Annotated in this window: 51 protein-coding genes, 5 tRNA genes and 1 pseudogene (1 of these 57 running past the window's edge); 29 read left to right on the top strand and 28 right to left on the bottom strand. The window is 59.9% G+C overall.

Annotation, left to right across the window (positions count from 1 at the left end):
• On the bottom strand, positions 1-1,372 hold the 5' portion of the coding sequence (locus LNV09_RS15050) for a leucyl aminopeptidase (RefSeq protein ID WP_263557892.1). It extends 98 nt beyond the left edge of the window; the window shows 1,372 of its 1,470 coding nt (coding positions 1-1,372); it begins with the start codon at positions 1,370-1,372; its stop codon lies beyond the left edge, outside the window.
• Between the two features lie 28 nt (positions 1,373-1,400).
• On the opposite strand from LNV09_RS15050, the gene lptF reads away from it, so the two are divergent.
• The 5 genes from lptF to LNV09_RS15025 are packed head-to-tail and all read left to right on the top strand — an operon-like array spanning position 1,401 to position 6,183.
• Positions 1,401-2,501, top strand: coding sequence for an LPS export ABC transporter permease LptF (gene lptF, locus LNV09_RS15045; RefSeq protein ID WP_263557891.1), 1,101 nt, complete (start codon positions 1,401-1,403; stop codon positions 2,499-2,501).
• Complete coding sequence (lptG, locus tag LNV09_RS15040; protein ID WP_263557890.1) at positions 2,498-3,643, top strand: LPS export ABC transporter permease LptG; 1,146 nt, start codon at positions 2,498-2,500, stop codon at positions 3,641-3,643. Before lptF ends, lptG begins: the two co-directional genes overlap by 4 nt.
• 13 nt (positions 3,644-3,656) lie before the next feature.
• A complete protein-coding gene (locus LNV09_RS15035; protein ID WP_263557889.1) occupies positions 3,657-4,046 on the top strand; it encodes a sirohydrochlorin chelatase in 390 nt (129 codons plus the stop codon).
• The gene (locus LNV09_RS15030; RefSeq protein WP_263557888.1) at positions 4,043-4,987 is read left to right on the top strand and encodes a CysB family HTH-type transcriptional regulator; all 945 of its coding nucleotides are present in this window, start codon (positions 4,043-4,045) and stop codon (positions 4,985-4,987) included. Before LNV09_RS15035 ends, LNV09_RS15030 begins: the two co-directional genes overlap by 4 nt.
• Positions 4,988-5,007: 20 nt before the next feature.
• Positions 5,008-6,183, top strand: coding sequence for a pyridoxal phosphate-dependent aminotransferase (locus tag LNV09_RS15025; protein ID WP_263557887.1), 1,176 nt, complete (start codon positions 5,008-5,010; stop codon positions 6,181-6,183).
• On the opposite strand, the gene LNV09_RS15020 is transcribed toward LNV09_RS15025, so the two are convergent.
• Positions 6,184-8,394 carry a type IV pilus assembly protein FimV gene (locus LNV09_RS15020; RefSeq protein WP_263557886.1) on the bottom strand — a complete coding sequence of 737 codons (2,211 nt, stop codon included), beginning with the start codon at positions 8,392-8,394 and terminating at the stop codon, positions 6,184-6,186.
• A gap of 193 nt (positions 8,395-8,587) precedes the next feature.
• On the opposite strand from LNV09_RS15020, the gene LNV09_RS15015 reads away from it, so the two are divergent.
• A complete protein-coding gene (locus tag LNV09_RS15015) occupies positions 8,588-9,292 on the top strand; it encodes a Crp/Fnr family transcriptional regulator (RefSeq protein ID WP_263557885.1) in 705 nt (234 codons plus the stop codon).
• A gap of 81 nt (positions 9,293-9,373) precedes the next feature.
• Positions 9,374-10,459: a phosphotransferase family protein gene (locus LNV09_RS15010; RefSeq protein ID WP_263557884.1), complete on the top strand. Its 1,086-nt coding sequence runs from the start codon at positions 9,374-9,376 to the stop codon at positions 10,457-10,459.
• On the opposite strand, the gene LNV09_RS15005 is transcribed toward LNV09_RS15010, so the two are convergent.
• Positions 10,450-11,067 carry a hypothetical protein gene (locus LNV09_RS15005; RefSeq protein ID WP_263557883.1) on the bottom strand — a complete coding sequence of 206 codons (618 nt, stop codon included), beginning with the start codon at positions 11,065-11,067 and terminating at the stop codon, positions 10,450-10,452. The genes LNV09_RS15010 and LNV09_RS15005 overlap by 10 nt on opposite strands.
• A gap of 192 nt (positions 11,068-11,259) precedes the next feature.
• Here LNV09_RS15005 and LNV09_RS15000 point away from each other — a divergent pair, with 192 nt between their 5' ends.
• Entirely contained in the window at positions 11,260-11,952 is a 693-nt protein-coding gene (locus tag LNV09_RS15000; protein ID WP_263558126.1) for a glutathione binding-like protein, read from the top strand.
• A gap of 27 nt (positions 11,953-11,979) precedes the next feature.
• On the opposite strand, the gene LNV09_RS14995 is transcribed toward LNV09_RS15000, so the two are convergent.
• The 6 genes from LNV09_RS14995 to LNV09_RS14970 form a co-directional block, all read right to left on the bottom strand.
• Positions 11,980-12,504, bottom strand: a complete 525-nt coding sequence (locus LNV09_RS14995) for a hypothetical protein (protein ID WP_263557882.1) — start codon at positions 12,502-12,504, stop codon at positions 11,980-11,982.
• Between the two features lie 89 nt (positions 12,505-12,593).
• Positions 12,594-12,670, bottom strand: a tRNA-Arg gene (locus LNV09_RS14990).
• 93 nt (positions 12,671-12,763) lie between these two features.
• Positions 12,764-14,749 (bottom strand): OPT family oligopeptide transporter, encoded by a 1,986-nt coding sequence (locus tag LNV09_RS14985; RefSeq protein WP_263557881.1) that lies wholly within the window; start codon positions 14,747-14,749, stop codon positions 12,764-12,766.
• A gap of 184 nt (positions 14,750-14,933) precedes the next feature.
• Positions 14,934-15,010, bottom strand: a tRNA-Pro gene (locus LNV09_RS14980).
• 81 nt (positions 15,011-15,091) lie between these two features.
• Positions 15,092-15,168 (bottom strand) — tRNA-Pro (locus LNV09_RS14975).
• Between the two features lie 81 nt (positions 15,169-15,249).
• A tRNA-Pro gene (locus LNV09_RS14970) sits at positions 15,250-15,326 on the bottom strand.
• Positions 15,327-15,572: 246 nt separating this feature from the next.
• Here LNV09_RS14970 and trxA point away from each other — a divergent pair.
• The 4 genes from trxA to LNV09_RS14950 all read left to right on the top strand — a co-directional run bounded on the left by trxA (position 15,573) and on the right by LNV09_RS14950 (position 19,669).
• Positions 15,573-15,902, top strand: a complete 330-nt coding sequence (gene trxA / locus LNV09_RS14965; RefSeq protein WP_263557880.1) for a thioredoxin TrxA — start codon at positions 15,573-15,575, stop codon at positions 15,900-15,902.
• Positions 15,903-16,177: 275 nt separating this feature from the next.
• Positions 16,178-17,443, top strand: a complete 1,266-nt coding sequence (gene rho / locus LNV09_RS14960) for a transcription termination factor Rho (RefSeq protein WP_263535371.1) — start codon at positions 16,178-16,180, stop codon at positions 17,441-17,443.
• A 183-nt stretch (positions 17,444-17,626) separates the two neighbouring features.
• Complete coding sequence (locus LNV09_RS14955) at positions 17,627-17,884, top strand: type B 50S ribosomal protein L31 (RefSeq protein ID WP_263557879.1); 258 nt, start codon at positions 17,627-17,629, stop codon at positions 17,882-17,884.
• A 141-nt stretch (positions 17,885-18,025) separates the two neighbouring features.
• The gene (locus tag LNV09_RS14950) at positions 18,026-19,669 is read left to right on the top strand and encodes a hypothetical protein (RefSeq protein ID WP_263557878.1); all 1,644 of its coding nucleotides are present in this window, start codon (positions 18,026-18,028) and stop codon (positions 19,667-19,669) included.
• A gap of 17 nt (positions 19,670-19,686) precedes the next feature.
• Here LNV09_RS14950 and phoR read toward each other — a convergent pair whose 3' ends face one another.
• The 7 genes from phoR to pstS all read right to left on the bottom strand — a co-directional run bounded on the left by phoR (position 19,687) and on the right by pstS (position 26,472).
• Complete coding sequence (gene phoR, locus LNV09_RS14945; protein WP_263557877.1) at positions 19,687-21,042, bottom strand: phosphate regulon sensor histidine kinase PhoR; 1,356 nt, start codon at positions 21,040-21,042, stop codon at positions 19,687-19,689.
• Positions 21,043-21,091: 49 nt separating this feature from the next.
• A complete protein-coding gene (gene phoB, locus LNV09_RS14940) occupies positions 21,092-21,793 on the bottom strand; it encodes a phosphate regulon transcriptional regulator PhoB (protein ID WP_263557876.1) in 702 nt (233 codons plus the stop codon).
• Between the two features lie 18 nt (positions 21,794-21,811).
• Positions 21,812-22,519, bottom strand: a complete 708-nt coding sequence (phoU, locus tag LNV09_RS14935; protein WP_263557875.1) for a phosphate signaling complex protein PhoU — start codon at positions 22,517-22,519, stop codon at positions 21,812-21,814.
• 89 nt (positions 22,520-22,608) lie between these two features.
• The gene (pstB, locus tag LNV09_RS14930; RefSeq protein ID WP_263557874.1) at positions 22,609-23,394 is read right to left on the bottom strand and encodes a phosphate ABC transporter ATP-binding protein PstB; all 786 of its coding nucleotides are present in this window, start codon (positions 23,392-23,394) and stop codon (positions 22,609-22,611) included.
• Between the two features lie 20 nt (positions 23,395-23,414).
• Entirely contained in the window at positions 23,415-24,308 is an 894-nt protein-coding gene (gene pstA, locus LNV09_RS14925; protein ID WP_263557873.1) for a phosphate ABC transporter permease PstA, read from the bottom strand.
• Entirely contained in the window at positions 24,305-25,276 is a 972-nt protein-coding gene (pstC, locus tag LNV09_RS14920; RefSeq protein ID WP_263558125.1) for a phosphate ABC transporter permease PstC, read from the bottom strand. The genes pstA and pstC overlap by 4 nt, the downstream gene beginning before the upstream one ends.
• A 155-nt stretch (positions 25,277-25,431) precedes the next feature.
• Entirely contained in the window at positions 25,432-26,472 is a 1,041-nt protein-coding gene (gene pstS / locus LNV09_RS14915; RefSeq protein ID WP_263557872.1) for a phosphate ABC transporter substrate-binding protein PstS, read from the bottom strand.
• A 201-nt stretch (positions 26,473-26,673) separates the two neighbouring features.
• On the opposite strand from pstS, the gene LNV09_RS14910 reads away from it, so the two are divergent.
• Positions 26,674-27,171, top strand: a complete 498-nt coding sequence (locus LNV09_RS14910) for a fasciclin domain-containing protein (RefSeq protein WP_263557871.1) — start codon at positions 26,674-26,676, stop codon at positions 27,169-27,171.
• Positions 27,172-27,272: 101 nt separating this feature from the next.
• Here the strand turns inward: LNV09_RS14910 and LNV09_RS14905 are convergent, their stop codons facing one another.
• The 4 genes from LNV09_RS14905 to LNV09_RS14890 form a co-directional block, all read right to left on the bottom strand.
• Positions 27,273-27,641, bottom strand: a complete 369-nt coding sequence (locus LNV09_RS14905; RefSeq protein WP_263557870.1) for a hypothetical protein — start codon at positions 27,639-27,641, stop codon at positions 27,273-27,275.
• Positions 27,642-27,818: 177 nt separating this feature from the next.
• Positions 27,819-28,505: a PEP-CTERM sorting domain-containing protein gene (locus tag LNV09_RS14900; RefSeq protein WP_263557869.1), complete on the bottom strand. Its 687-nt coding sequence runs from the start codon at positions 28,503-28,505 to the stop codon at positions 27,819-27,821.
• Between the two features lie 48 nt (positions 28,506-28,553).
• Positions 28,554-30,761, bottom strand: a complete 2,208-nt coding sequence (locus LNV09_RS14895) for a phosphocholine-specific phospholipase C (protein ID WP_263557868.1) — start codon at positions 30,759-30,761, stop codon at positions 28,554-28,556.
• 31 nt (positions 30,762-30,792) lie between these two features.
• On the bottom strand, positions 30,793-31,368 hold the full coding sequence (locus LNV09_RS14890) for a PEP-CTERM sorting domain-containing protein (protein WP_263557867.1): 576 nt from the start codon (positions 31,366-31,368) through the stop codon (positions 30,793-30,795).
• Positions 31,369-31,854: 486 nt separating this feature from the next.
• On the opposite strand from LNV09_RS14890, the gene kynB reads away from it, so the two are divergent.
• The 6 genes from kynB to LNV09_RS14860 all read left to right on the top strand — a co-directional run bounded on the left by kynB (position 31,855) and on the right by LNV09_RS14860 (position 39,749).
• On the top strand, positions 31,855-32,478 hold the full coding sequence (gene kynB / locus LNV09_RS14885) for an arylformamidase (protein WP_263557866.1): 624 nt from the start codon (positions 31,855-31,857) through the stop codon (positions 32,476-32,478).
• 18 nt (positions 32,479-32,496) lie between these two features.
• Positions 32,497-33,795 carry a kynureninase gene (gene kynU / locus LNV09_RS14880; protein WP_263557865.1) on the top strand — a complete coding sequence of 433 codons (1,299 nt, stop codon included), beginning with the start codon at positions 32,497-32,499 and terminating at the stop codon, positions 33,793-33,795.
• Complete coding sequence (gene kynA / locus LNV09_RS14875) at positions 33,792-34,640, top strand: tryptophan 2,3-dioxygenase (protein WP_263557864.1); 849 nt, start codon at positions 33,792-33,794, stop codon at positions 34,638-34,640. Before kynU ends, kynA begins: the two co-directional genes overlap by 4 nt.
• A gap of 365 nt (positions 34,641-35,005) precedes the next feature.
• Positions 35,006-37,519: a cache domain-containing sensor histidine kinase gene (locus LNV09_RS14870; protein ID WP_263557863.1), complete on the top strand. Its 2,514-nt coding sequence runs from the start codon at positions 35,006-35,008 to the stop codon at positions 37,517-37,519.
• A gap of 106 nt (positions 37,520-37,625) precedes the next feature.
• A complete protein-coding gene (locus LNV09_RS14865; protein WP_263557862.1) occupies positions 37,626-39,434 on the top strand; it encodes an aminopeptidase P family protein in 1,809 nt (602 codons plus the stop codon).
• 129 nt (positions 39,435-39,563) lie between these two features.
• On the top strand, positions 39,564-39,749 hold the full coding sequence (locus LNV09_RS14860) for a hypothetical protein (protein WP_263557861.1): 186 nt from the start codon (positions 39,564-39,566) through the stop codon (positions 39,747-39,749).
• A gap of 15 nt (positions 39,750-39,764) precedes the next feature.
• Here the strand turns inward: LNV09_RS14860 and LNV09_RS14855 are convergent, their stop codons facing one another.
• From LNV09_RS14855 to LNV09_RS14845, 3 genes are all read right to left on the bottom strand, one after another.
• On the bottom strand, positions 39,765-40,604 hold the full coding sequence (locus tag LNV09_RS14855) for a LytR/AlgR family response regulator transcription factor (protein ID WP_263557860.1): 840 nt from the start codon (positions 40,602-40,604) through the stop codon (positions 39,765-39,767).
• Entirely contained in the window at positions 40,601-41,725 is a 1,125-nt protein-coding gene (locus LNV09_RS14850) for a sensor histidine kinase (protein WP_263557859.1), read from the bottom strand. The genes LNV09_RS14855 and LNV09_RS14850 overlap by 4 nt, the downstream gene beginning before the upstream one ends.
• Positions 41,726-41,868: 143 nt before the next feature.
• Positions 41,869-42,117, bottom strand: a complete 249-nt coding sequence (locus tag LNV09_RS14845; RefSeq protein ID WP_263557858.1) for a hypothetical protein — start codon at positions 42,115-42,117, stop codon at positions 41,869-41,871.
• A gap of 198 nt (positions 42,118-42,315) precedes the next feature.
• Between LNV09_RS14845 and LNV09_RS14840 the strand changes: the two genes are divergently transcribed.
• From LNV09_RS14840 to LNV09_RS14825, 4 genes are all read left to right on the top strand, one after another.
• Entirely contained in the window at positions 42,316-42,921 is a 606-nt protein-coding gene (locus LNV09_RS14840) for a TetR/AcrR family transcriptional regulator (RefSeq protein WP_263557857.1), read from the top strand.
• Between the two features lie 103 nt (positions 42,922-43,024).
• Positions 43,025-43,702 (top strand): type 1 glutamine amidotransferase domain-containing protein, encoded by a 678-nt coding sequence (locus tag LNV09_RS14835; protein ID WP_263557856.1) that lies wholly within the window; start codon positions 43,025-43,027, stop codon positions 43,700-43,702.
• Positions 43,703-43,892: 190 nt separating this feature from the next.
• The gene (locus LNV09_RS14830; protein ID WP_263557855.1) at positions 43,893-44,870 is read left to right on the top strand and encodes a GMP reductase; all 978 of its coding nucleotides are present in this window, start codon (positions 43,893-43,895) and stop codon (positions 44,868-44,870) included.
• Between the two features lie 196 nt (positions 44,871-45,066).
• The gene (locus LNV09_RS14825) at positions 45,067-47,931 is read left to right on the top strand and encodes a valine--tRNA ligase (protein WP_263557854.1); all 2,865 of its coding nucleotides are present in this window, start codon (positions 45,067-45,069) and stop codon (positions 47,929-47,931) included.
• On the opposite strand, the gene LNV09_RS14820 is transcribed toward LNV09_RS14825, so the two are convergent.
• Positions 47,879-48,856 (bottom strand): NAD(P)-dependent oxidoreductase, encoded by a 978-nt coding sequence (locus LNV09_RS14820; RefSeq protein ID WP_263557853.1) that lies wholly within the window; start codon positions 48,854-48,856, stop codon positions 47,879-47,881. The genes LNV09_RS14825 and LNV09_RS14820 overlap by 53 nt on opposite strands.
• A gap of 96 nt (positions 48,857-48,952) precedes the next feature.
• On the opposite strand from LNV09_RS14820, the gene galU reads away from it, so the two are divergent.
• Complete coding sequence (gene galU / locus LNV09_RS14815) at positions 48,953-49,828, top strand: UTP--glucose-1-phosphate uridylyltransferase GalU (RefSeq protein ID WP_263557852.1); 876 nt, start codon at positions 48,953-48,955, stop codon at positions 49,826-49,828.
• An 85-nt stretch (positions 49,829-49,913) separates the two neighbouring features.
• On the opposite strand, the gene LNV09_RS14810 is transcribed toward galU, so the two are convergent.
• Together LNV09_RS14810 and cysM are read right to left on the bottom strand one after the other, a co-directional pair.
• On the bottom strand, positions 49,914-50,141 hold the full coding sequence (locus tag LNV09_RS14810) for a sulfurtransferase TusA family protein (protein WP_263557851.1): 228 nt from the start codon (positions 50,139-50,141) through the stop codon (positions 49,914-49,916).
• A gap of 41 nt (positions 50,142-50,182) precedes the next feature.
• Complete coding sequence (gene cysM, locus LNV09_RS14805) at positions 50,183-51,085, bottom strand: cysteine synthase CysM (RefSeq protein ID WP_263558124.1); 903 nt, start codon at positions 51,083-51,085, stop codon at positions 50,183-50,185.
• Between the two features lie 119 nt (positions 51,086-51,204).
• Here cysM and LNV09_RS14800 point away from each other — a divergent pair.
• Positions 51,205-51,289, top strand: a tRNA-Leu gene (locus LNV09_RS14800).
• Between the two features lie 320 nt (positions 51,290-51,609).
• Positions 51,610-52,194, top strand: coding sequence for a rhomboid family intramembrane serine protease (locus tag LNV09_RS14795; RefSeq protein ID WP_263557850.1), 585 nt, complete (start codon positions 51,610-51,612; stop codon positions 52,192-52,194).
• Between the two features lie 4 nt (positions 52,195-52,198).
• Here LNV09_RS14795 and LNV09_RS14790 read toward each other — a convergent pair whose 3' ends face one another.
• Complete coding sequence (locus LNV09_RS14790) at positions 52,199-53,140, bottom strand: SDR family oxidoreductase (protein ID WP_263557849.1); 942 nt, start codon at positions 53,138-53,140, stop codon at positions 52,199-52,201.
• 79 nt (positions 53,141-53,219) lie between these two features.
• Between LNV09_RS14790 and LNV09_RS14785 the strand changes: the two genes are divergently transcribed.
• The 3 genes from LNV09_RS14785 (at position 53,220) to LNV09_RS14775 (ending at position 56,240) form a co-directional block, all read left to right on the top strand.
• Positions 53,220-54,260 (top strand): CDP-6-deoxy-delta-3,4-glucoseen reductase, encoded by a 1,041-nt coding sequence (locus tag LNV09_RS14785; RefSeq protein ID WP_263557848.1) that lies wholly within the window; start codon positions 53,220-53,222, stop codon positions 54,258-54,260.
• Between the two features lie 15 nt (positions 54,261-54,275).
• On the top strand, positions 54,276-55,004 hold the full coding sequence (locus LNV09_RS14780) for a 2OG-Fe dioxygenase family protein (protein ID WP_263557847.1): 729 nt from the start codon (positions 54,276-54,278) through the stop codon (positions 55,002-55,004).
• A 129-nt stretch (positions 55,005-55,133) separates the two neighbouring features.
• Positions 55,134-56,240, top strand: coding sequence for a Leu/Phe/Val dehydrogenase (locus LNV09_RS14775; protein ID WP_263557846.1), 1,107 nt, complete (start codon positions 55,134-55,136; stop codon positions 56,238-56,240).
• Positions 56,241-56,300: 60 nt separating this feature from the next.
• On the opposite strand, the pseudogene LNV09_RS14770 reads toward LNV09_RS14775, so the two are convergent.
• Positions 56,301-56,381: pseudogene (locus LNV09_RS14770) on the bottom strand (ABC transporter ATP-binding protein); the annotation flags it as partial.

The following is a 56,381-nucleotide window of genomic DNA, read 5'->3' as shown; positions in this document are numbered from 1 at the left end:
CCAAATGGCCCCAGCGGAACTTGCCTGCAAAACGCTGCAAGAACTTGGCCGCCGTGATGGAGCCACCTGCACGCGAGCCCACATTGGCCACATCGGCAAAATTGCTTTTTAGCCCCTCTTCGTACTCGTCATCCAAAGGCATACGCCAGCAAGGATCCAAGGCAGCCTCGCCGGCCGCCGACAGAGATGCCGCCAACTCATCATCGCTGGCATACATGCCGCTGCGCACGCCACCAAGAGCGATGACACAAGCACCGGTCAGGGTTGCCACATCCACCACCACCGCAGGCTTGAAGCGCTCCGCATAAGTCAGGGCATCACACAAGACCAAACGCCCTTCCGCATCGGTATTCAGGATCTCGATGGTCTGGCCCGACATTGACGTCACCACATCACCGGGCTTGAGCGCCCGGCCACTGGGCATGTTTTCACATGCAGCGATGATGGCAACCAAGTTCAGCTTAGGCTTGAGTTCGGCGACGGCACGCAGCGCGCCAATCACGCTGGCGGCGCCACCCATATCAAACTTCATCTCGTCCATTTCGGCGCCCGGCTTGAGGGAAATGCCGCCTGAATCAAAGGTAATGCCCTTGCCGACTAGCACCACCGGCGCCTGCGTCTTCGCAGCGCCGTCGTAACGCGCGACGATGAAACGCAGCGGCTCATCCGAGCCCTGCGCCACTGACAAAAAGGAGCCCATGCCGAGCTTCTCGACCGCCTTCTTGTCCAATACTTCAACCTTCAATCCATGGGTCCGGCCCAAGGCCTTGACCTGTTCACCGAGGAAAGTCGGCGTGGCGTAGTTGCCGGGGCGGTTGGCGCATTCACGCGCCAACTCAATGCCGGCGCCAATCGCCTGGCCACGGGCCAAGCCTACCTTGGCTGCCTTGCTTGCTGCCGTATCGCCCTTGTCAAGCAGCAAGGTCAATTTGGCCAACTTGCCCGCCTCAGGCGCGCTGGGCTTGGTGTGGCGATACGTATAGATCGAATCACTGGCGGCCAATACAAACTGCTCAGCCAGGCTCTCTGTCATGGCGTCGAAGCCGACAAATGCCACCGCAGCATGTACCGCGCCGCGGCCCTTCAACTGCGCCAAGCCCAATTGCAGCGCCGCCCGGGCGGCCTTCAGTGTGGGCTTGCCGGCAGCGGCCAGCACCAAACGAGGCGCCTTCACGCCGGTCGGGCGCTGCAAAGCAATCGCCTTGCCGGCTTTGAGCTCAAAGTCGCCAAGTTTCAAGGCGTCAGCGGCAAGCGAGGCCAGGCCAGCATCCAGGTCGGCGGGCAGCGCCTCGCCGGCTATCAGCACGATCAAGGCATCGGCGTTGATGCCGGCCAATGCGTCGAAGGACGCAGTCTGTGTACGAAAGTCCATAATGTCGCCGAATAGATAAAGTGCCCGGATGTTATTCGATTCCTCAGTACGCTCAGAACTCACCCGCAGCTTCGGTGTCACCTTTGTGGTCATCCTCACCATCGTGCTGACGATGATGTTGATTCGCACCCTCGGTCAAGCCGCTGGCGGCAATGTGGCCCCACAAGACGTGATGCTGTTGATGGCTTACGCATCGCTGGCCCACTTGCCCACCATGCTCACCTTAGCGCTCTTCATTGCGATCGTGGCATCCTTGGGGCGCATGTACCGTGAGTCGGAGATGACGATCTGGTTTGCTAGCGGGATCGGCCTGAGCCGCTTTGTCAAACCGGTACTGAGCATGAGTTTGCCGATCTTGTTGGTGGTGATCGTGCTGGAGCTGATCATCTGGCCCTGGGGCAACCAGAACAGTGCTCAATTGCGCGATCAGTACCAAAAACGCAGCGACCTCTCACGCGTGGCGCCAGGTCAGTTCCAGTCTTCGCGCGACGGGGCCAGCGTGTTTTTCATTGAACGCGATGCCGTGGATGAAAAGACCGGGCGCAATGTATTTATTTTGTCCAATAAAGAAAGAACCGAGTCCGTCACCACCGCAGCTCAAGGGCATATTGAGTTGACCGACACCGACCGCTTCTTGGTGCTCAACCACGGCCAGCGCAATGAAGCCAATGCCTTGACGGGTGAGCGAACGAGGGCCAAGTTTGAACAATACAAAATCTTGGCCGACAGCCAAGTCCTGCGCAGCGCCGACCAATTGAAGCCCAAGGCGACGCCCACCTTGGACTTGTTGCGCGCGCCCTCGCCGGCCAATGACGGCGAGTTGACCTGGCGCTTTGGCATGTGTTTGGCTTGTTTCAATATGGTGCTGCTGGGACTGGGCATGGCCGCAACCAACCCACGCCGGCCCAATAACTGGAACCTGCTGTTTGCACTGTTGAGCTTTGTCGTCTATTTCAACCTGATAGGTTTGAGCCAAGGCTGGGTCAACAACGGACGCAGCAGCATGAATACGGCGCTGATCTCGGTACACGGCGGCATATTTTTGCTGGCCTTGATGCTGTTGTGGCTGCGCGACCAAGGCAATCGTATCCACTTCACTTGGCGAAAACCGACCGGAGCCCGGGCATGAAGACGGTACGCCGCCTGCTCTACCGGGACATTGTGGGCTCGGTGTTTTTTGTTTCCCTGGCCTTCCTGTCCTTGTTCTTCTTCATCGACTTCATTGACGAACTCGACAATATGCGCCGCGTTGAAGCCGGTGCGTTCAAAGCGGCTTTGCTCGCCTTGATGGACATTCCAGGCCATTTCTACCAGCTGTTTCCAATCGCCGTGCTGATCGGCAGCATCTACTCGCTGGCCGGTCTGGCTCAGTCCAGCGAGTTCACCATTCTTCGCACCGGCGGCTTGGGGCCGGGCCGAGCACTCGGCTTGTTGGCCTATTTGGCGGCGGCCTTCGCTGCGCTGACCTTTGTGGTCGGCGACTTTGCCGTGCCCTACTTCGACCTGCAAGCCGACACCATGCGCGCACGATATGTCGGCACGGTCGAGCAAGGGCGGCGCGGCGCTTGGCTGAAGGATCACCAACTGGTTGACGGGCAAGAGCGCAGTTTTTCAATCAACGTCAGCCAGGCCGACGCGTCGGGACGGCTGCAAGGTGTGCGGATCTTTGAGTTTGATCACGCTGGCGGCTTGATTTCCCGACTTGCCGCAAGCCACGCAATGGTGGACGCCAAAGGCTTTTGGCGCCTATCCGACGTGACACAGACCGAATGGCTGAGCATTGGCACCAAAGTCAATGCCAACACCAACCTGAGCGATAAAGAAGAGCTGCGGGCGGTTCGCGAAACCAAATTGGCCGAGCTGAATTGGAAGAGCTCGCTGCATGCCGGCGTGATTGCCGCTGCGGTGTTGCCGGCCGCTTCGATGTCAACGCTGGAGCTCTACCGTTACACCCAGCATCTATCGGCGCAAGAACAGTCCGCGCAGGTTCACCAAATCCAGTTTTGGCGCAAAGCCATCTATCCCTTTGCCTGCTTTGTGATGGTGGCGCTGGCATTGCCGTTTGCCTATCTGCATGGGCGCTCCGGCGGTATCAGCTTGAAGGTTTTTGGCGGCATCATGCTGGGCATCAGCTTTGTCTTGCTCAACAACGTCGCCGGCCATGTCGGCATCTTGCGAAACTGGCTGCCCTGGCTCGTCGCCACCGGCCCAAGTTTGTTCTATTTAGCCCTGTCGCTGGCGGCCTTTGGCTGGCTGGTGCGTTACCGTTGAAATAACACACACCATGGACGGTTTACTGCTGTTTGCGCACGGCGCACGCGACCCCGAATGGGCCAAGCCCTTCAAAGAGGTGGCAAGGCGAATTGCGCTGAGCCGCCCTCAGCTCGGCCTGCGCCTGGCCTATCTTGAGTTCATGCAGCCCGAGCTCGCAGTAGCTGCGCGCGAACTCGTCGCTCTGGGCTGCCAGCGCATCCATATCGTGCCGATGTTTCTGGGCACCGGCGGCCATGTGCGGCGCGATATCCCTCCGCTGCTTGAGCGGCTCAGAGAAGAATGCGGTCCGGCGGTCGAGTGGCACCTGCATCCAGCCCTGGGTGAACAAGAAGCGGTAGTCCAGGCGATGACCGAATCGAGTCTGGCTTGGCTGGCTCCATCAGCTGACGCCCCAACATGAACCTGCATCAATTCCGCTTTGTGCAAGAAGCGGCGCGCCGCAACCTCAACCTGACGGAAACCGCCAAGGCCTTGTTCACCTCGCAGCCCGGCGTCTCAAAAGCGATTTTGGAGCTGGAAGAAGAACTCGGCATCGACATCTTTTCACGCCATGGCAAGCGCCTGCGCCGCATTACCGAACCCGGCCAGCAAGTACTGGCCGCGATCGAAATCATCATGCGCGAAGTCGGCAATTTGAAACGCATTGGCGAGGAATTCTCCAAGCAAGACAGCGGCACGCTTTCGATCGCCACCACCCACACCCAGGCCCGCTATGTGCTGCCCGGGCCGGTGGCGCAATTGCGACGCCAACTGCCCCTGGTGCGCGTCAGCCTGCATCAGGGCACGCCCGATCAAGTCGTGCGCATGCTGCTGGACGACAGCGCCGATGTGGGCTTGGCGACCGAATCGCTCGCCCATATCGAGGAACTGGTCAGCCTGCCCTGCTACGAGTGGCAGCATGTTCTGGTCGTACCGGCCGGCCATCCGCTGGCGCAGGTCGAGCGGCCGACGCTGGAGCAGTTGGCCAGTGAACCCATCGTGTCCTATCACCCCAGCTTTACCGGCCGCACCCGCATCGACAAGGCCTTTGCGGCGCGCAATTTGCATCCCAATTTTGTGCTCGAAGCGATCGACTCAGATGTGATCAAGACCTATGTGCGCTTAGGCATGGGCATAGGCATCGTGGCCGAGATGGCGGTGCGCGAAGACCCCCCTGGCGGCGATTTGGTCTCCCGCCCCTTGGGGCATTTGTTCGGCCAAAACGTCACCCGCATCGCCTTCAAGCGCGGCGCCTATCTGCGCAACTATGTGTACAGCTTCGCGGAATTGCTCTCGGACCGCCTGAACCGCCACCTGCTGGAGCGCGCCATGAGCGGCGACACCACCGATTACAGCCTTTGACTTGAAGCGGACCTGCCTTGATGAGCACGCGCCAATACCTATCGCCGCCGCTGCGCAGCCGCCTGCCGCGCGTCGGCACCACCATTTTCAGCACCATGTCGGCCTTGGCGCAAGCGCATGGCGCCGTCAACCTGGGTCAAGGCTTCCCCGATTTTGATTGCGATCCGGCCCTGCTTGATGCGGTCAACGCGGCGATGCGGGCCAATCACAATCAATACCCGCCCATGCCCGGCGTCCCCCTGCTGCGCCAGGCCGTCGCGACCAAGGTCGCTGCACTGTACGGCCACAGCTACAGCCCGGATGACGAGATCACCATCACCGCCGGCGCCACACAGGCCATCTTGACCGCTCTGTTGAGCGTGGTCCACCCAGGCGACGAGGTTATCGTGTTGGAGCCTTGCTACGACAGCTACCTGCCGAATATCGAGTTAGCCGGTGGTGTGGCGGTGCGTGTGCCTTTGACGCCTGCCACCTTTCGCCCGGACTTCGAACGCTTGGCTGCCGCCATCACGCCGCGCACCCGCGCTCTGATCATCAACACCCCGCACAACCCCAGCGCTACCGTGTGGACCGCCCTCGAAATGCAGGCTCTGGCCGAGACCTTGCGCGATACGAATATCCTGGTGATCAGCGATGAGGTCTACGAGCATATGGTGTTTGACGACGAGCAGCATCAAAGCGTGGCGAGCTACCCCGAATTGCTGGCGCGCAGTTTCATCGTCAGCAGCTTCGGCAAAACTTTTCATGTCACCGGATGGAAGATCGGTTATGTACTGGCACCCAAAACCTTGATGCACGAGTTCCGCAAGGTCCATCAGTACAACGTCTTCTCGGTCAACACGCCGATGCAATACGGCTTGGCGACTTATATGCAAGACCCTGGGCCGTATTTGCAATTGCCAGCCTTCTACCAGCGCAAACGCGATCTATTTCGCGCCGGATTGGCCACCACGAAGCTGCGTCTACTGCCTTGTGAAGGCAGCTATTTTCAATCCGTGGATTACAGCGAGATTGAGCATCTCAGGGCCATGTCGGGCCCAAGCGCATGTGAGCATTTGACCCGCGAACTCGGCGTCGCAGCGATCCCGATGTCAGCCTTTTATGCTGACGGGGACGGTCAGACCATCATCAGATTTTGTTTCGCCAAGCAAGACCGGACCTTGCAGCAAGCCTTGGCGCTGCTGCAGCAGCTGTAGTCAGGGCTTGCCTGCGCCGCTTGTCGGCCCAATGACGCCAGCATCTTCAAGCAAGATGTCCACGTCCACGGGCACAGCTCGCCCCGCGCCCCCATCCAAGCCGGGCTTGCCTTGCCACACCATGGTGGCCATCAGGTCAAAACCGGTCGGATGACCGGCCTCCAAGTTGGACTCCAAGGGCAAGAACAGGTCAATCTCTTCGCCGCGCACTTCATGTTCAGAGCGGTCGCGGGCGACGCTGTAAAGCAGCAACAGATCGCGTAGCGCCGGCAAATCAAAGCTAGCCGATCGCCCGTCTTTGGAGGACAACAACCTCTGCAGTGCCACCATGCTGGCGCTGCTGTCGGACCATCGCGACTGCAAGCTGCGAACCACCGAAGGGTAGGCCTCAAGCCCCTGCCCCAACTCCAAATTCACATCCCAGGCGGGCGGAGAGGCATTGAACTCGACCGCGTAACGCCCTGCAATGTCGGCAAAGGCCAAAGCATCGCCGCGCTGCTGACATATTTCCATCAGTTTTAGGTAAGGCAAGGCCGAGCTGCTTGCACCAGCCACCCCCTGCTTCAGCTGCCCATGCAGCAAGTCCACAGCCGCCTCGTCCTGCCCCAAGACCAAAAAGAAATCGACCTGCTGCTCCAAGTCAATCAACTCCTCAACGCTGACCAGGTGCTGATCAGCGCTGGCCGAACTACCCAAATTGGCCGCACTACCCACGGCACCGAACGCTGCAGCAATGCTGTCCGAGGGGTCGATGAACTGCACGCTGAGCGGCTCAAGACTCAAGTCGCCACTCATCAATTGAGAAATTCGCGCCAGACCCGACGCATCTTTCTCCGGCAACTCGGCCGGCATGGTGGCCGGAATCGCCGCAAAATCAGCCGTCACGCTGTGCGGCAGTGCAATCGTGTGCTCTTGCGGCATCGCATCGGCAGGCCGGGTCGGCTCATCGCTGCCGCGCAGAGGGTCAGCATTGAGAGGTGGCAAGTCGGCATAGTCTTGAGGCTCGGCTTGCCCGGTATTCGAAGCCTTCCAAGCCGGTTCGGCATCCTTGGCGACTTCGGCAGCTGTCTGCTCGGACGCAGGCCCCCACCAATTGCCGTCAATCCCTGCCTGATGATGCGATCGGCGACGCCACAGATATGCCAGGGCAGCACCCAGCAGCAAGCTGAGCGCCCCCAAACCCCAGGTCAGCACATTGGGTGAATTGCCAGACGCTGGTGGCGATCCGGCCTCAACCCCTTGGCGCATAGCACTTAATTTCAGCGCATTGCTGCGATATTCGGATTGCAGCCCGAGTAAACCCGCTTCGACTTTTTGCAGACGCGCCATGGCCGCCTCGGCCGCAGAGGCTGCGGCTGCTGAATTGTTCGCTGCGGCCGCATTGGCATCAAAGGCTTCCAAACGCAGTTGCGGCTCGGCCGCGCCTGCAATCGCAGCATTCTGCGGCCTTGCTGCTTTCGAAATCTTTGTCGTCTTTGAACGGGGGGGCGGTACAGGTGCGTCCGCTACAAGCGGCGAATTGCGATGCTTGCCGGCCTGCTCAAGCGCCCGCTTTGCGCTCGATCTATCCTCAGGAACTTTGGTCGCCGTCAAGCGCTCTTGCCCAATCGCATCCGGCAAGCTTGCCCCCAACAACTCTTTGGGTTTGGCATCTGCTGTGGCCAAAGCAGCCCGCAGGGCCGGCGACAACACTCGCGGGCTTTCGCCGCTTGAATGTGACTCGTGCGAAGCGCCGCTCTGCGCAGTCGGAGGATCCATCAAGGCACTGAACTGCCGCGTCAAGCGCGGCGGGCATCCGAGACTCAAAGTGACGTTGAGGATTGGCTCCTCAATAGGCACGGAACTCAGCACGCGAATCGCACGCAAATTGGTTTCGCTCTCGCCCACAAGGCGCACACCCACTTTGTTTGCTGGCAGTTTCACGCCACCCGCCATAACTTCGGCAAACACGCAGTCCATCGAAAGCGATTCGTCTGCACGAAGACTGAGCGGGAAAGACAGCAGCAATGGCTGACCCAGCACCGAAAGCGTTTGCGGGCGACCTAAACCCAGCGCCTGGGCATTGCCCAACAGGCCCAACAGCCCCAGGGGCCCAAAGGCCAAGGCGCTCAGCAAGCAGATGCGCCTACTGGCGCCACGTAAATGAATGGGGGGCACTGCGATATCTCGGTCCATGCCGGCGGCCAATGTTATTTCGACTGACTCTAGCATGGCTGAACCGGCCTCAATCACGCCATCTGGGCCGGCGTTGTATATGTGCTCCGGCGATCAACCGACTCTAGTGACCGTCGACCGTGGGCACTTTGCCAACGCAGCGCCACGCGCGATCAAACCGGCGTCGCCTCACTCATGGACAATCTAATGCAAGACAGGCAACGCCCTGTTGTCACTTCAGCGACAAAGTATGAATAGCACCGTTCTTACACTCAGCGAACGCAACGAAATCGACGCGGGCTCTTGGTTTTCAAAACTTTCCGAGCCGTTGCGCGAAGACATATTGTCCCGCGCTACGGTGCGTCGCTTGGGTGATGACAGCTTGCTGTCTTGCCGAGGCGAGCCCGCCGAGGAATGGGTGGGCGTCGCCAAGGGCGCTGTGCGGATCAGCTCCGTCTCCTTGGCGGGCAAACAGGTATCTTTGACTTATGTGGAGCCCGGAACATGGTTTGGCGATATCTCTTTGTTCGACGGCATGCCCCGCACGCACGACGCGACCACCCATGGTGAGACCACTTTGCTGATCGTACGCAAGCCTGACTTCAGAGAATTGCTGCAACGCCACACCGAACTTTACGAAGCGCTGCTGAGGTTGAACTGCCGGCGCTTGCGGCTGATGTTCAATGCGGTGGAGGATCTCAACACCCTGCCCCTGGCTTCACGCTTGGCCAAGCAAATTTTGCTGCTGGCGCGCTCGTATGGCGTGCGCCAGGGCGAGGAGATACGCATCGGCTTGCAACTCGCGCAAGAAGACTTGGCGCAGCTGCTGGGAGCCTCACGCCAACGCGTCAATCAAGAGCTGAAGGCCTTGGAGCGAGACGGCGCTGTGCGTGTCGAGCCCACCCGTCTGGTGGTGCTCAACCGTGAAAAGCTGCTGGCGATCGCTAACCGTTAGCAAATCGCAATCGAACAACTGCCGGATCTACCGATGCCGGCCCAGTCAATTTGCAACTTGAGACTTCAAGAAGAGAGATCCATGGAAGCTTTCACCGGAACAAAAGCACCCGCGCAAGCCATTGATGCCGAGGCACTCGGAGCATGGCTCGCCGCGCATGTGGCCGGCTTTGCCGGCCCCTTGAGCATTGAGCAGTTCAAGGGTGGGCAATCCAACCCCACTTACAAACTGAACACACCCAGCCAAGCCTATGTGATGCGCTCCAAACCAGCACCTGCGGCCAAGCTACTGCCTTCGGCTCATGCGATCGAACGCGAATTCACTGTGATGTCAGCCCTGGCAGGCAGCGACGTGCCGGTGCCGCGCATGCTGGCGCTGTGCGAAGACGAATCCGTCATCGGGCGCGCCTTTTACATCATGGAATTCATACCCGGCCGGGTACTCTGGGACCCGGCGTTGCCAGGCATGAGTGCTGCTGAGCGGGCGGCCATCTATGAAGAAATGAACCGCGTCATCGCGGCCCTGCACCGTGTCAATCCACAGGCGATTGGGCTGGCCGACTACGGCAAGCCCGGCAACTACTTTGAGCGGCAAATCGGCCGCTGGAGCAAGCAATATCTGGCTTCTGTCACCGAGCCCATTGAAGCCATGGATCGCTTGATGGCTTGGCTGCCGGCCAATATCCCCGCGTCAGCGCTGGACCCGGGCGAAGTGGCCATCGTGCATGGCGATTTCAGGTTAGACAATCTGGTCTTCCACCCCGAGCAAGCACGTGTGGTCGCCGTTCTAGACTGGGAATTGTCGACCTTGGGTCATCCCTTGGCTGACTTCAGCTACCACTGCATGACTTGGCACATTCACAGCTCGCCGGCTGCGCGTGGTCTGGCCGGGCTGGATTTTACGGCCCTTGGCATTCCTTCCGAAGCCGACTATTTGCGCCGTTACTGCGAGCGCTGTGGCCGCGCAGACATCTCCCAACTGACAGCGGACTGGAACTTCTATCTGGCCTACAACCTGTTCCGCATCGCCGCAATTTTGCAAGGCATTGCCAAGCGTGTCAGCACCGGCACGGCCTCCAGCGCCCAAGCCCAGGCCGCCGCGGCCGGTGCAAGACCCTTGGCTGAGCTTGCATGGACCTTCGCACAGCGACAAGCACTTCAAGCCTGAGCCGGATCCTCGTCTGGGCGCGAACTTTGCCAGGCAATCGAAGTCGTGGTTGGCCAGGGGCTGCGATCGGTGAGCCGCTCATTGACCCTGAGCAACTCCCGGCAGGCCAACTCCAGCAGTTTGACCAGGCCCTGAATTTGCGCCAGAGAGGGCTCAGCCATGGCCGTGCGCAAATAAGCATTGCCGCGCATCGTCATCAGCACAAAGGGCTGGCCCTCGGGCAGCAAGTCTTGGCTCGCTTGCGCCAAAACCTCACTCAATTCGCCCTCCAACCAAGCACCCACCAACTCCTTGTTGACGCCTACCGCACCAAATCGTTGACGCACCAGCTTGGAGCTGATTTGATTGAACTTAGGCAGCATCACCAACCAGCGCATTTCTTCCGGCGTGTCGGTGTCTACGCGGGTCTTCAGCGTATCCGTGTAGGCCTCGAACACCGCCGACTCCAGCTTATCCATCAAAGCACGGCACAGCACCATCATCTGCAGGTCGCCATGCAGGCGTAACTCGCAGCGAATGCGAAGTTCGTTGCCCTCGATATAGGCCCGCTGCGATGGTCCCCACTCGATGCGCAGGCTACCGGGCAAGGCCTTGGGCTGCTCAATCAAAAAACCTCGGCCATCCCTGGAGATACGAAATTGAGCGTTACGACCTTCGGCCCAGTCGTGAATGGGCCGCCAACGAGCTGCACTCGCTCGCACAACAAACCAGTGTTTTACTTGCTTAAAAAACATGAGCTAGGACAATGCGCTGAACGGTGAAGACGCAAATTGCATCTGCTTTGACCGGTGGAGAACAAAATGATCGAAGTGTATTCATGGCCTACGCCCAACGGCCACAAAGTTCACATCATGTTGGAAGAATGCGGTTTGCCCTATCGGGTGATCCCTGTGGACATAGGCAGCGGCGCCCAATTCGAGCATAAATTCCTCTCCATCAGTCCAAATAACAAGATTCCTGCCTTGATCGACCCCGCAGGGCCGGACAACAAAGCCCTATCGCTGTTCGAGTCCGGTGCCATTTTGCTGTACCTGGCCGGCAAGACGGGTCAATTCCTGCCCAAGGACACTGCGTCCAAGTACGAAGTCCTGCAATGGCTGATGTTCCAGATGGGTGGTGTCGGCCCCATGCTCGGGCAAGCACATCACTTTCGTATCTACGCACCTGAGAAAATCAAATACGCCATTGACAGGTACAGCAGTGAAGCACAGCGTCTTTACACCGTGATGAACACGCGCTTGGCGAGTTCCACCTATCTCGGCGGCCGCGAATACAGCATCGCCGACATTGCCGTCTTTCCTTGGTTGCGCTCGTGGAAAAACCAAGGCGTGGAGCTCAGCGACTACCCGCATCTGAAAGGTTGGTTTGACGAGATCGCCGCTCGGCCTGCCGTGCAGCGCGGTTTGGATGTTCTGTCGGAGAAGCGCAAATCACTCACCGACGACCGCGCGCGTGAAATCCTGTTCGGCGAAACGCAGTACCAGAAACATTGATAAGGCGGCGCTGATTTGTCGGCCTTTTTATGGAGCGACGATACCGCCCGGCATCAACTGCGAGATGGATTCGTCTGCCATCGCTTGACCCAACGCAGCGGGATTGAGCCTTTCCAGCACACGCCGTGTGAATTCGAAGTCACGCTCATTGGTATACAGCGGCTCACCAATGCGCAAGTCAGCCCCTGCCACTCGCGGACCTTTGGCCCCTAACACGGGATACAAGCGCAGCCGAGCTTTCAGGGTTTGCGTTTGTTCATCGCCGAACAAGGTGGTCTCAAGCACTTGGCTGCAGCCACGCACTGCGGCCTCGGCCAAAAGCAAACCCAGATTGCGCGGCAAGTCCGTCGCGGCAGACTTCAACACCATCGAGAAGCCGCGCCGACCGGCCAACTCAAGGCTTAGCAAGACCTGTTGATTGAATTGCAGATTGAGCCTGTCCCAGGCTTCGTTCTGATCATCCTGACCTGGCTCAAAATTTCGACCGTGGCCAAACACGATCAAGCAAGACGAATTTGCTTGAGGCTGAGGCTGAGCGGGCACCGCAGACACAGTCGCGATCAATGTCGCACAGACGCAAAGCGCAAGAAGTCGAGCACAGACTCGCATTGGCAACACTATGTGGCAAAGATGGGGCCCAATGGTCCGACCAGCAGGAATCGAACCTGCAACCGCCCGCTTAGAAGGCGGGTGCTCTATCCGGTTGAGCTATGGTCGGAAATGAACTGTTTGCAGCTCAATGGGGCCGCGATTGTGACATGAGCCGGCGCGCAAAGTGGCGCCGAGCTCATCCAAGGCCAAGAACAAAGCCTCAGTTCAGCAACACATTGACGATCGCATTGCCAATGCCCATCAGGGCTGCGCCCGAAATCAGACCGGCGCAAATAGGCTCACAGCCATCGACCCAAAGGCGGTAGCCGGGTGTGCCAGGGGCCTTGTGCTTGCGGCCCATGTACCAGAACAGCAAGGCGCCTAACCACATCGCAAAGACCGATTCCGGCGGCAGCACCACGCCCAAGCCGATCGAGACCGAGGAGAGTGGGAAGCGACCCTTGGTGACGATGCGCATGATCTCAATCGCCACCGCACTAACGAAGGCGACAAACATCGCCACCAAGGCCGACGCCGGAAGGCCCTGCACGCCTTTGGCGATCAACTCGGCCACGCCCTTCCACTGCAATGCGCCCGGCATTGCAAACTGCTCGGAGACCAAGGTCGCGGCCGACCTGACGCCGTTCGCGTCGGCCGGCAAGAACAGCAAGAAGTACAGCGGCACGCAGGCCATCACGCCGGCCAAGATGCCGATCACATGGCCGATCGCTTGATGACGGGGCTTGCCGCCCAACATATAGCCGGGCTTGATGTCCGACAGCAGGTTGGCGGCATTGGAGGCAATCTCGGACGTCATGCCGGCCGGCAACAGATTGCTGGCTGGGTTGCTGCGGTCGATTGCACCCATGGTGAACTGGGTGATCTTGGACAGCGCGCCGGTGGGCGTCCAAGAAGTCAGGGCCATCGCGTTGGTGCAAATGATGGTCAGCACAAAGATCAAGGGCAATGAGACCAGCGCCAAGAACATTGGCACGCCAAAGAACACATGGGTGACCCAGGCACCCAGGAAACCGAAGATAGGCACGCCGACATAGGAAATCCACAGCGGCACTTCAATGCCAGCCAGCACATCAGGCCCCTGCGCGGCGGCAACTGCCTTGTCCTTCTTCTTGAACATACTCATGAAGAGTTCAGGCTTGGCCAGCAAGCTGACGATGGAGCCAGTCACCATCATCGTCACACCCCACCAGAGTGACCATTGATTGACGATCTCGGCGCGAGAAATTGCCACCACCGCACCGGTGGGTGAAATACGCTGCACGATCTCGCCGGCGTTGATCATGATAGGTGCCAAGACCACGAAGTTGATGAAGGAGCCCAGCATGCAACTGCTGGCCACCGCGATACCCATCAAACCGCCGACACCCAACATCGCAGCGTCCAGCGTGAAACGAAGCCCCAGCATGCGGAAGTCGACGCCCATGATCTTGGGCATCCACAAGTCCATCTTGGCTGCGGCTTGGTAATAGTAGGTATCGAGTCGCTCATGCAGATGCCATGGCTCGGACATGCCGGCCCATTGGTCCACGCGCAGAATTTTGAACTGCAAGAGCTTCATCCAACCGTCGCTGACGATGGCCTGGTAGAGCGCCGTGCCGCCGGCAACCAAGCCCAGCAAGCGGGCCTTATAGACACCTTCAGCAGCGTCGCCGGTGTAAAGCGAATCAAGCACCACACCGCTGGCCCGGCCTTCCGGGAACGGCAACTGCTCCTCGTTGATGAAACGCCGCTTCATCGGGAAGGCCACCAAAACGCCGAGAACGGAGATCACCACCATCCAGATCATCATCTGCCACCAGGGGATGATGCGGCCGGTGATCAACATATAGGCGGCCAAGCTGGAATACAGAGGTGCGACTACATAGCCGGCCGCCGTGGCGATGGACTGGGTGCAGTTGTTCTCTAGAATCGTGTAATCCTCGGCCAGGCCTGCGGCATGCAGCGCCCGAAACAGCGCAAAGGACAGGATTACCGAAGTCAGCCCGACGCCAATGCCGATACCGGTTTTGCCGCCAATATAGAGCGAGGTCGCGGCCAGCACGGCCCCGAGCAGAAAGCCGGTCAAAGCCGCGCGCAGGGTCAGCTGCGGCATGCTGCCTCGGTAGACGTTTGTAAACCACCATTCGTCTTTTTGCGCCCGGGTCCAGGTGCGTATCTGCTCGTCGGTCAGTTGTTGAATAGCCATGAGGGAAGAGAAATGGTTGCGGGCGGGGTCTTGCCCAGAGCTGCGGATTTTGTCTGCACTGATTGCCCAGAGTAAGCCGAGGATACCCAGGGCCCAAGCAGGTCGAGAACGCGAAAAAAATTCGTTTCTGAAATGAAAAAACCCGCTGCAAGCGAAGCTCACAACGGGTTATTCAATATGTTTTTGGTCGGGGCGGTGGGATTCGAACTCACGACCCTCTGCTCCCAAAGCAGATGCGCTACCAGGCTGCGCTACGCCCCGACTGAGATTAAAAAACCTGCCGCAAAATAAACTGCGTCAGGTCTTTCAAACTTCTCAAACCTTGCACTTCAAATTTATTCTTGGTCGGGGCGGTGGGATTCGAACTCACGACCCTCTGCTCCCAAAGCAGATGCGCTACCAGGCTGCGCTACGCCCCGACTGAGATTAAAAAACCTGCCGCAAAATAAACTGCGTCAGGTCTTTCAAACTTCTCAAACCTTGCACTTCAAATTTATTCTTGGTCGGGGCGGTGGGATTCGAACTCACGACCCTCTGCTCCCAAAGCAGATGCGCTACCAGGCTGCGCTACGCCCCGACTAAGACGACTATTCTAGCCTGCTTTTTGAGAGCCGCGCAAGGTTTTTCTTGAAATCTAACAAAGAGCCGCAATTTGCTGACTCGGTGCACAGATTTGCTGTCCGCGCTTTAGCAATTTCAAAATCAAGCGTGAAAGGCCAGCAATCCGATTGCCTCACCGCTTTGTGCCAAAATCAAGTGGCACCTATACCAGCCACGAAAGTGCGACGTCGGCAACACAAACCGGCTAGCCCAAGGACAATTCATGAGCAGCGAACTGATCAAACATATTTCCGATGCATCTTTTGATGTCGACGTGATCCAAGCCGGCAAGCCCGTGCTGGTCGATTACTGGGCCGAATGGTGCGGCCCTTGCAAGGCCATCGCCCCGATCCTGGATGAAGTCTCCAAGGACTATGGCGACCGCCTTCAAGTCACCAAGATGAATGTCGACGAAAACCGCGACGTGCCCGCCAAGTTCGGCATTCGTGGCATTCCGACACTGATGCTTTTCAAAGACGGTCAGCTGGCTGCCACGAAAGTTGGCGCATTGTCCAAAGCTCAATTGACAGCCTTCCTCGACGCTAATCTATAATCCTGTTCAGCTTGTTGTTGTGAGCCGCAACTCAGCCGATTTTTCGACCCTCAGCGGCCCGCAACAGCAGCGAATTGCCAACATGCTCATGTCACCGAGGTGATTCTGAAGCGTGGACTCGGCGCCCAAGCTCCCGCATCCTTATCTGTTCAGCGACATCGCCTGCCACACCTGTGGCCACAGCGATCTCGTCACGCATCAGCGGTCGACTGGCTGTCGCAGTATCTGTCCCCGGTCCTTGGCAGGACCTTTGACGACCTACCGGGTTCTCACCCATGCATCTTTCCGAACTGAAAGCGCTTCACGTCTCCGAGCTCATCAAGATGGGCGAGGCGCTGGAGATCGACAACGTCGCCCGCATGCGCAAGCAGGAGTTGATGTTTGCGATCATGAAAAAGCGCGCAAAAGGCGGCGAACAAGTGTTCGGCGACGGCGTTTTGGAGGTCCTGCCGGACGGCTTCGGCTTTCTGCGCTCGATCGACGACAGCTATATGGCATCGACCGATGACATCTACCTGAGCCCAAGCCAGATCCGCCGCTTCAACCTCCACACCGGCGACATGATCGAAGGCGAAGTGCGCGTGCCCAAAGACGGCGAGCGCTACTTTGCCTTGGTCAAGGTCGACCGCGTCAATGAACTGACGCCCGAGGAGAGCAAGCACAAGATCATGTTCGAGAACTTGACGCCCCTGTTCCCCAGGGAGCAGTTCAAGCTTGAGCGCGATAACTTCAAGGGCGAAGAAAACGTCACCGGCCGCATCATTGACCTGATTGCCCCAATCGGCAAAGGTCAGCGCGCGCTGATCGTCGCCCAGCCCAAGACCGGCAAGACCGAGATGATGAAGAGCATCGCGCATGCGCTGGTGGCCAATCATCCCGAGTCCCATCTGATCGTGTTGCTGGTGGACGAGCGTCCGGAAGAAGTGACCGAAATGATCCGCACCGTGCGCGGTGAAGTGATCAGCTCCACCTTCGACGAGCCGGCCGCCCGCCATGTACAAGTGGCCGAGATGGTGATCGAGCGCGCCAAGCGTCTGGTCGAACTCAAAAAGGACGTGATCATCCTGCTGGACTCGATCACTCGACTGGCCCGCGCCTACAACAACGTCTTGCCGTCTTCCGGCAAGGTGTTGACGGGCGGCGTGGACGCCAACGCCTTGCAGCGCCCCAAGCGCTTCTTTGGCGCGGCCCGCAAGGTCGAAGAAGGCGGCTCGCTGACCATCATCGGCACGGCGCTGATTGACACCGGCAGCCGCATGGATGAGGTGATCTACGAAGAGTTCAAGGGCACCGGCAATTGCGAAATCCATCTGGATCGCCGCATGGCCGAAAAGCGCGTCTACCCTTCGATTCTGATCAACAAGTCCGGCACCCGCCGCGAAGAGCTGCTGCTCAAGCCAGAGATCTTGCAAAAGAGCTGGATCCTGCGCAAGCTGCTCTACAACATGGACGAGATCGAGGCGATGGAGTTCGTGCTCGACAAGATGAAATCCACCAAGAACAACTTGGACTTCTTCGACATGATGCGTCGAGGCGGTTAAGTCGCAAGTGGTTGGATTCAACGGTGCCCGCCAGCGGCACCACCCGAGCGCCTTGCTTGCTGAGGCGCTCAAATTCAGGCTATACTCCGCGTTTTGCCGCTGTCGAAAAGTGCGCCACATGGTGTGGTGAGGCTGTAGATACGTCAGCGCAACGAGAATTCGCATTAGAGCGAGAGGTTCATCATGAAAGACGGCATTCACCCTAACTACCGCGAAGTTTGCTTCGTGGATCAGTCCAACGGCTTCAAGTTCGTTACACGTTCAACCATGGGCAGCAAAGAGTCCATCAAGTTGGAAGATGGCCGCGAATTGCCGCTGATCAAGTTGGAAACCACCAGCGAAACTCACCCGTTCTACACGGGCACCCAAAAGAGCATTGACTCGCTGGGCGGCCGCGTTGAGAAGTTCCGCAACAAGTTCGCGGGCTTCGCCAAGAAGTAAGCCTTTCCAGGCTGAAGATGAAAGGCAGCTTAGGCTGCCTTTTTTTTCGCCTCTGATCTTGCGCTCCCGGGCCAGCTTGGATGCGAAAAGCCGCAGCGATGCGGCATGATGTCGCTCTGGACCAGAACCCACAAAAGCTGCGTGAATTTACCTACCCCTGCCGTTGTTGCCATGCGTGGCGCCCAGCGCCTGCCCAGATTTGCCCTGCTGCTGCTGTGCGCTGCCTACATCTTGCCGGGCCTGTTTGGCCGCGACCCTTGGCGACAAGCCGATCTCAGCTCCTTTGGCTTTATGGCCAGCATTGCCCAAGGACATGCGCCTTGGTGGCAGCCGGCCATTGGGGGCGTGCCCGCTGAAGGCGGCCCCCTGCCCTACTGGATAGGCGCGCTTGCGATCAAGGCCTTGCCATTCGCAGACGCAGCTTTTGCGGCTCGCCTGCCCTTCGCCATCATCTTGATGCTGACCTTGATGCTGGTTTGGTATAGCTGTTTTCATCTTGCTTGCACCGAAGCGGCTCAGCCAGTGGCCTTCGCCTTTGGCGGCGAGGCGCAGTCGGTTGACTATGCGCGCGCCTTGGCCGACGGTGCCCTACTCGCCTTGATGGCCACGCTGGGCCTGTTGCAACTCGGCCATGAGACCACACCGGAGCTGCTGCAATTACTGGCTTCGTCCCTATTTTTGTATGGACTGGCCGCCGCGCCGTTTCGCCCAGAGAAAGCGCGCTGGGCTGCACTGGTGTCGCTGCCGGTCTTGGCGGCCAGCGGCGCGCCGATCGTCGCCATGGTGTTGGCCGCTATCGGCGCCTGGCTGTGCAATCGCTCGCGCTATGCGCCTGCGCGTGCGCTGGTGAAATGGTTGCTGCTGGCGGGTTTGCTGGCCACCTTGAGCGCCTGGGAGTTCAATGCCTGGGCTTGGCGCATCAATACCGCCGCGCCCGCAGAGCTGAGTCTGCGCATGTTGAACCTGTTGGCCTGGTTCACATGGCCGGCTGGGCCGCTGGCGGCTTGGACGGTTTGGCGCTGGCGCAGCCATTGGCAGCGCCGGCATATTCTTTTGCCGCTGGTGTGCGCCATGACCCCCATCATCACCAGCGTCTTGATGGGCGGCTCGGACCGCGCGCTGCTCTTGGCACTTCCCGCCTTGGCTTTGCTGGCGGCCTTTGCCTTGCCGACATTGCAGCGGGGTTTCGCGGCGGCCATGGATTGGTTTTCGGTCTTCTTCTTCAGTGCCAGCGCCTTGTTCTTTTGGGTCTATTACAGCTCCATGCACTTGGGCTGGCCGGCCGTGCCGTTGGCCAATTTGCGCCGGCTTGCAACAGGATTCGAGCCCCGCTTCAATGCCTTGGCGCTCTTCTTTGCTGTGCTAGCCACGTTGGCCTGGTTGGCACTGGTGCGCTGGCGCACCGCCAGACATCAACATGCGCTCTGGAAGAGCCTGGTCTTGCCGGCCGGCGGCGTTGCCCTGGGCTGGCTATTGGCCATGACTTTGCTGTTACCGCCACTCGACTACGCACGCAGCAACCGCCCCTTGGTGGATCAGCTGCGCAAGGTTATTGCTGCGGACGTGGACTGTATCGCCACGCCCGAGCAAGGGCTCGCGACTTCGGCGGCATTGGAGTTTCAAGGGAATTGGCGGGTTGACGGCGCCCACTCACTGATGAACACCCGGTGCAGCTACGCGCTGCAGTCCAGCCAAGCCTCGATACCTGAAGCCTGGCGAAAGATTGCTTTCGTCCGGCGCCCAACGGACCGTGCAACTGGTTTTGCCGTTCTAGTGCGGCGTTAGTTAGAGCTGCGCGCCAATCAATGGGCCGGGGCGTTAGCTGCCTCCACCCCCAGCGCCGGCTCACCCACATGTCGCACGCGCACGGCCGGCCATGCGAGCCTGAACTTGGAGCCGCGCCCCGGCTCGCTTTCGATTTGCAACTCACCGCCATGCCGGTGCATCACGTGCTTGACGATGGACAAGCCTAAACCGGTGCCACCCGTTTCACGCGAACGGCTACCGTCGACCCGGTAGAAACGTTCGGTCAGTCGCGGCAGGTGTTCACGCGCGATACCCAAACCGGTATCACTGACGCAAAGCTCGCCCGAGCCGTCGCCAAGCTGGCGCCAGGACACCTCAATCTCGCCCCCGACCGGCGTGTAGCGCACGGCGTTATTGACTAAATTTGCCGCCGCGCTGAGCAACTCCGACTCCACACCGGCCAGCTCTATTTGAGTGTCGACTTGAATCTTCAAGTGATGGCGGTCATTGGACAGAGCCAGCGCGTCGGAACTGATTCGCGCCAGCAAGGCATCCAGACCGACCCAGCGATCTGCAGTCGGCCGCGGGCTGCCTTCCAACTGCGCCAAGGTCAGCAAGTCACTCACCAAACCCTGCATGCGGTCGGTCTGCTGCCCCATCAGCGTCAGTACACGCGTGCGTTCAGCCACCGTCAAGGGCAAAGACACCATGGTTTCAATGAAACCGGACAGTACGGTCAGGGGCGTTCGAATTTCATGCGAGACATTGGCGACGAAATCTCTGCGCATCGAATCCGAGCGCTCGCGTTCGGTGATGTCTTGCGACAGCACCAGCTTCATGCCATCACCATAACGCTTGACGATGACTGACAAGGTACTGAAGCCACGCACGTTATTGAGGATCAGCGGCGTTTCATAGCTTTCGGTATTGAGAAAGGAAACAAAGGCTGGGGATCGCAACAAATTGGTGACGCGCTGGCGTAAATCTCGCACCGGATCGAGCGAAAAATGATCGGCTGCGACGCGGTTGCACCAATGAATATGATCCTGCGCATCCAACATCAGGACGCCGTTGGGCGAGGCATCAATGGCCGACAAAAACTGCTGCAACTGTAGCCGCTCGGCTGCAATGACCTTGTCGCGCTCACGCACTGCCCGCTCGATCCGGTAGCCCAGTTCACCCCAAATGCCGCTGTCACGGGGGGCATCGTCAAGCTGCGAGCCGCGCAGCCATTTCAACAAACGATGGCCGCGCACCGCATCCAGAAACACCAATGCCGCGACGGCGCTCACGGCACTCAGCGCTTCGCCCAAAAAGGGCCAAGGCAGCAAATGCCCCATCCAATGACCGAACAACACTCCGGTAACCGCCACCAGAGCGGCCAAAACAAAACGAGGCACCAGCCAATTCACGCCAACTCCCAAAAAGACCCCGAGCTATCACCCTAGCCGGGGCCTGTACTCAGGCGGGCAAGGCCGCCGACTGTTGCGTCAAGCGATATCCAGCACCGCGAACTGTTTCAATCATGCGCGCGCATTGAACACGCTCCAGCGCCTCGCGCAAACGCTTCACATGCACGTCCACCGTGCGTTCTTCAATGAAGACATGGTCACCCCAGACCCGGTCCAGGAGCTGCGAGCGGCTATGCACTCGCTCGGGGTGCGTCATGAAGAAGTGCAGCAGGCGAAACTCCGTGGGGCCAAGTTTGACCTCAGCGCCATCGCGGCTGACCCGGCGGGTGCCCGGATCCAGATTCAAGCCGCCCACCTCGACCAAGGTATCCAAGGCCTCGGGCGCCTTGCGCCGCAGCACGGCGCGAATCCGCGCCAACAATTCATTGGTCGAAAACGGCTTGGTCAGATAGTCGTCTGCACCCGCATCCAAGCCGGAAACCTTGTCGGTCTCCTCAGCTCTTGCCGTCAGCATGATGATGGGCATTTCCTTGGTGCGAGCGGCGCCGCGCCATTGGCGTGCCAGGGCCAGACCCGACTGGCCGGGCAACATCCAGTCCAAAACCACCAGGTCAGGCAAGATGCGGTCCACTTCGTACTGCGCCTGGTCGGCGCTAGCGGCGATGGTGACTTCAAAGCCCGCATGGCGCAGATTGATGGAGATCAACTCGGCAATTGCCGACTCATCTTCCACCACTAGAACTCGGCTCATGTACTGCTCCTATCCGCTTTAGCGAACCATGGTCTCAACGGCTTCGGGCGTGTTGTGACGCACATCCGTACCCTTGACCACATAGATGATGACTTCGGCCAAATTCTTGGCATGATCACCGACCCGCTCGATCGCCTTGGCCACAAAGATCAGGTCGATCGATGAAGAGATGGTGCGCGGATCTTCCATCATGTAGGTGATCAGCTTGCGCATCAGGCCGTCGAATTCCTTGTCGATCTGGTCGTCCTGCTTGAGCACCTCGACCGCACGCTCGACATCCAGACGTGCAAACGCGTCAAGCGCCTTGCGCAAAAGCGCCGTCGCCAACTCGGCCTCAAAAGACAAGTCGCTCATGGGCAAACGCAGCCGACTTGACACGCCTGCGTTGATCAAGCGCTGCACCGTGCGAGCGATACGCGCGGCCTCATCCCCAACGCGCTCCAAATTGGCGATGGTCTTGGAGATGGCGATCAACAAACGCAGATCGCGTGCCGTGGGCTGGCGCCGGGCGATGATGCTGGACAGGTCGCGGTCGATCTCGACCTCCATCGCATTGACCTGTTCTTCTTGCTTGAGCACGCTGCTGGCGATGTCGCCGCTGAAGGTCGTCAGCGCCAGAACGGCTTGAGCAACCTGAGACTCTACCAAGCCTCCCATCTCCAGCACGCGCGTGGAAATGCCGCTCAACTCAGCGTCGAATTGCGTCGAAAGATGCTTTTCACCCATGATTTGATCCTGAATATTTCTGGTTTAACTACCGCATTGATGTTGAGCCACGATGCCAGCCCTTCCATCCGACTTATCAAACGGTGCGATCAGCCGAAGCGCCCGGTGATGTAGTCCTCGGTGTCTTTTCGCTTGGGCTTCATGAACAACTCGGCCGTCGGGCCAAACTCGATCAGGTCACCCAGATACATATAGGCCGTGTAGTCCGAGCAACGCGCCGCCTGCTGCATATTGTGCGTAACGATGGCAACCGTGTAGTCGTTCTTCAACTCATGGATCAGCTCTTCGATCTTGCCGGTGGAAATCGGGTCGAGCGCCGAGCAAGGCTCGTCGAGCAACAAAATCTCCGGCTTGATCGCTATGCCGCGGGCAATGCACAAGCGTTGCTGCTGGCCGCCGGACAGGCCGGAGCCGCTTTGGTTCAGCTTGTCTTTGACCTCGGCCCACAAGGCAGCTTTCTTCAGCGCCCACTCAACCCGCTCGTCCATCTCGACGCGCGGCAAGGTCTCGAACAAACGTACGCCAAAAGCGATGTTGTCGTAGATCGACATCGGGAACGGCGTGGGCTTTTGAAAGACCATGCCAATCTTGGCTCGGATCAGCGAAACGTCGTCTTTGCTGGTCAGTATGTCATTGCCGTCAAGCAAGATCTGACCCTCGGCGCGCTGCTCCGGGTAGAGCTCGAACATCCGGTTCAAGGTGCGAAGCAAGGTCGACTTGCCGCAGCCCGAGGGACCAATAAAGGCTGTCACCTTGTTCTCGGGAATGTCCAGATTGATGTTCTTCAGGGCAAGGAAATTGCCGTAGTAGAAGTTCAAGTTCCGAACCGAGAGCTTTGCCCGCTCGGTGACAGGCATATCAACTTTTGCGTCCATGGTGAACTCTGCTCTCTCTATCAGTGCTTATTCTTGAAAAGTACGCGGGCCGCAATATTCAGCGCCAACACACCCATCGTGATGATGAAAACGCCTGCCCAAGCCAGCTTCTGCCAGTTTTCATAGGGGCTCATGGCAAACTTGAAAATCGTCACCGGCAAGGTGGCCATCGGCTTGCTCAAATCGGTGGTCCAGAATTGATTGGACAGGGCCGTGAACAGCAAAGGAGCCGTCTCACCCGAGATGCGCGCCAGCGCGAGCAAGATACCCGTCAGCACGCCGGCGCGGGCCGACTTCAGTGTGACCGACATAATGACTTTCCACTTCGGTGTCCCCAAGGCGTACGCGGCCTCACGCAAAGCATTTGGAATCAGGCTCAACATGTTTTCGGTCGTGCGAATCACCACCGGAATGACAATCAAGGCCAAGGCCAAAATGCCCGCGTAGCCCGAGAAGGTCAGCATGCGCGTCACCACCAAACCGTAGATGAACAAACCCACCACGATCGAAGGGGCCGACAGCAAGATGTCGTTGATGAAACGCACGGTGCTGCCAAGCCAAGTCTTTTGGCCATACTCGGCCAGATAGATGCCGGCCATAACGCCAATTGGCGTGCCCAACAAAGTGGCCAAGCCCACCATCATCAGCGAACCAAAGATCGCATTCGCCAAGCCGCCGGTTTCCGCCATCGGGGGCGGGGTCATTTCGGTGAAGGTCGCCAGCTGCAAGCCACCAATGCCCAACACGACGGTTTCAAACAAAATCCACATCAGCCAAAACAGGCCAAATGCCATCGCACCCAAGGCCAGCGTCAAGGCGATCGCATTGACCCTCTTACGCTTGCCATGCATGGCCAAACGCTTGGCATGCTGCTGGCTGGCGACACTCGCCAGATTGCTTGCAGGAACGTTCATGAACGTGCCCCTTCATTCTTCTTCAGTTGCGACAACAGAACTTTGGAACAGGCCAACACGACAAAGGTGATGAAGAACAGCACCAATCCCAAATAGATCAAGGAGGCCTGGTGCAAGCCTTCGCCCGCTTCGGCAAACTCATTCGCCAGCGCCGAGGTGATGCTGTTGGCTGCCTCGAACAAGGACAGTGAGTTGAGCTGATTCATATTGCCGATCACAAAGGTCACTGCCATGGTTTCACCCAAAGCACGCCCCAGACCCAGCATGATGCCGCCCATCACACCGGTCTTGGTGTAGGGCAAAACAACATTGCGGACCACCTCCCAAGTCGTGGCACCCAGCCCGTAGGCTGACTCTTTCAACATCGGCGGCGTGACCTCAAAGACATCGCGCATCACCGAAGCGATGAATGGAATGATCATGATGGCCAGAATAATGCCGGCCGACAAAATACCGATGCCTACCGGCGGCCCCGACACCAATCCACCGAAAAAGGGCACGCCAGTCAACAGCGTTTGCAGCGGCTGTTGCACGTAGGTTGCCAGAATCGGCCCAAACACCATCAAGCCCCACATACCGTAAACGATGGACGGCACGGCGGCCAACAATTCAACCGCCACACCCAAAGGGCGCTTGAGCCAGCTGGGTGACAGCTCGGTCAGGAACAAAGCGATACCAAAGCTGACGGGTACGGCGATCAGCAAAGCGATGAAGGAAGTCATCAAGGTGCCGTAAATCATCACCAGGCCGCCGAACTTCTCTTGCACTGGATCCCATTCGGTGGTCCACAGAAAGCCCAAGCCGAACTGCTTGATGGCAGGCGCCGCCCCGACGATCAAGGACAGAATGATGCCCACCAGCAAAGCCAGCGTCAGCCAAGCGGCGCCATGTGCGAGCAAAGAAAAAACCGTATCCGCCCAAGGCGCGACCCTGCGGCGAGCCGGTGGCAGACCCTTGGGTTGGACCAAGTCTGCCGGCCTGCCGGTTTCAAAGTTATTGTTGGCTGGAAGTATTGCGGCCACGGGGCCTCCGCATGGTCTGCGTTAAAAAAAAGCCTCGCCTGATTCAACAACAGCCCGGTCACTCACAAGCTGACGGGCTGCTGCATCAGGTCAAGTCAAACTTACTTGTAGGAGATGGCCTTACCAGCGGCATCCTTGACATTGGCGGCCCAGTGTTTACGCACCAGCTCCTTGACGTTGTCCGGCAGCGGCACATAGTCCAAATCATCGGCCATCTTGTCACCGTTGCTGTAAACCCAGTCGAAGAACTTCAATGCGGCGGAAGCATTGGCAGCCTTGTCCTGCGTCTTGTACATCAGGATATAAGTTGGGTTGGTGATGGGCCAAGTATCCTTGCCGGCCTGTTCGGTCGTGACTTGATAGAAAGTCTTGTTCCAATCAGCGCTGGCTGCAGCCGCCTTGAACGCGGCATCATTAGGCCGCACGAAAACGCCGTCCTTGTTCTTCATCAAGGTGTAGGTCATCTTGTTTTGCAGCACATACGAGTACTCGACATAACCGATCGAGTTAGGCAGACGCTGCACAAATGCGGCCACACCTTCGTTACCCTTGCCGCCCGCACCGGTTGGCCAGTTCACGGCGGTGCCATCACCAACCTTGGACTTCCACTCCTCGTTCACCTTGGACAGATAGTTGGTGAACACGAAAGTCGTGCCCGAACCATCGGCGCGACGCACCACCGAAATCGCTGCATCGGGCAGCGGAACACCCGGATTGAGTGCGACCAAGGCAGGGTCATTCCACTTGGCGATCTTGCCCAGATAAATGTCACCCAAGACTTGACCCGTCAGGCGCAACTGGCCCGGTGCGATACCCTTGATATTGACCACAGGCACCACGCCGCCGATGACGGTTGGAAACTGAATCATGCCGTCTTTGGCCAGATCTTCATCCTTCAAAGGCATGTCGGAGGCACCAAAATCAACCGTCTTTGCCTTGATTTGCTTGATGCCAGCGCCCGAGCCCACCGACTGGTAATTGATCCGCACGCCGGTCGCCTTGTTATAGGCATCTGCCCACTTGGCATACAAAGGAGCTGGGAACGTAGCACCTGCACCCGTCACGTCCTGCGCATGCAGCAAGGGCAAAACAGCCATGCCAACGGCAAAGAACAATCCATTGCGAATCTGTGTGAATTTCATGAGTGGCCTTGTCAGATGAGGGCTTGTTTAACAACGGACGTCATCGTATGACTTGAATATGACATTGTTGTGACCGAGTGCTACTGTAATTCGACCCAGGGCCGAATGGACTACCTTGATTTCGGGTGACATACAAAATTCATTGGACTGTCACATTCGGTCTCTAAGCTTGGAAGCTGTACTCCTTCATACAGAACTCCCATGACCATCACCGCCTTCCGTTCCTTCGCCCTGTCCAGCGTCGCTGCTATGACCCTGCTGCTGAGTGCCTGCGCCACCGCGCCAGTGCCTGCCACTTTGGCCGACACCATCGCCGCCAACCCGCAACTGAGCACATTCAACCGTTTGGTTGAACAAGCCGAGCTGAAGTCGACCCTGCAAGCCGCTGGCCCTGTGACCGTGTTTGCGCCGAACGATGAAGCCTTCAAGGCCGTGCCAGCAAAGACCTTGGAAGCCTTGGGCAAAGACAAGGAGCAATTGAAATGGGTATTGAGCTTCCACATCTTGCCGGCGCAAGTAAACGCGGCCGACGTCAAGAATGGCAATGTCAAGACATTGCAAGGTGCTGACTTGGCCGTGGGCCGTGCCGGTGACTTCGTGACAGTTGAGGACGGCATGGTCCAGCAAGCCGACATCAAGGCCAGCAACGGCGTGCTGCACATCGTTGACCGCGTCCTGATGCCGCCGAAGAAGAAATAAGCCAGCAGGTCCGGCTCCAAATAGAGCAAAGCCCCTGCAGCATTCGGCTGCAGGGGCTTTTTGTGTTGTTCGATGCTTTTGTCGCAGCATCGGCGGCAACATCAATCGCAGTTAGGCAACTCCGGTTTACCGGCCGACTTCATGCACTGTTTATAGCCGGCCGGCAAATTCGCCAACTGGCGCGACTGCCCAGTGGCCAGCTTGAACTGATCAAACACCTGGTGTGTGCAGGTCGTGGTGGACTTACCGGCCTCGGCCTCGACCGATTCACAGCGGCTGGTGAAGAGGACGTAGTTGCACTCGCCACTCGGACTGGCCACACATTCGATCTTGGCTGAACCCGGGCTCTTGACGGTGGCGCTGTCACCGTCTTTGGTGGTGGTGATATGAATAGCACAGCCGCTCAAAAATGCAGCCGAGGCCATAGCGGCAAAGATCGTCACGCGGGCAAGGTTGAAGCGCTGGGTCATGGTCGTCCTGTCATTGATGCGGCCCGAATGGACCACTTGGGCGCATGCTATTGAAGCCTGCGTGCAGCGACAAAGCGTTTACGACGAAGCGCATAAAAAGGCCGCCCAACGGCATTTGCCGAGGGGCGGCCCGGTTCAGCGCAGTTTGGCTGCGCTGAACAGCAATGGCTTTGGGGGTCAGGCTTTGCTGCGGCGCAGCGCCAGGGCCAGGAAGCCCAGCCCCAGGGCCATCAAACCATAGGTTTGCGGCTCGGGTACGGCGGCGGTGTTCAACACGAAAGCCAGGTTGTCGGCATAGCCGTCGTTGTCGCTAGAGTTCAGACGCTCCATCGTCAGATCAAACTTGATCGAGCTGGTACCTGCAGGCACAAAGCCGGTGACTTGACGGTACAACAGGCCAGTCTGATTGCCTCGATCGGCCGGTGTGACGGGCCCCAGGGTCACCATGCTGATGTCCGCGCTGGCGGCATCGATGAAAGTCACCAAGAGTTGTGCGTTGTCGCCCTGGCTGGTCCAGCCGCCCAGATAGCCATTGAGGTCAAAGCTTGTTGTGCCGGCAGCAAAAGACGCCGTCAAGCTGCTGACATCGATGGCTTGAAAGCCGGCCGAAAAGGCCGAGCTGGCACCGGCAAACATCTTGGCGCCACGATTGACCGGACCGGGCTGGGTCGGCAAGACCCAGTTGCTGCCGTAGGAAACCGACTGGAACAGATCAGTTCCGGCATAAACGGTCCAGCCAGAGACGCCGCTCTCGGCATCGCCATTGACAATCAGATTGCTGCCCAAATCGGCGGCCTGCGCAGCCAAGCTGGCAACAGCCAATGCTGCGGCGGCGCATGTACGAAGCAAAGTAGTGGTCTTCATGGTGATTCCCTTTATGAACAATTGAAAGAGTGGATGAATTACTGAGGCTCAGGCCGGCAGACGGTACTGATTCAACTGAGCGGCGCCTTGCATGGCCGGATCGCTGATCGAGGGCTCGCCCGTTTCCAGATGGCCGGCAAAGCGGCGACTGAAGTCGCTTTGCCCCGTCACACGCACGCTGAAGTCATACCAATAGGCGCTGTCTTTCAGCGGCAGGCGCAGGCTGGTGCTGGCGTGCGCAGCCAATTTGATGGTTTGCGGCGCCACTTCGTAATACTTGTTGGCGAGCAGTTGCATGCTGCAGGCAAAGCTGCCGGTGTTGCTCAACTCGATCAACAAATCGCCGTTGACGCCGTCCAGCGTCACGCGCACCTCGGGGTTAGGCTGAGCAGCGGCGGCCACGCGGCGAGCGTTGCCGGTGAAGTGGCGATGAAAGCCATTCGGGCCCAAGACCCACAAGTCGTAGGCGCCCGTTGCAGCCGGGGTCCAAGTGCCTTGCAACTGCTTGCCGGCCTCAACCGTGTAGCGGCGCGGCAGCGCGGCCAGATTGAGTCGGTCATAGACATGGAACACCGCAGCGGCCGCCCCCGTGTTGTCGAACTGCAGTTCAACACGCGTGGAGCCGACTCGGCCCGGATTGACCTTGATCGCAGCCGTCGTGTGCAACTCATAGGGCAATGCGCGCGCTGGACGCGGACCGCCCAATTGCTCCGGTGCGCTCAGGCTCGCGGGCGTAGGCGGCGTAGTCGTGCCGGGCAAGGCACGGGCACGTGTGGCCAGGGCCAGCGTCTTCGGCAGCGCGGCGAAGAACGCACTGTCGTTGGGGTCACGGAAATTGAAGGCCGACAACATATCGCCGCAAACCGCACGGCGCCAGGCGCTGATATTGGGCTCCATCACGCCGAAACGCTTCTCGATGAACTGGATCACCGAGGTATGGTCGGCCACTTCCGAGTTCACCCAGCCGCCCTTGCTCCAAGGCGAGATCACATACATGGGTACGCGTGGGCCGAGACCATAAGGCTTGTGCTGGTGCGTAGCCGGCGTGCCGTTGAGGATGTGGTGGTACTCACCGCTGGTATCGGCGGTAGAGGCTCCGGCCAACTCGGCCTTGGCCGGGTCGGCGTCCCAAGCGACATAGCTGGGCGCAGCTGGCGGCGGCATGTGGTCGAAGAAGCCGTCGTTCTCGTCAAAATTGATGAACAAGACCGTCTTGCTCCAGACCTCTGGATTGGAGGTGAGCGCGTCCAAGACTTTGGCCGTGTAGTCGGCACCCTGAGCGGGGCTGGATGGACCGGGATGCTCCGAACCCTCGGCCGTTGCGACGATCCAGCTGACTTGCGGCAGCTTGTCGGCCAATACGTCCTCGCGCAACTTGTCGAGGTCACGGGTATTGATGCCGCGTGCGGCCAGCTCGGCCGAATAGCCGGGACGCTTGTAGAAAGCATCGCGGAAAGGCCGGAAGCCGAACAGCGCGTTGTCGGTGAAGTTATCGCCCAGGTTCTGGTAGACCTGCCAGCTGATGCCGGCGGACTGCAGCCGCTCCGGATAGGTGGTCCAGGTGTAGTCGTCCAGCGGGTTCTCGTTGAACCACTCGTGGCTGTTATCGGTCGACGGGCCGTTGCCCAGGCGCAAGCCGTCGTTGGTACCCGTCCAAATGAACAACCGGTTGGTGTTGGTCCCGGTCTGGCTGGCGCAGTGGTAGTGATCGCAAATTGTGAAGGCGTTGGCCATCGCAAACTGGAAGGGCAGATCACTCTCCTTGAAATGGCCCATCGAATGGTTTTGCTTGGCCTTGGGCCAAGCGTTCATGCGGCCTTGATCCCAAGCGGCTTGCGCATCGGCCCAGGAATGCGGCGTCCCCGACACGCGCATGAAAGCGAAATTCTGCTCGGTGTTCAGGTGGAACGGCGCGATCGCCAAGGGGCCAGTAGCCGGCCGGCCAGGCACCGCCGCTACGGCATTGGGTTGCACCCAGATATTGCGGCCGGTGATGCCGGTTTTGTCGGCCACCGGCGCCGGGAAGGGGTCGGCGAATCCGCGCACGCCGTTCAGCGTGCCAAAGTAATGGTCAAACGAGCGGTTTTCCTGCGTCAGGACAACGATGTGCTCGACGTCTTGGATAGTACCGGTGCGGTTATTGGCTTGAATGGCCAGCGCGCGCTGGATAGCCGGCGGAAAAGTCGCCAAGGCGGCTGAGGCGCCGGCGGCGGAGGCCACGGTGCGCAAAAAGTTGCGGCGATCTTGTTGAGTCATCTTGGAATACTCGCGAAATGGGGATGGAGGCTCAAAGAGCTTGTCTGCGGCGCGCCGTGAGGCCGACGGCCAACAGGCCGGCCAGCAGCAGCGCATAGCTTTGGGGTTCGGGCACGGCCTGCGTGAAGGCGAAATCGTCCATCACGAATTCGCCGTGATTGGCGCTCTTGACCCGCACCATATCGACCAGGCCGGCATAGCCGCTGGCTAGAAAGCCGGGCGTCGCCGAAGGGTCAAGTGTTGCGGAGCTGTGGACCTTTTGGCCGCCCAGATAGAGCTCAAAACTGAGCACAGCGCCGCCCAGTCCAGCGAAATAGGCCCCGTCGAAGATGCTCGTTTGGCCGAAGCGGATGGTGCTGCTCGCGTCATCGGCCAAGAAGCCCGTTGCGACGCGACCGGCGCCCGAATGCGCGGTGTAGGGCGCTGCCGGCGTCGCGAAAGCGGTCCAACTCGCGGCCGACCAATCCAGCCCGCCGTAGCTGCCGGGCACGATGCCATCTGGCAGGTCATCGAAATTCAGCACCGTCGCCATTGCCGCTGGCAGCGCCGCTGCCGTCAACACGCCAGCGGTCAAAGCAGCGCGCAGAAAAACCAAATATTTCCTCATTAAAATCCTCCTTGTTGTGGATTCGATTCAATTTACTGAGGAAATATGCAAGTTTGATGTTGACCCATGAGCCGAACGGCGTGCCTTCGGGGGTCAATCGCAGTGCGAGCGAGACACTCGGGCCTGTAAATCCCTTGCTCAAGGGGCTCGACAAGGTCCCAAACAGAGCGCCACTCTCGTGCGCATAGCGCCCCATACTTGACCCATGCCCCGACCTTTCGGCGCACCGGCCACAGCTGCCTCACTGGCGCAGGCGAGGGCTCCTGTGGTTGCCAGCGGGTCCGACCATTGAATGTCGTGCTGACAGCCAGCGCTGACGCAGGGCCGGGATCAGGCGCAGGGCTTGCCATAGGGCTTGCCGGATGTTGGAATTAACCGACACCACGCCGCGCCTGGCATTGTTATGGTCTGACCCGCCCTCGCCCTCGCCTTTGGGCTTGCTCCAATTTCGCCTCTGCTTGGGGCGCCAATTCTTGAAACCCGCTCATGAAACAACTATGGGACATCTCACCGACGGTGTCGACGCAATCGCCGATCTTTCCCGGCGACGAGCCCTTCAGCCTGCGATGGACCGCGCGCCTGTCGGCTGACTGCCCCGTCAATCTCAGCGCCATCACCATGTCGCCGCATGTCGGCGCGCATGCCGATGCACCGCTGCATTACGCCAATGGGGCGCCCAGCAGCGCGGAGGTCGAACTCGACGCCTACCTGGGGCCTTGCCGCGTGATTCACGCGATCAACTGCGGCCCCTTGATCCAGATAGCTCACCTGCGACATGCTGCGGCGCTGCTCCCGGCGCGCGTATTGGTGCGCTGCTGCCGAGTCGCAGCCACCCGCTGGGATCCTGAGTTCAGCGCCTTTGCCCCGGAAACCGTCGAATGGTTGGCCGGCCTCGGCGTGAAGCTGATTGGCCTGGATACCCCCTCGGTCGACCCGGCCAGCAGCAAAACGCTCGCCAGCCACCAGCAACTGCTGCGCCTGAATCTGCGGGTGCTGGAAAACCTGGTGCTGGACGAGGTAGCCGAGGGCGACTATGAATTGATTGCCCTGCCGCTCAAACTCAGCGGCGCCTGCGCCTCGCCCGTTCGCGCGATTTTGCGCAAACTCTGAAACCCGAGAGAACTCGCCATGACGACAAGACAAGACTGCGACGTGCTGGATCAAGAAGACCCATTGCGTGAGCTACGCCATCAGTTTGACCTGCCCGCAGGCACCATCTACCTTGACGGGAATTCTCTGGGCGTGCTGCCGCGCGCAACCCTCGCACGGGTGCAGCAGGTGATTCAAAGAGAATGGGGTCAAGACTTGATCAAGAGCTGGAACACCGCCGGCTGGATCGACTTGCCCGGCCGTATCGGCGACAAGATTGCTCGCTTGGTGGGTGCCGCAGCAGGCGAGTTGATTGTTGCGGACTCGACCTCGCTGAATCTGTACAAGGCACTGTCAGCAGCCTTGCGCATCGCCCAGGAAGGTGACCCCTCACGCAAAGTCATCGTTTCCGAGCGCAGCAACTTCCCCACTGATCTCTATATCGCCCAGAGCCTGGCCCAGCAGTTTGGGCTGCGCCTGCACTTGGTCGACAGCGTGGACGAAATCAAGGCCACGCTGAACGCCGATTTGGCCGTCTTGATGTTGACCGAGGTCAACTACCGCACCGGCTACCAACATGATATGAAGGCCCTCACCGCTGCCGCTCATGCTGCCGGCGCCTTGGTGATTTGGGATCTGGCCCATTCAGCCGGGGCCGTGCCGGTGGACCTGAACGGCGCCGACGCTGACTTCGCGGTGGGCTGCGGCTACAAATACCTGAACGGCGGCCCCGGCGCGCCGGCTTTTGTGTGGGCAAATGCCAAGCACGCGCAGCGCTGCTGGCAGCCGCTGTCGGGTTGGCTGGGCCATGCTGCGCCGTTTCAATTCACACCTGACTACCAACCGGCGGCCGGTATCAAGCGCTTCATCTGCGGCACGCCGGCGCTGCTTTCGCTCGCGGCATTGGAGTGCGGCGTTGACACCGTGCTGGCCGCTGAAAGCTTGGGAGGTATGACCGCCTTGCGCAAAAAATCGATCGCGCTGTGCGAGCTTTTCATCGAGTTGGCCGAGTCGCGCTGCGCTGCGCTGGGGGTGCGCTTGGCCTCACCGCGCGACGAGGGTCAGCGCGGCAGCCAGGTCTGCCTGAGCTTGGACGCGCCGCTGCAGGAAGCTGGCTATGCGGTCATTCAGGCCTTGATCGCACGCGGCGTGATTGGCGACTTCCGCGCCGGCGATCCGGCCCGGCTGGACGTTGTGCCGCATATCTTGCGCTTCGGCTTCACGCCGCTCTATATTGGCTTCGCTGATGTCTACGACGCTGTCGAGCATCTGGTTCAAGTGCTGAAGCTCGAAGAATGGAAGCGACCCGAGTTCAACCAAAAAGGAGCGGTGACATGAGTTGCCCGCATCAAACCGAGAGAATTGTGAGCGAGGAGAACGCCCAGCTCGATTTTTCAAACGACATGAGTTACGGCGACTATCTGAAACTCGATCAGATTCTCAGCGCTCAGCAGCCACTGTCGCCCGAGCACAATGAGATGCTGTTCATCATCCAGCACCAGACCTCGGAGCTGTGGATGAAGCTGATGCTGCACGAAATGCAGGCGGCGGTGGCCTGTGTGGCGAATGATCAGCTGCCGGCAGCGTTCAAGATGCTGGCGCGCGTGTCGCGCATCATGGAACAGCTGGTGCATGCCTGGGACGTGCTGGCGACGATGACGCCGCCCGAATACACCGCAATTCGGCCCTACTTGTCGAACAGCAGTGGCTTCCAAAGTGCCCAGTACCGACGCATCGAGTTCATGCTCGGCAACAAGAACGCCGCGATGCTCAAGCCGCACGCGCACCGCCCCGATCTGCTCGCCGAAGTCGACGCCGCTTGGCGTGCGCCCTCTTTGTATGACGAGGTGTTGCGGCTGCTGGCCAGGCGCGGCATTGCCGTGCCAGCGGCTGCGCTGGAGCGTAATTGGACCCAGCCCAGGGGGCTGGACGAGGGCGTCAAAGAAGCCTGGCTGAGCGTCTACCGCGCACCTGAACAGCACTGGGACCTCTATCAAATGGGCGAGGAATTGGTGGATTTGGAAGATGCGTTCCGACTCTGGCGCTTCCGTCATGTGACCACGGTGGAGCGAGTGATTGGTTTCAAGCGCGGCACCGGCGGCACCTCAGGGGTCGGTTACCTGCGCAAGATGCTGGATGTGGTCTTGTTCCCGGAACTGTGGGCGCTGCGCACTGAACTTTGAGTTAGCTCGCCTGCTATGCCGGCCGCTGCAAACGCTAGGCCGCAAAAACGCGGCGCCTTTGCTATAAAGTCGACCCCAGCTAAGGTCGACCTGCAGAATTGACCTGCCGTGGGTGGGAAAGCCAACAGAGCAAAGAAGCCCCTCATGCTTCAAGCCTTGCGAAAAAACAGATTGACCAAGCGTCCAAAAGGCCGGGGGTCAAGTGTTGCCGTCAGGGGGCTATGCTCCCGGTCAAGCCCCGCACTCAAGGCAACCCCACAGTCATGACGACGCTCAGCGCAAGGCCCAGGAACGCCACGGCGGCGACCACGCCCATGAGCTCGGCGGGGGGCTCCCCCGCCCTACCCCCATGGTTGAAACGACGGATGGCCCTGCGTGGGACGGTATTGCTCAGTTTGGCCTTGCTGCTGCTGGCTGCGGGTTTTATCTGGTTCGAGTTCCGCCAACAAGACAAGGCGGGACGGGAGCAGAGTGAGCTTTACGCGCAAACGCTTGCAAGCCAAGTCGGCCAAAGCATAGGTCAGGTTGATCTGACGCTGCTCGGCTTGCTGCAATCCAAAGCCGGTCAAGCCGAAAACGCACCGATTTCCTCCCTCAATACGCTGCTGGCTTTGTCCCTGGCCAAGATGCCTGCGGTCAGGAGTTTTTCCTTGCTTGACGCCCAGGGTCTGGTGCTGGCCAGCAGTTCGCCAAACAATGTCGGCCGCAGAATTTCATTGCGCCAATTGCAGCGACCAAGCCAGGCTCAACCGGCTGGATTGGGTCGCCCTTTGGCGGGGCGGGATTTGTTTGATTTAAAGAATTTGGACCTTGGCGCACCTGCCCAAGCTGACTTGCCGGCTCCACCAAAATTGCCAAACGCCGGTGTTGTGGGCCCATCAATGGTGACGCTGAGCTTGGCTCAGCAAACCAGCCAGGGCATGCGCTTTTGGGTGGCCGTGCTGAGGCCCGAGTATTTCGACCGCTTGCTGGATCAACTGGTCAAGGAGCGCGGCCAGCATGCCGCTTTACTCAGCCTTGAGGGTGAGCTGATCGCGGCCAGTCGTGAGGTCAAGCGAGAGGCAAGTCGCTTGGCTGGGCTGCAAATGGCCTTCAAGGAATTGTTGAGCAACCGCGAGCATGGCAGCTTCAGTACAAGCTCAGGCGGCGCAAGTGCAGGCGGTTTGACCGGCATGGAGAGCGCGGGCAGCTTTCAGCGGGTTCACGATCAACCTTTGGTGGTGCTGCTTGAGCTGCCTAAGTCCATTGTGTGGGAGCGCATGAATGGCTACGCGCAAGCGGTCACACTGATCACTGCGGCAGGGCTGACACTGATGCTGGGCCTAGGCACGATTGCTTGGCGGGCTTTGGGCGTCTACGAGCAAGCCAAACGTGAACTGGTCACGGCACATGAGAGCCTGGCGAGCAAGGAGCGCGAACAGAGTCTGCTGATCCAGAACGTTCAGGAGCTGATGTTCCACACCGATGCCAACGGCCTGCTGCAATTCATCAACCATGTCGATTTCTTGGGCAACAAAAGCGCTAATTCCTGCTTGGGACAGCCATTTGAGGCCTTGATCGATGCGCGCGACAAGGTCAAGGCGCGCGGGCTCTTCCGCAGAAGCACAGGCTTTATGAACTTGCCGGTGATCCTGCGCCTGGACACTGCCAACGGCCGGCAGCGCGTGCTGGAGGTGGTGGTAACCCCCATCAAGTCCAATGACGGCATCAAGTCGGCCGATGGATCGAGCGACATGACCGGCGAGCTGTCGGGCTTCGTTGGCTTCGCCCTCGACGTCACGGAGCGCGAGGACGCCCGCCAGCGCTTGCAAGCGCAGCTCGACTTCACCGCCCGTCTGATCGACGTCTGCCCGATCCCGATCTTTGCCAAGGACCGTGCGCTGCGCTTTGTGATGGTCAATCAGGCCTGGAGCGATATGACAGGGGTCGACAAGAATTTGGCGCTCGGACGCAAGCTCAGTGAGCTGCGGCCGGCGAGCTTGGCCGACGCCGTCGAGCTGCAAGACCAGAGTCTGCTGGCTCAAGGAGGCAGCGAACATATGGAGATCCGCGAACGCGAGCGGGACTATTTGACACACCGCGCGGTTTTCACAGATGCCAGTGGCGCCATCGCCGGCTTGCTGGGCAGTGCGATTGATATCAGCCGCTTCGTCGAGGCCGAGCGGCAGATCGGCGAAGCGCGCGACGCAGCCGAGCGAGCCAACAATATCAAGACCGAGTTCGTCGCCAATATGAGCCACGAATTACGCACGCCCTTGCAGAGCATCATCGGATTTTCGGAATTGGGCGTCAGTCGCAGCGGCCAAAACGCCCGCTTGCAGGATATGTTTGCACGCATCCACAGCTCGGGCCAACGCATGCTGGAGTTGGTCAATAACTTGCTTGATTTGTCCCGCCTCGAAAGCACCGTCGGCCATTTGGTCTTGACGGAGCAAGACCTGGCCCCGCTGGTCAAGGCAGTGGTGGACGAACACGCGGGCGCGGCCGACAAACGTTCGATCAAGCTCAAACTGCAGCTTGCCGACCATCCCTTGTTTGCGGCGGTCGATGCGGGGCGGCTGCAGCAAGCACTGCGCAATGTGTTGGACAACGCGCTGCGCCTGGCACCCGCCACCAGCCAGATCACCATCTCAGCAAATCAAGACGGTGCGCAGATATGCATCAGCGTGCATGACTTGGGGCCAGGCATTCCCACCGGCGAATTGGAGAGTATTTTTTCGCCCTTTGCGCAAAGCTCGCAAACCAAAGAAGGTGAAGGCGGAACCGGGCTGGGCCTGGCCGTATGCCGGCGAATCATGGTGGCTCATGGCGGCGGGGTGTCGGCCCATAACCACGCCCAAGGCGGCGCCATCTTCGAGTTGCGCCTGCCGATCAGCTGAAACGCTGGCTCACTGGCCCGCCTACAATCCAGCCAGCCACAACCACCCCTAAAGAGTTCGGTCAGCGCAGCCTATCCGGCTTCGCGTGCGCCGGCGGAGACAAGCCATGGATACCCGCACTTCTGAAGTTAGCTTGCGTATTGAACAATTGCGCGATGCGATGAGAGCAACAGGCGTGCACGCCTGCCTGGTGCCCTCCAGCGACCCTCATCTGTCTGAGTACCTGCCTGAGCGTTGGCAAGGCCGGCAGTGGCTGTCTGGTTTCACCGGCTCGGTAGGCACCTTGGTCGTGACCTTGGAGCGCGCTGCGGTGTTTGCAGACAGCCGCTACTGGACGCAGGCCGCCAGCGAGTTGGCCAACACCGGCATCGCACTGGAGAAGGTGCCGACCGGCGCCTCCACTCATTACATCGATTGGATTGCCGAGCAGTTGGAGCCGGGCCAGAGTTTGGCAGTGGATGGCCAAATTTTGGGTCTGGCACTGGCGCAACTGTTGCGCGGCTCCCTGCAGCGGGCCGGCATTCAAGTCCGCACCGAGCTGGACTTGATCGCGCGCATTTGGCCGACTCGGCCGGGCCTGCCGATGGGCAAAGTTTACGAACATCTGCCGCCGCAAGCGGTGGTTTCACGGGCAGAAAAGCTCGCCGGTGTCCGCGCAGCGATGGCCCGCTTGGGTGCCAGCCACCACTTTATTTCAAGCGTCGATGACATTGCTTGGCTGTTCAATTTGCGCGGCTCCGATGTGGACTACAACCCGGTCTTCATGGCGCACTGCCTGCTCAGCGCCGATGCCGCCACCTTGTTTGTCGAGGCCGGCAAAATTGACGCAGCTCTGCAGGCGCGGCTGGCCCTGGACGGTGTACAGCTAGCAGCCTATAGCTCGGCCGCAAATGCTTTGGCCGCCCTGCCCGCAAAAGCTTGCGTGCTGATGGACCCGCGGCGCGTCACCTTGGGCTTGCGCGAAGCAGTGCCGGCGCAGGCAAGCGTGCTGGAAGCCATCAACCCCAGCACCTTGGCCAAAAGCCGCAAAACCGCCGCCGAGGCTCAGTTTGTGCGTGAAGCGATGGTCCAAGACGGCGCCGCCATGTGCGAGTTTTACGCCTGGTTCGAGCAAGCACTGGGACGCGAACGCCTGACCGAGCTGAGCGTTGACGAGCACTTGAGCGCGGCGCGCGCCAAACGACCGGGTTTTGTGGGATTGAGCTTCCCCACCATTGCTGGCTTCAGCGCCAACGGCGCGATGCCTCATTACCGCGCCACGCCGGCCGCACACGCGGTGATCGAGGGCAACGGCTTGCTGCTGATCGACTCCGGTGGCCAGTATCTGGGCGGCACCACTGACATCACCCGCGTCTGGCCGATAGGCCAGGTGTCGGCCGAGCAAAAGCGCGACTACACCTTGGTCTTGAAAGGCACGCTCGCTTTGTCGCGCGCTTGCTTCCCGCGCGGCACACTCAGCCCAATGCTGGACGCCTTGGCGCGTGCGCCGATGTGGCAGCATGGGCTCGACTACGGCCACGGCACCGGCCATGGGGTGGGTTACTTCATGAACGTGCACGAAGGCCCGCAAAGCATCTCCAAGGCGGTACCGGACGCCAATATGGCGATGGAGGCCGGCATGATCACCTCGATCGAGCCGGGTGTTTATCGACCCGGCAAATGGGGAGTCCGAATCGAGAACCTGGTGCTCAACGTGGCCCTCGAGACGCCAGAGAACAACCAGTTCGGCGAGATGCTGGCGTTCGAGACTTTGACGCTCTGCCCAATCGATACCCGCTGCATTGAATTGCCCCTTTTGGGTGCCGAAAATATCGCCTGGCTGAACCAGTATCACGCCGTGGTGCGTGAGCGGCTGGCTCCCTTGTTGAATGGGCCCGCGCTGGCCTGGTTGATGCAGCGCACGCAAGCCATTTGACGATTCGCAAACGTCAATGAAAAGCGCAGGTTTTTCTGCGCTTTTTTGTGCCTGATGCCCTGGTGAAAACAGCCGGCAAAGCCTAGAGTTAGATGCAGGGAATCAACACCCTCTATCAAGGAGTCCATCATGGTCAGCAACAAGATTCACACCTTTTCTGAATCCGGACTGCACACTGCCTTGCTGGCAGCGCTGATCTTGCTCTTGGTCGTCAGTCTGGTCGACGCCTTGTTCTTCACCCCAGAAGGCAGCACACCGGTGCTCTGGCGACTCGACCCCGTGGTGATCACAGGGCAGTCACAGCCCAGCCGCTGAGGCCCATCTGAGCGCTCACATCTGCCGGAATAAATGCAGGTAGCTGCGGCTGACGGGCAGCACCTCAAGGCGGCCCTTCAGATGCACATCGGCGGTCTCATTCAGGCCGCGCGTGACATGGCTGATCGCATGCAGATTGACCACGACCGATCGGTGCACCTGCACAAAGCTGTTCGGATCCAACTGATCCATCAACTCACGGATCGGCGTGCGTATCAGCGCCTCGCCCTCGCTCCAGGCAACCAAGGTGTACTTCTCGTCCGAGCGCAAATAGACGATATCGTCGACCGGGATCAGCTTCAACGTAGCCCCTACCGAGGCCCGAATCCATTGCAGGTATTTAGGCGCAGTTTCGGCCACGGTGGAAGGTCCGGGCGCTGGCGCGGTAGCCTGACCCAGCCGCTCCAGTAGTTGGGCAATCACGCCTTCCAACACCTTTGTGGACTGTGGCGCGCCGGCCTGGGACGCGGCCCGCCTGGCCTTCAAACGAGACACCGTGTCATCCAGCCTGGCCTCGTCAACCGGCTTGACCAGATAATCCAAGGCGCCCTGCTCGAAAGCTTGCACTGCATATTCCTCATAGGCAGTTACAAACACGATCTGGGCGCGGCGAGCCAGTTGCCGTGCTGCCTCGATGCCATTCAGCCCCGGCATGTGAACATCCAAAAAAACTATCTCGGGCTGCAAGGCATCGAACAATTCCAGCGCCTCGCGGCCATTGCGGGCAAGCCCCAGGATCTGCAACTCCGGCCAGGCCACGGACAGGCTGCGCGCCAAGCTGTCGCGCAGCAGGGGCTCGTCATCCGCGATCAGCGCGGTCGGTCGCGTCTCGGCTATGTTGGTGTTTGAATTCATGGGAAAAAGAGCAATTCGGCCCGCAAGCCATGAGGTGAATTCTCGGTCAGATCCAGGCGCGCGCTGCTGCCGTAAAACATCTTCAAGCGCTCGCGCAAATTGCGCAGACCGGTGCCGCTGCCTGTGCTTTGCCGCAAGCCGACGCCACTGTCGCTGACCCAGACCCGCATGGGAGCCTCGCCCGCAGCGGCCTGAGCCACTATGTCGATCACACCGCCTTCCTCGCTTGGGTCGATGCCATGCCGAATGGCGTTCTCCACCAGCGTCAGCAAAGCCATGGGAGGAAATCGCAAAGCCCGCAATGGCTCTGGCACTTCGATTCGGAAGTTAAGCCTATCGGGCATGCGCAAATGCATCAATTCCAGATAGGAGCGCACCAGCGTCAGCTCATCCCCCAAGGTTGCGGCTTCATTTTGCAGCCTCGGCATTGCGGCGCGCAAATAGGCAATCAGGCTGCGCAAAACCGGCGCAGCCTGGGGTGAGCCGGTCTCCACCAGTGCGCGCACATTGGCCAAAGTATTGAACAGAAAATGTGGCTCAATCTGCGCCTGCAGCAGCCGCAACCGCGCGTCCAGCGCCTGTCGCTCCAACTCGCTGCGCTCCAACTCAAATGAAAGGGCCTGGCTGCGAGCCTCGGCATCGCGGTGCCGATAAAGCGCACCCATCGCCAACAGCGGACCCACCATCAGCCCCGAACCGGCGATCCAAATGAAGCCGGAAATTCGGTGAGGATTCTGTAACAAAGATGCGATGTCGCCGCCGACCAGCACCAAATACACCAACACCGTCGCCAGCGGCACGCTCAGCCCGACCACCACAACCTGCAAGAGCCAGCGCGCCAACCATGTTGGCAACCGCCTGGGCCATTGGCCGGCAGCAGAAAAGGCCAACAAAGCCAACAGGCCAATCACCAAAGTTCGGCCCAGCAACTCGGGCAAGGGCGTGACAAAAATCGGGTTGAGCAGCAGCGCCGCCAAGGCCGACAGCCCGAGCGACAGGCCCAGCCGCATCGGCGTCAGATAGGCTACGAAGCCTTGCCAAGCCTGCGCATGGCTGGGCAAGCTTGCGCCACTTGATCGAGCTTGCATCGGCGGCGGCACATGAGGTTCTACATTCAGCATGTGCACAGCGTAACGGCTGGCACCCAGCTCACCAACAGTTTGCGGGGCTCAAAGCGACGAGCCACGGAATACCGTCCTTGGGCAGCGTTCTGACGCTGTCCCCGGCCAGCTGTTTCACCACCTTGGCCTGCCGCAGGATTTGTTCAGGCCGACGCGCCGACCCTGCACATCACCACATCACGCCCAGCATTGATTGCAAAACGCAGGGCCTCGGCCGGCGACGACCAACAAAATCCACCGGCCAGATTCTCCTCACGGTAGGCCTCTTGACGGGGCAGTCCTGCGCGCATGCGGATGACCACGACGGCCGCCACATAGCCGTAGCTATTGAGGCGGTCGGTCGCACCGGCATAGATTCTGTAATCTCCTGCATCCACTTCATCGAAATACATGATCTGCTCCAACGCAGGTGTTTGTCTGCGCTCAGTACGCAATATCTGCGCTATCAACCCGCTGGGATGCACCCACATTGGGGGCACACCAAAGAGGGCCTTGCCAAAACAGGCTGCTTTAGGCAGACAGGCGCGCACCCGATGCGCGGGCAATTTTCGACAACTAGACGACCGGTCTAATTTGAAGTAAAATTAACCATGCGTGCAACCCATGACACCAACAAGATGCACATCCTGGATGCTGCGCGCCCCTTGATCGAGAGCAAGGGTTTCTCTGCGCTGGGCCTCGCTCAAATACTGCAGGCAGCCGATATCCCCAAAGGCTCGTTCTACCATTACTTCGCTTCCAAGGAAGACTTTGGGCGCGCAGTGCTGGATCGTTACTTCGACAACTATGCGCTGCGCTTGGACGAACTGTTCAAGCATTCAGAACTGCCGGCCTTCGACTGTCTGATGAACTACTTCGCCCAGTGGACACAAGCCCAAGCGGGCGACGGCGAAGGGGACAAATGCTTGGTCGTCAAGCTGGCGGCCGAAGTGGCCGACTTGTCGCAGAGCATGCGTGAAAGCCTACGCTTGGGCACCGACGAGGTGATAAAGCGGCTGGCCGACTGCATTGCCGTCGGCCAGCAAGATGGCTCGGTCGGGCGCCATCTGGAGGCCGGGCAGACAGCCCAGGCGCTGTATCAACTGTGGCTGGGTGCGAGCCTGCTGAGCAAGCTGCGCCTCGACGACTCGGCATTGCAAGATGCGCTGGCGCTGACACGCGAGCAACTCGCACCCAAAGCCCAATCACCGCAATGAACCGCGCTCAAGCGCGGCGTCTTTCGCCCCCACGAACACGGGCACCAAGCCCAGTTTCAATCGATCCGCGACTCACCGAGTTGCTCACCCGCAAGGAAAACCAATGAAGATACTGATGGTTCTGACCTCCCACGATCAACTCGGCAGCACTGGCCTGAAAACGGGCTTTTGGCTGGAAGAGTTCGCCGCGCCCTACTTTGTCTTCAAGGACGCAGGAGCGGCGATCACTGTAGCCTCGCCATTGGGTGGCCAGCCGCCGCTGGATCCCAAGAGCGACGACGCCAGCGCGCAAACAGCAGCGACCGAAAGGTTCCGCGCCGACGCAGCCGCCCAGACAGTATTGGCTGGCAGCAGCAAATTGGCCGGCGTCACCGCGACTGACTTCGACGCGGTGTTCTATCCCGGCGGCCACGGCCCTTTGTGGGATCTGGCCGAAGACAAACAGTCAATTGCCTTGATCGAGGCCTTTGCCCGCGCCAACAAGCCCGTCGGGGCCGTCTGCCATGCGCCAGGCGTTTTGCGTCACGCAAAAAACGCGGATGGCTCGCCGCTGGTGCAAGGCCGGCGAGTGACCGGCTTCACCAACAGCGAAGAAGCGGCCGTCCAGTTGACCGATATCGTGCCCTTTTTGGTCGAAGATATGCTCAAAGCTCATGGCGGCGACTACAGCAAGGCGGCCGATTGGCAGCCTTATGCCGTAGTTGACGGCAGGCTGGTGACCGGACAAAACCCAGCCTCGTCCGAGTTGGTGGCGCATGAATTGTTGAAGCTGCTGGCTTGATTGACCGGCGCGCGAGTCGCGTAGAATCACCCACCGGGCCCAAATATTGGCGCCCGGTTTTTTTTGGCCGCACCATCCTTTGCCGATGGCCTCGCGGCGAATCACCGGACGTCCAAGTCAAGCGCTCGCAGCCCCAGGTGTGCACTGCGCGAACGCACACCGAAACTTGCGAACTTGTGACCAATCCATCATGGAAATCTTTGACTACGACAACATCCTGCTGCTGCCACGCAAATGCCGTGTGGAAAGCCGCAGCGAATGCGACACCTCCGTCCAATTCGGTCCCCGCCGCTTCAAACTGCCCGCCGTGCCGGCGAATATGAAGACCGTGGTCGACGAGAACATCACCGAGCATTTGGCCCGCAATGGCTATTTTTATGTGATGCACCGCTTCGACCTCGACACGGTGGCATATGCCAAGTCGATGCGCGACAAGGGGCTGTTTGTATCGGTCAGCTCCGGCGTCCAAGCGGCCGACTATTCGGCAATCGACCGGCTGGCGGCAGAAGGCATTGGCGCCGACTACATCACCATCGACATTGCGCATGGCCATGCCGACAGCGTGCAGCGCATGATCGCGCACATCAAGAACAAGCTGCCGGACAGCTTTGTGATCGCCGGCAATGTCGGCACGCCCGAGGGTGTGATCGACCTGGAAAACTGGGGTGCCGACGCGACCAAGGTCGGCATCGGCCCGGGCAAGGTCTGCATCACGCGCTTGAAAACGGGCTTTGGCACCGGCGGCTGGCAGTTGTCAGCCTTGAAATGGTGCGCCCGAGTCGCGACCAAGCCCATCGTCGCCGACGGCGGCATCCGCCACCACGGTGACATCGCCAAGAGTATGCGCTTTGGCGCGGCGATGGTGATGATTGGCTCACTCTTCGCCGGACATGAAGAATCGCCCGGCAACACCGTTGAAGTGGACGGCAAACTGTTCAAAGAATATTACGGCTCGGCCAGCGACTTCAACAAGGGCGAATACAAGCATGTCGAGGGCAAACGGATACTTGAGCCAGTAAAAGGCAAATTGGCTGACACCTTGCGCGAGATGCAGGAAGACCTGCAAAGCTCGGTGTCGTATTCGGGTGGCAAAACCTTGGCCGATTTGCGTAAAGTGAATTACGTCGTTCTGGGCGGTGAGAACGCTGGCGAACATTTATTCATGTAGCAGAGCAGTGGGGCCCGGCGTTCCGGCGCAGCCAAAACGCCGGCGAGCATCTATTTATGTAACAGGACAATGTCGGCCGGCATTTCGGCGTAGCCACAACGCGGGGGAACATTTGTTCATGTAGGACAATCAGGCCACTCCCACTCCACGGGGCGCCTCCTTTGCGGGAGACGCCCTTTGCATTTTCAGCGCCATCATGACCGAACTCGCCAAATCGTTTGAACCTGCCGCCCTTGAAGCTCATTGGGGCCCCTTGTGGGAAGCCAAGGGCCTGTACAAGCCTACGCTGGACACTGCCCGCGAGTCGTTTTGCATCCAATTGCCGCCGCCCAATGTGACCGGCACCTTGCATATGGGTCACGCCTTCAACCAGACCATCATGGACTCGTTGACGCGCTACCACCGCATGCTGGGCCACAACACGCTGTGGGTGCCAGGCACCGACCATGCCGGCATCGCGACCCAAATCGTCGTCGAGCGCCAGTTGGCCGACAAGGGCGAAGAAGGCGCCAAGACCCGCCATGACCTGGGCCGCAAGAACTTTGTCGCCCGCGTGTGGGAGTGGAAGCAAGAGTCCGGCGACACCATCACGCGCCAAATGCGCCGCATGGGTGACAGCGTGTCTTGGGAGCACGAATATTTCACCATGGACGCGGGTCTGTCCAAGGTGGTCAGCGAGACCTTTGTGCGCTTGTTCGACGAAGGCTTGATCTACCGCGGCAAGCGCTTGGTCAACTGGGATCCGGTGCTCAAGTCGGCGGTGTCAGACCTGGAAGTGAGCAGCGAAGAGGAAGACGGCTTCCTCTGGCACATCCGCTACCCCTTGGCCGACGGCAGCGGCGATCTGGTCGTCGCGACCACCCGCCCGGAGACCATGTTGGGCGACGTCGCCGTGATGGTGCACCCGGAAGACGAGCGTTATGCGGCCTTGATCGGCAAGCAGGTCCTGCTGCCGCTGTGCGATCGGCAAATCCCCGTCATTGCCGATGATTATGTGGACCGCGCTTTTGGCACCGGCGTCGTCAAGGTCACACCCGCGCATGACACGAACGACTATGCGGTCGGCCAGCGCCATGGCCTGCCCTTGATCTGCGTGCTGACGCTCGACGCCAAGATCAACGAGGCCGCGCCCTTGGTCTATCAAGGACTGGACCGCTTCGTCGCGCGCAAAAAGATCGTCGCCGATCTGGAGACCGCCGGCTTCCTGGTCGAGGTCAAGAAGCACAAGCTGATGGTGCCGCGTTGCGAGCGCACCGGTCAGGTGATCGAGCCCATGCTGACCGACCAGTGGTTTGTGGCGATGAACAAGCCCGGTGCCGACGGCAAGAGCATTGCTCAGGGCGCGGTTGACGCCGTTGCTTCGGGCGAAGTGAAGTTCTTCCCCGAGCAATGGGTCAACACTTACAACCACTGGATGGGCAATATCAATGACTGGTGCATCTCGCGCCAGCTTTGGTGGGGCCATCAAATCCCGGCCTGGTATGGCGCGAGCGGCGAGTTATTCGTGGCGCGCGACGAGGAGGAAGCCCGCGCCAAGGCTACTGCCGCCGGCTACAAGGGTGAACTGACCCGCGACGAAGACGTACTGGACACCTGGTATTCCAGCGCCCTGGTACCCTTCTCGACCCTGGGCTGGCCAGAGAAGACCTTGGAGCAAGACCTGTTCCTGCCCTCCTCCGTCTTGGTAACGGGTTATGACATCATCTTCTTCTGGGTCGCCCGCATGATCATGATGACCAAGCACTTCACCAAGTCGGATGCGCATCCGAATGGTCAGGTGCCGTTCAAGCATGTCTATATCCACGGCCTGGTGCGCGATGCACAGGGCCAGAAGATGAGCAAATCTGAGGGCAATGTGCTGGACCCGGTCGACCTGATCGACGGCATTGCCTTGAGCCCCCTGCTGGACAAACGCTCTCACGGCCTGCGCCGGCCCGAGACGGCGCCCAAGGTGCGCAAGGCAACCGAGAAGGAATTCCCGGACGGCATTCCCGCCTTCGGTGCCGACGCACTGCGCTTCACCTTCGCCTCACTGGCCTCGCTGGGCCGCAATATCAGCTTCGACACCAAGCGCTGCGAAGGCTATCGAAACTTCTGCAACAAGCTCTGGAACGCAACCCGCTTCGTGCTGATGAACACCGAGGGCCAGGACTGTGGCCTGCAGGAACACACCAAAGATCAATGCGCGCCGGGTGCCGAGTTCCATGGCTACTTGTCCTTCAGCCAGGCTGACCGCTGGATCAGCAGCGAGTTGCAAAGGGTCGAGCAGACAATGGCTCAGGGCTTTGCCGAATACCGGCTGGACTTTGTCGCCAATGCCATTTACTCATTCGTCTGGGATGAGTATTGCGACTGGTATCTGGAAGTCGCCAAGGTGCAGATTCAGAACGGCTCAGAGGCGCAGCAACGCGCCACGCGCCGAACCTTGATCCGCGTGCTGGAGACCATTCTGCGTCTGCTGCACCCGATCGCTCCCTTTATCACCGAAGAGCTCTGGCAGACCGTGGCACCGATCGCTGGGCGCAAATCGACCGACTACATCGTCAACGCCGCCTATCCAATAGCGCAGCCCGAACGCATTGATGCGGACGCCATCGCTTGGATGGAAAACCTCAAGGCCATCGTCAGCACCTGCCGCAGCCTGCGCAGCGAGATGAATCTGTCAGCCTCGGCGCGCGTGCCGCTGCTGGTGGGCGGAGACACCGGCTTTGTGGCCGAGGCTGCGCCCTTCCTGAAGACGCTGGCCAAGCTGAGCGAAGTTCAATTCATCACGGATGAGGCCGCCTTCGCAAGCGCGAGTGCGAACTCGCCGGTGCTGGTGCATGGCGAGGCGCGCCTGGCCCTGCATGTGGAGATCGACGTGGCAGCCGAAACCGCTCGCCTGGGCAAGGAAGTCGCGCGATTGGAAGGCGAGATCGTGAAGATTGAGACCAAGCTCGGCACCGAAAGTTTTGTGGCGCGCGCGCCTGCCGCCGTGGTGGAGCAGGAACGTCAGCGCCTGACCGACTTTAGCGCCACCGTCGTTCGGCTAAAGGATCAGCTAAGCCGCCTGGCGCACTGATCCTGAACTCCGGCGCCGGCTCCGGCGGCGCCGCAAGCAACTCATCAACGCGCCGCGCCACGCCCCAGGCGGCGCGCGCACGGGACTCGCGCGTGGTGCTGGCCAACCTGGGCGTGACCTGGAACGAAGGCACGCCGTGCAAGGGGCAGCCGGGTTCTTGCAGGCCCGGCTCCATGCTGTCAAACCATGCCGCCAGGATGCGGCCGCTGGTCAGTGAATCGGCCAAAGCCTGATCATCAAAGATCGCCGAGTGCGCAATGCTGACCAGCACTTGATCGGGCTTGGCAAAGCCGAGCACGCGCTCGCCCATCAAGCCGCGGTAGCGCGGAAAGTAGCCCAACTGCACGCACACGCCGTCGCTTTGCTCCATCAAGTCGCGCAAGGGCAGCGGCGCAATACCCCATTGGGCCCAAAGCGGATCGCTCTGATGCAAGCTGGGGTCATAACCAATCACTCGCGTGCCAAAGGCCGGCAGCAACTGCCCCAAGATGCGCGAAGCTGGCGTCATGCCGATCAAGCCAATCGTCGCGCAGCCCAATTCGCGGCCCACCATCATGCCGTCGCTGGCCAAGATCGGCACACGCCGCAGCAAGGCCAGCAAGGCGCCAATCGCGAACTCGGCCTCGGCACTCGCAGTGGCGGTCAGACTGCGGATCACTTCCACACGGGCGGCTCGGCAAGCCTCCAGATCGATATTCTCACCACCCGCACTCATACGCCCGACCACACGCAGGCGCGGCGCCGCACGCAGGAGTGCGGCATCGACTGCCACGCTGGGCGGCACGATCAACGCCCGGGTTTGATGCAGCGCCTGCAAGAGCTGTGCAGTCTCACCGACCAACTCCGGCGCGAATCGCACGCTATTGCGCTCCGACAGCCATTGCATGACTTCGGCTTCGAGCGGTTCCAGGATCAGCAGACTCATGTCATTTTTCGATGTTGTAATGCCGGCATTGGCGCAAGACTTTTTACAAAGACCCCATGCAACAATGCGCGCCAGCCAATAGGAGAGTGTACGGTTATGGCAGTCAATGCAATCACGAAGGCAATCTTCCCCGTTGCCGGTTTAGGAACCCGGTTTCTGCCCGCCACCAAGGCGCAGCCCAAAGAGATGCTGCCGGTGGTGGACAAGCCCTTGATCCAATACGCCGTCGAAGAAGCCTACGCCGCCGGCATCAGGGAAATGATTTTCGTCACCGGCCGCCACAAGCGCCCGATCGAAGACCACTTTGACATGACTTTCGAGTTAGAGATAGCCCTCGAACAGGCGGGTAAGGAAGAATTGTTGGCGGTGGTGCGCAGCGTCAAGCCGGACGATATGGAATGCGTCTATGTGCGACAGGCGCAGGCGCTGGGCCTGGGTCACGCGGTACTTTGTGCGCAGCGTTTAGTCGGCAACGAGCCTTTTGCCGTGCTGCTGGCCGATGACTTGATGGTAGGTCAGCCGCCCGTGCTCAAGCAAATGGTTGAGCAGTTCACCGATTGGCGCGCATCAATACTGGCGGTGCAAGAAGTCCCTGCAGAGCAAACCCGTCGATACGGCATCGTGGCCGGCACGCAAGTCAATGCACGGCTGATGGATGTCACGCGCATCGTGGAAAAGCCGGCGCCCGAAGATGCGCCGTCGCGCATGGCTGTAGCCGGTCGATATATTTTGACACCCGGCGTTTTTCATGAAATTGCGAATCAACCGCGCGGCGTTGGCGGCGAGATCCAACTGACCGATGGCATCGCCGGCCTCTTGCGCCGCGAGAAGGTGTTTGCCTATGCCTACGATGGCAAGCGCTATGACTGCGGCAGCAAGGAAGGTTTCTTGCAGGCCAATGTCGAGTTAGCCTTGGCGCATCCACAGCTGGGCGCGGGCTTCAGGGAGTTCCTGCAAACGCTAGAGCTCTGAGGGCTTTTTGCGCCCGTGCGGGGCAAACAAAAGGCCACGTCTGCGTGGCCTTTTTCAATGGTCTTGGCTGTTCGAAGGATTGAATTCAACGCCGCTTCAGCACATGAATGAACTCATCCGCCTGTGTACTTTGCTCGACCAACTCATTGCCGGTTTGGCGTGCAAAGGCTTGAAAGTCCCGGGTTGAACCCGGGTCGGTCGCGATGACCTTCAAGAGCTGCCCGCTTTCCATTTCAGCCAGTGCCTTTTTGGCCTTCAAGATAGGCAAAGGGCAATTCAGACCCCGCGTATCAAGTTCCTTTTGGATGTGCATCTTTTTTCCTAGCGCTGACTTGTTAGCCGAGTTTAATTGAGTCAGGCCGGAAAGACGCCGGTTGACAGATAGCGATCACCGCGGTCGCACACGATGAAAGCAATCGTCGCGTTTTCCAAGGTGCGGGCCAATTGCAAGGCAACCCAACAAGCCCCTGCCGCCGAAATGCCGGCAAAGATGCCCTCCTCCCTGGTCATGCGCCGCGCCATTTCTTCGGCATCAACTTGGTTCACCAACACCAACTCGTCGACGGCCAGTGGGTTGTAGATCTTGGGTAAATAGGCTTGCGGCCATTTTCGAATACCGGGAATCCGCGAGCCCTCGGCCGGCTGCGCGCCGATGATGCGCACAGCCGGGCTTTGTTCCTTCAAATAACGCGACACCCCGGTGATGGTGCCGGTCGTGCCCATGGCACTGACGAAATGGGTGATCTGCCCTTCCGTGTCGCGCCATAACTCTGGCCCGGTCGTTTCGTAATGGACGCGCGGATTGTCGGCGTTAGCGAATTGATCCAGCACGCGGCCCTTGCCGTCTTTTTGCATCTGCTCGGCCAAATCGCGGGCGTACTCCATGCCGCCGGACCTGGGCGTCAGGATCAATTCGGCGCCAAAGGCCTTCATGGTCTGGGCCCGCTCGATCGACAAATCCTCCGGCATGATCAAGACCATGCGATAGCCTCGAATGGCGGCTGCCATTGCCAAGGCGATGCCGGTGTTGCCCGAAGTCGCTTCAATCAAAGTCTCGCCCGGCTTGATCTCGCCGCGCTCTTCGGCGCGCCGAATCATGCTGATGGCAGGCCTATCCTTGACCGAGCCTGCTGGGTTGTTGCCCTCCAACTTGGCCAGGATCACATTGCCACGCGCGGCCTCCGGGGTCAACAAACGCTGCAAGCGGATGAGCGGCGTATTGCCGATCACATCTTCAAGGCTGGGGTACTGTTTCATGTTGATTTTCTTGCTCATGGCCATCATTGTGGCAGTCAAAGTCAAAAAAGTGTTTACACATCCCAAATTCTCATGGCATAATCGTGAGCTTCAGCAGCGATAAACCTGATTGACACCCAGCCCGGGTGGCGGAATCGGTAGACGCAGGGGACTCAAAATCCCCCGCCGCAAGGTGTGCCGGTTCGAGTCCGGCCTCGGGCACCATAGGTCAAACTAGGGTGACAGGTGAATTGCAGTTGATTTGTGGTGCGGCAAGTTTTTAGGACTTCGACGCGCGACGCAGATAGCCACCCTTGCGGTGGCTTTTTTGCGTCCATTCTTTGCGCCCATTTGGCGCTCATTTGGCATCCAATTTGCACCCCTTCCTGTGCCAATTTTCACGGTCACGGCACCCGATGGGCTGCATCGTTAGCAACACTGTCTGCTGCGGCACCTTGGGCCAGCCATGCTCCGTTTACACTCGCCTCACCGCAAGAGGCTTATCTCTTTGCATTCTTCGCAGCATCTAGAGAGCTCCGACATTCATGCCTCATATTCCCCCGGTTACCAAAGCCTTTATGTTGGCCTGCGTGGGCTTGTACTGCGCCTTCCTCTTGCTGCCGCGTGGCATGCAGATCCCGTTTGAGCTGTGGCCCTTGCAGTCGGGCCGCTTCATGCCCTGGCAGCCAATCACCTACGCCTTTTTGCATGGCGGAGAGTTCCACTTGTTCTTCAATATGCTGGGCCTTTGGATGTTTGGCTCCGAGTTGGAGCGCGTCTGGGGCGCCAAGCGCTACACGCAGATTTTGGTCGCCAGCACCCTCAGCGCGGCGGCGGTGCAGTTGATCGTGACCTTGCTGATGGGTTCGATGGCCCCGACCGTTGGCGCATCCGGCGCCCTGTTCGGCTTGCTGCTGTCTTTCGGCATGCTCTTCCCCGACCGCATCATCGTGCCGCTGTTTCCGCCCATCCCGATGAAGGCCAAGTACTTTGTCGCTATTTTTGGCGCCTTGGAATTGCTGATGGGCCTGAACAACAACAGCAGCGTCGCCCATTTCGCCCACCTGGGCGGCATGCTCGGCGCCTACCTGCTGATTCGCTACTGGCGGGGCGGCGCTCGCAGGCGCTGAGCTATCAAGCCAAAAGGCCTTCCGCGACCGCGGGGTAGCGCAAGCGTAAGCCTAACTCGGTTTTCAAGCGGGTGTTGAGCAACCGCCGTGATTCGCTCATGAAGCTGAGCTGCATCGGCGCCATCTGCTGCCGCGCCAGCTCCCGGTCAATCCGTGGCGGTCTGGGCAAGCGGCAAAGATCAGCGGCCAGATCGAAGTAATCCCCCATCAACATCTCACTGTCATCGCAGACATGAATGATGCGCTGACTGAGGCCACGGGAGAGCGCCAAGACGCAGGCGCGCGCAAGGTCATCGGCGTGAATATGGTTGGTATAAACATCGTCCTCGCGCCGCAGCACCGGCTTGCCCGCCAGCAAACGCTCTCGCGGATGGCCACCGGCCCGATCTGATGCGTAAATGCCGGGGATGCGCAGAATCGTCACCGCCGCCCCAAACTCCGCGCCGAAACGTCGCATGTGCTGCTCTGCGTCCACCCGGCGCCGTGCCCGATCGGTGCTTGGCGCCGCCGGCCTGGACTCGTCAAACCGAGCGCCGTCGCAATTGCCGTAAACCCCGGTCGTGCTGGCGTAGACGATGCGCTTGGGCGGTGACTTGCGCGCCAGCGCCCGCAGCAAATTGACCGTACGTCTGTCCTCGGCACCACTGCTGGCTGGCGGCGCCAGATGCAGCACGGCCTCGGCCATGCCAGCCAAACGCGTCAAAGTGTTCGGCTGATCCAAATTGCCAATCAATGGAAGCGCCCCCGCTGCACGCAACTCTTCCATCCGCGCTGGGCTTGAGCTCAAGACCAAGACCCGGTAGCGCCCACCCAATAGGCGCAAGACCCGCAAACCAATATCGCCACAGCCAACGATCAAGAGCCGGGGTCGCCCGAGCTTGATTGCACGGCGGCCCGCATTCGCGCCGGATGTGGATGAGGGACAAGCAAGCGTTCCGAGAGGCATTTATCAAGCTCAGGCAAAATAGCGCCTCAGTGTACGGCCCGGCTTTCCCGGGCCGCCTTGCATTTAGAAGCGCCCCCTCATGAATTTCCAGGTCACCGTGCAGCCCAGCGGCCGCGTCTTTTCTGTCGAACGTGATGAAACCATGCTCAGCGCGGCCATACGGGCCGGCATCGGCCTGCCTTACGGCTGCCGGGACGGTGCATGTGGCTCCTGCAAAAGCCACCTGCTCGAGGGACGGGTGATTCACGGCGCCCATCAGGCCAAGACCTTGACCGAAGCCGAAGAGGCTGCCGGCTTTGTGCTGACCTGCTGCGCCACGCCCCAAACCGACTGCACCCTCGAAGCGCGCACGGTGCCCGGTGCAGGCGAATTCCCAGTGCTCAAACTGCCCAGCCGCGTTGCCAGTGTTGAAAAGCCCACGGCCGATGTGGCGGTCCTGCGCCTGCAACTGCCGGCCACTCAGAACTTCCAGTTCCACGCCGGCCAATACGTCGAGTTTATTTTGCGCGACGGCGCCCGCCGCAGCTACAGCATGGCCAATGCGCCGCACAGCATGCCCGGCTTCATCGAACTGCATATCCGCCATATGCCGGGCGGCAAATTCACCGATCACGTCTTCAGCGCCCTGAAGGAGAAAGACATCCTGCGCATGGAGGGCCCGTTTGGCAGTTTCTTCTTGCGCGAAGACAGCGACAAGCCCATCGTGCTGCTGGGCAGCGGCACCGGCTTCGCGCCACTGAAAGCCATCATCGAGCGCATTCAACATCTGGGCCTGACACGGCCGACCACGCTGTACTGGGGTTGCCGCAGCAAGGCCGATCTGTATCTGCATGACTGGGCGCTGCAAGCCGCCGCCAGCACGCCCGGTTTGAGTTATGTCCCGGTGCTGTCGGATGCTAGGGCCGAAGACGGCTGGACCGGCCGTACCGGCTTTGTTCATCAAGCAGTGATGCTCGACTTGCCCGATCTGTCGGGTTACCAGGTGTATGCCTGCGGCGCGCCGGTGATGGTGGACTCGGCCAAGGCCGACTTCACGAGGCTGTGCGGCCTTCCTGCCGAGGAGTTCTTTGCCGACTCGTTCACCTCCGAAGCCGACAAAAACCAAGCGACTACTGGCTAAGGACCGAGCAGCGCCATGATGTTTACCCCGCCCTATGTCGCCGCCGACCGCTTCGAGGCGCAATTGCGCGAGCAAGGCGCGGTCGTCATTGCGCCCAATAGCCTGCCGGACGCGCTGGCTTGCCAGCTCACGGACTTGGTCGAGCTACCCAAGTTCTGGAGCGACCTGCCCCCGGACGCCTATTTGCGCGACGGCGGCCGCTATCGCTTTCGTCGCCATGGCTGTTTTGTGGTCGAAGGGCAAGTCTTGACCCACGCGCCTCACCGTGCGCATTGGCAGCCGCTGGATTACAACGCGCTGCACGGCGGCATCGAACGTTGGTTCGAGCCGCTGGCTGAGGAGCTGTGCGCTTTGCCAGTTTGGCGGCAATTGATGTTGGGGCTGGCTGGCATAGCCTCGCGCCTCAAGGGTGAGCGCGCCTGGTACATCGAGGCTCATCAGTTCCGCATCGACACCACCGACGGCATCGGTCGCCCCACGCCCGAGGGCGCTCACCGTGACGGTGTTGACTTGGTCGCCGTGTTCTTGGTCAAGCGCCAAGGCATCAAGGGCGGCGAATCGCGGGTATTCGAGGCCCTCGGTCCCGAGGGTCAGCGCTTCACGATGACCGAGCCCTGGACGCTGCTGCTGCTGGACGACGAGCGGGTGATTCACGAAACCACGCCAATACAACCGACGGCCGAGCATGGCTGTCGCGACACCTTGGTCGTCACGCTGAGATCCGGGGGATTCCAGGCAGTTTGAAACAGTTTGCCTGTATCCAGTCTGGCCGCAAGACCAGCTCGCAATTACACTTGCCGGCCTCGGCCACCAAAAGTAGCCGATTCCTGGGCAAGCAAGCCCGTTCAACCGCACCACGAGTGCCATCAAGACATGACTGCAATTTCAGATTTAGCTCGCGCAATTGCCACCGCGCCCGCCTCCTCCATCCCATCTTCATTGTTCGGCTTGCCGGACCAGGCGCCGCACGAGCGTGTGCTCTTGGCAGCCGACGCCGAGACCGGCCTGAAGGCGATTCTGGCCGTGCACAGCACCGCCCGTGGCCCCGCTTTTGGTGGCTGCCGCTTCTGGACCTATGACAACGAGCTGGCCGCCTTGAACGATGCCTTGCGCCTGTCGCAAGGCATGAGCCTGAAGAACGCCTTGGCCGACCTGCCTTTTGGCGGCGGCAAGGCCGTCATCATCAAGCCAGCCGGCAACTTTGACCGCCCAGCCCTGTTCGCCGCCTTTGGCCGTGCCGTGCAGTCGCTGGACGGCGCCTACATCACCGCCGAAGACGTCGGCACCACCACCGCCGACATGCTGGGCATGCAGGCTCAAACGCAATATGTCAGCGGCATCCCGCGCGCCGGCGCCTTCGGTGGCGACCCCAGCCCCAAGACCGCTTGGGGCGTGTTTGTCTCCATCGAAGCCGGCGTCAAACTGCATCTGAAGCGCAACTCGCTGGAGGGCGTGCGCGTGGCGATCCAGGGTCTGGGAGCCGTGGGCTGGCACTTGGCAGAGTTTTTGCACAGGGCCGGCGCCAAGCTCGTCGTCACCGATGTGGACGCCGCGAAGATCGCCCGCGCCCAAGAGCTGCTGGGTGCGCAAGCGGTCGGCATCGACGAGATCTTGTCGGCCGATGTCGATGTGCTGGCGCCTTGCGCCTTAGGCGCCGCGCTCAACAGCGTCAGCGTGCCCCAGATCCGCGCCCAGCTGATCGCCGGTGCAGCCAATAACCAGTTGGCCACCGTTGCCGACGGGGACGCCTTGCAGCAGCGCGGCATCTGCTATTTGCCCGATTATCTGGTCAACGCAGGTGGCATCATCAGCGTGGCGCGCGAGTACCGCAACGAAGGTGAAGAGTCGGCCGTGATGGCCGAAGTCAGCCGCATCGGCGAGCGCGTCGCCGAACTGCTGGAACGCGTCAAGTTGGAAAACTCCACACCTGGCCGGGTCGCCGATGCCTGGGCGCGCGCCAAGCTGGTCAAGCCGGTCTGAGCATCCAAGCGCTCAACAAAAAGGCGGCCACTGGCCGCCTTTTTTCATCCACCATGGTCCTCACTCGCCAAGATAAGCGGCCCTGACCTTGGGATCATCCAGCAAGGTCTTGCCCTCGCCCGTCATCGTCACCAGGCCCGA

The sequence above is a fragment of the Paucibacter sp. B2R-40 genome, from assembly GCF_025717555.1.
Lineage (GTDB): Bacteria > Pseudomonadota > Gammaproteobacteria > Burkholderiales > Burkholderiaceae_C > Paucibacter_A.
Note: the sequence above shows the minus strand (reverse complement) of the source record. Positions and strands in the feature narration are given on the sequence as shown.

Bases quoted from the DNA above. Each gene is read 5' to 3' on its own strand.
- LNV09_RS15015 (WP_263557885.1), top strand. From the start codon at position 8,588: ATGAATAGCACCGTTCTTACACTCAGCGAACGCAACGAAATCGACGCG.
- LNV09_RS14890 (WP_263557867.1), bottom strand. From the start codon at position 31,368: ATGAGGAAATATTTGGTTTTTCTGCGCGCTGCTTTGACCGCTGGCGTG.
- pstB (WP_263557874.1), bottom strand. From the start codon at position 23,394: ATGGACGCAAAAGTTGATATGCCTGTCACCGAGCGGGCAAAGCTCTCG.
- pstS (WP_263557872.1), bottom strand. From the start codon at position 26,472: ATGAAATTCACACAGATTCGCAATGGATTGTTCTTTGCCGTTGGCATG.
- lptF (WP_263557891.1), top strand. From the start codon at position 1,401: ATGTTATTCGATTCCTCAGTACGCTCAGAACTCACCCGCAGCTTCGGT.
- pstA (WP_263557873.1), bottom strand. From the start codon at position 24,308: ATGAACGTTCCTGCAAGCAATCTGGCGAGTGTCGCCAGCCAGCAGCAT.
- LNV09_RS14775 (WP_263557846.1), top strand. From the start codon at position 55,134: ATGACTGCAATTTCAGATTTAGCTCGCGCAATTGCCACCGCGCCCGCC.
- LNV09_RS14835 (WP_263557856.1), top strand. From the start codon at position 43,025: ATGAAGATACTGATGGTTCTGACCTCCCACGATCAACTCGGCAGCACT.
- LNV09_RS14820 (WP_263557853.1), bottom strand. From the start codon at position 48,856: ATGAGTCTGCTGATCCTGGAACCGCTCGAAGCCGAAGTCATGCAATGG.
- LNV09_RS14780 (WP_263557847.1), top strand. From the start codon at position 54,276: ATGATGTTTACCCCGCCCTATGTCGCCGCCGACCGCTTCGAGGCGCAA.
- rho (WP_263535371.1), top strand. From the start codon at position 16,178: ATGCATCTTTCCGAACTGAAAGCGCTTCACGTCTCCGAGCTCATCAAG.
- LNV09_RS14795 (WP_263557850.1), top strand. From the start codon at position 51,610: ATGCCTCATATTCCCCCGGTTACCAAAGCCTTTATGTTGGCCTGCGTG.
- LNV09_RS14840 (WP_263557857.1), top strand. From the start codon at position 42,316: ATGCGTGCAACCCATGACACCAACAAGATGCACATCCTGGATGCTGCG.
- LNV09_RS14985 (WP_263557881.1), bottom strand. From the start codon at position 14,749: ATGGCTATTCAACAACTGACCGACGAGCAGATACGCACCTGGACCCGG.
- LNV09_RS15035 (WP_263557889.1), top strand. From the start codon at position 3,657: ATGGACGGTTTACTGCTGTTTGCGCACGGCGCACGCGACCCCGAATGG.
- LNV09_RS15000 (WP_263558126.1), top strand. From the start codon at position 11,260: ATGATCGAAGTGTATTCATGGCCTACGCCCAACGGCCACAAAGTTCAC.
- LNV09_RS14895 (WP_263557868.1), bottom strand. From the start codon at position 30,761: ATGACTCAACAAGATCGCCGCAACTTTTTGCGCACCGTGGCCTCCGCC.
- kynU (WP_263557865.1), top strand. From the start codon at position 32,497: ATGACGACAAGACAAGACTGCGACGTGCTGGATCAAGAAGACCCATTG.
- LNV09_RS14830 (WP_263557855.1), top strand. From the start codon at position 43,893: ATGGAAATCTTTGACTACGACAACATCCTGCTGCTGCCACGCAAATGC.
- kynB (WP_263557866.1), top strand. From the start codon at position 31,855: ATGAAACAACTATGGGACATCTCACCGACGGTGTCGACGCAATCGCCG.
- LNV09_RS14900 (WP_263557869.1), bottom strand. From the start codon at position 28,505: ATGAAGACCACTACTTTGCTTCGTACATGCGCCGCCGCAGCATTGGCT.
- galU (WP_263557852.1), top strand. From the start codon at position 48,953: ATGGCAGTCAATGCAATCACGAAGGCAATCTTCCCCGTTGCCGGTTTA.
- LNV09_RS14855 (WP_263557860.1), bottom strand. From the start codon at position 40,604: ATGAATTCAAACACCAACATAGCCGAGACGCGACCGACCGCGCTGATC.
- phoU (WP_263557875.1), bottom strand. From the start codon at position 22,519: ATGGGTGAAAAGCATCTTTCGACGCAATTCGACGCTGAGTTGAGCGGC.
- kynA (WP_263557864.1), top strand. From the start codon at position 33,792: ATGAGTTGCCCGCATCAAACCGAGAGAATTGTGAGCGAGGAGAACGCC.
- LNV09_RS14810 (WP_263557851.1), bottom strand. From the start codon at position 50,141: ATGCACATCCAAAAGGAACTTGATACGCGGGGTCTGAATTGCCCTTTG.
- LNV09_RS15010 (WP_263557884.1), top strand. From the start codon at position 9,374: ATGGAAGCTTTCACCGGAACAAAAGCACCCGCGCAAGCCATTGATGCC.
- LNV09_RS14910 (WP_263557871.1), top strand. From the start codon at position 26,674: ATGACCATCACCGCCTTCCGTTCCTTCGCCCTGTCCAGCGTCGCTGCT.
- lptG (WP_263557890.1), top strand. From the start codon at position 2,498: ATGAAGACGGTACGCCGCCTGCTCTACCGGGACATTGTGGGCTCGGTG.
- LNV09_RS14955 (WP_263557879.1), top strand. From the start codon at position 17,627: ATGAAAGACGGCATTCACCCTAACTACCGCGAAGTTTGCTTCGTGGAT.
- LNV09_RS15030 (WP_263557888.1), top strand. From the start codon at position 4,043: ATGAACCTGCATCAATTCCGCTTTGTGCAAGAAGCGGCGCGCCGCAAC.
- phoB (WP_263557876.1), bottom strand. From the start codon at position 21,793: ATGAGCCGAGTTCTAGTGGTGGAAGATGAGTCGGCAATTGCCGAGTTG.
- cysM (WP_263558124.1), bottom strand. From the start codon at position 51,085: ATGAAACAGTACCCCAGCCTTGAAGATGTGATCGGCAATACGCCGCTC.
- LNV09_RS14905 (WP_263557870.1), bottom strand. From the start codon at position 27,641: ATGACCCAGCGCTTCAACCTTGCCCGCGTGACGATCTTTGCCGCTATG.
- LNV09_RS14850 (WP_263557859.1), bottom strand. From the start codon at position 41,725: ATGCTGAATGTAGAACCTCATGTGCCGCCGCCGATGCAAGCTCGATCA.
- LNV09_RS14785 (WP_263557848.1), top strand. From the start codon at position 53,220: ATGAATTTCCAGGTCACCGTGCAGCCCAGCGGCCGCGTCTTTTCTGTC.
- LNV09_RS14845 (WP_263557858.1), bottom strand. From the start codon at position 42,117: ATGTATTTCGATGAAGTGGATGCAGGAGATTACAGAATCTATGCCGGT.
- LNV09_RS14790 (WP_263557849.1), bottom strand. From the start codon at position 53,140: ATGCCTCTCGGAACGCTTGCTTGTCCCTCATCCACATCCGGCGCGAAT.
- LNV09_RS15020 (WP_263557886.1), bottom strand. From the start codon at position 8,394: ATGCTAGAGTCAGTCGAAATAACATTGGCCGCCGGCATGGACCGAGAT.
- LNV09_RS14865 (WP_263557862.1), top strand. From the start codon at position 37,626: ATGGATACCCGCACTTCTGAAGTTAGCTTGCGTATTGAACAATTGCGC.
- LNV09_RS14870 (WP_263557863.1), top strand. From the start codon at position 35,006: ATGGCCCTGCGTGGGACGGTATTGCTCAGTTTGGCCTTGCTGCTGCTG.
- LNV09_RS14825 (WP_263557854.1), top strand. From the start codon at position 45,067: ATGACCGAACTCGCCAAATCGTTTGAACCTGCCGCCCTTGAAGCTCAT.
- LNV09_RS14860 (WP_263557861.1), top strand. From the start codon at position 39,564: ATGGTCAGCAACAAGATTCACACCTTTTCTGAATCCGGACTGCACACT.
- trxA (WP_263557880.1), top strand. From the start codon at position 15,573: ATGAGCAGCGAACTGATCAAACATATTTCCGATGCATCTTTTGATGTC.
- LNV09_RS15025 (WP_263557887.1), top strand. From the start codon at position 5,008: ATGAGCACGCGCCAATACCTATCGCCGCCGCTGCGCAGCCGCCTGCCG.